We start from the raw sequence: 57,671 nt of genomic DNA, 5'->3' as shown, positions 1-57,671 counted from the left end.
AAAGATACACATCACACGTTGTCCTTCTTTCACCAGTGGCAGATCGACTGGTTTGATAAAGACTTCCACCGCATAGTCCACTTTTTCTGGGACGATCACGCCAATGCTTTCGCCATCTTTCAGGATTTCCCCGATTCCTGCCTTGTTGATCTGAACCACTTGACCATCCTGAGAAGCGATCACAAAATACAAGCCTTGTCTAGCTTTGTAATTGGCGACCTGATTTTCAAGCTTGGCAATATCACCGCCGCTGCCTTCTATCTGTCCCATACTCTGGAAACGGTCTCCCTCGGTCTTGCTCAGTTTTTCGTTATAATCCTGGATGGTGGCATTTTGTTCGATGTTTACATTCATGATTTCCTGTCTGGTTTGCGCCAGCTTATTTTCTGTGGCGGTTTTCTTTGCCAATGCATTTTGATAAGAAACGCTTCTCTGCTGGAATTGCGTGAGAGAAACCAGACCTTCGTCATACATTTTTTTCTGCCTTTCGTATTGGTCTGCAGTCATTCTGAGTTCATTATTAGCCGCTGCAAGTTCGGCTTCTTCACCAGTCATCTTATGATTGAGCTGGCTGATCTTCACCCGGAGCTGACTCAGTTTTAATTCTCTGCCAGAGTTTAAAGCCTGCATCTGATTATTGGTTGTTCCAACTTTGGCTTCGTAATATTTTTGCAGACCTTTCTTTGCATCGACCTGTTGTTCTGTTCTTTTCACCAAGAGCGGATCCAGATAATCGTCCTTCACTTCTGAAAGTTGGAGCAGCGTATCGCCTTTTTTTACATCATCTCCGTTTTTGACGTACCACTTGATGATCCTTCCCGGAATTGGGGAATTAAGCTGTTGCGGGCGCTGGTCCTGGTACAGTGTACTCACATTTCCAATGACCTTGATGTTCTGTGTCCACGGTAAAAACAAAACGATAATTCCTCCCAGAAAGATGAACAGGAACCATCTTTTTACCCTTGATTTTTTGTGGATATGGTATACTTTATTAACTGATTGCAGTTCCATTTTCTTAAATTTTATTGAATAAGTTTTTAACCATTCCGTCTTCAATGTGAAGATGCTGATCCGCATTACTGGTAAGCATTTGATCTTCTGAAACGATGATGATGGTTGTAGTTTCTTTGATTTTTAACAGGTAATTGGTCATTTTTGTTTTGAATTCGTCATTCATGCCATCCAATGGATCTTCCAGAATCAATAATCTTTTGCCGCCAACCAAAGCTCTCAGTAAAAGAATTTTCTTTTTAGAGCTATACGACATTTCCGTATCGGTTTCGCTGATTTGGGTAAAGAATCCGTTGCTGAATTGGCTTGAGAAACTGTCAATTCCCATTTCATCCGATATATCAAGAATTTGTTCCGCAGTGGTGTGGTGATGACCGAGAATGATGTTGTCCAAAACAGTTCCTTTGATGATGGTCATATCTTCAAGATACATCCCGATTTCATTCCTTAAGGCTGTTTTGTCTATGTTTTTTAGTGGGATTTTATCAAACAAAATACTCCCTGCAGTTGGCTCATAAAATCCAGTCAACATATTGAGAAGCAACGATTTTCCTGTGCCCAGTTTTCCGGAGATCACGTTGATTGTATTCTCGGAAATTTTGAAATTCACGTGCTCCAAAATTTTCTGAAAATCATTAAACGCAAAACTGACTTCTTTAAATTCTATGCTGAAACCCGTATTTTGTTCGTCAAAAGTGATGGTGCCTATATTTTCTTCGGGCAAGTCGGTCACTTTGTTCAGTTTTGCCAAAGCTGCGATCACATCGTAATAACTTTCCAGACTGATAATCAGTTTTTCTACCGCTGTCATTATGCTTAATACAACAATTTCTGTTGCGATAAATGCACCGATGTTCAGCTGCTGGGTGACCAAAAGATAGGTTCCAATGACAAGCATCACCAACGTAATGATGACTTTGAAAGCAATAATGGTTTTGTACTGAACCACGAGAACCCTGAAATGTGAAGTCCTGTCATCCAGATAATCCACAACCCTTTCATCTGTACCTTTCAGATGAATTTCTGTTTTTGAATTCAGCTTAAAAGTCTTGATGGATGCCGCAATGTCCTCCAGCCAGGATGCAACCTCGTACTTTTTGTCGCTTTCCGCAATACTTGATTTGATTCCGCTTTCCATTGTAAATCTGAAAATAAAGACAACACAGATGACAACCAGAGCTCCGAAAACCAAAAACCAAGGGTGATAAAAAGAGAGAAGCAGAATTCCGAATAGAATCTGGATCAAAGCCGTTGGGATTTCCAGTAAAATTTTTGAAATGCCTTTCTGCAGATTCTGCGTGTCAAAAAAACGGTTAACCAATTCAGGAAGATAATATTTTCTGGTGGCTGACAGATTTACTTTTGGCAGTTTATCAGCAAAAGCAAGAGAGAACTCGACAAAAATTTTCTGCTGTATTTTTTCAATGATCTGCATTACTTTTAATCTGAAATAACCAACCAGCCAAGTTCCCAAAACAACAAAAGCGATCAGGATATAGATGGAAGTCGCCATCGTGGCTCCCATCACAAAACTGACGATAGATTGGATCCCAAGTGGAACACTGAGCTGTACCAAACCATTGAGAATGGCGTAAAAATAAATATTGGTAACGTCCTTCTTTTCTTTTGTGACGTATTTGAAAAGATTGTAGCCGTGCTGTTTAGGAGAAGTTTCCATGGGTATTTATGATTTTATAAGATTGAAGGTGATGAAGCGCAGATACTCGAGGACATATTTTTGATGTTCGATTTTATTGATGTGATTATCCGTAAGTTTCGGAAGGTGCTCACTGAAAAACTGTTGATCGTGAGCGGTTTCCAAAAGTGTACTTGCAAAAGATTTGGGATATAAGAAATCGGGCTTGGCTTCAGAAATCACTTCGCCAAAAAAATTACAAAGACTTTTGAGCGGACTGAAAACCATCTCTTTATTGATCTCATCCACTTCTTTTACAAGGTAAGATTTGCTGCTTTCTGCAATGACAATGTTGTGAAGTTTTGCAAGGTTATAATCTTCTATCGTATCATCTGTTTCGTCATTGTGCGTGATGATTTCCAGGATCTTTTCCATTTTTTGCATTGGATCTTTGATTTCCTGCAATCTCTGTTTAGAAATAAACTCAATGTATGACCAATACCAATTGAGAATGTACGTAAGCAATTTGTGCTTTGAAGAAAAATACCTGTAAACTGTGGCTTCGGTAGAGTTGATCCTCTGAGCCAGTTTTTTAAAAGTAAAACTCTCAAAACCCATCTCATAAATAAGCTCTATGGAGTCTTTGACTATTGTTTTTCCGATTTCACTATTTTCCGGATCTCTAAGAAAAAGATGATCGTTGACTTTAAATTTTAACTGAAATTCCATTGTTGTATATTACTACTTTTATTATAGCAAAATATACGCCAAAGATAGTCTTTTGTATTTTATTGATAGTAATACTATTATTTAAATATTTGGTTTTTTATAAAGTACGACGAAACCAAGCATATTTTAAAAAATCTCCACGGTGGATTTCATCTCTTTTTGAAAAAATAGTGTGAGTGGTGTGCTACCCCGATAAGGAAGTATTGTTTAGCAATTTATTGTTTTACCAGATATGCTTTCTAAGCGCATTTATCAGAAAAAATAAAAACAATGAGTTCTTTGCCGGAAATGTCACATTTGAGCCTGAAGCAAGAACCAATTGGCACAGATTCAGAAAGGTCAGGTTTTAATGGTTCCGGAAGGAGAAGGGGTTTATCTGGAAGAAGGAAAGTCTGTAAATTCTCTTGAAAAATCAATGTCATCAGTATTCTCGAAGATATCAGACATTGATACAGCTAAACGTAAAATTTTTCACATTACGATCACGAATTTTAAAGAAGATCAAGAGGTGACTTGGTTAGAATTTATTTCTGATAAAAATGATAAAAAAGCAAACGTTGATTATAATTCAACATTTGCTTTTTTTAATGAATTATTGCGTAAAAAATTGCGCTCTCAATTCATCAAGCTCAATCAGCTACCTCTGTACGTAGAATAGCCATAAGCAGACAATGTTATCGGAACGTGGTAATGATTTTTGTCTTTGATTTCGAATACCACTTCAATATAAGGGTAAAAACTTTCTGTATTGTTTTTTTTGAAATAATCGCTGGTGTAGTAGGTTAATTTGAAAATGCCGAGATTGTCTTTTTCTGAGGGTAGAAAATCAGAAATCCTGCCATTTGTATCGGTGTTTTTCTCGTCTACAAAAGCCCATATTTTTGATTGTTTGTTATACTTTTCTAATTTTATTTTGACGTCTGCACCAGGTAAACCCTTAGACACATCCAAGATATGACTAGACAGCTGAAAATTATTGGTCTGAGCAAAAGTCCCTATCGGTAAAAGTCCGAAAAGCATCGTGATGAGTAGTGATTTCATTTTATTATTTTTAAATTTAAACTATTTAGTTGTAGTAATCCCAATTTCCGGGATGGATGCGGACTGTGCGATCCAATCATCATTTTCCGGACTGCCACCACCTGATACGCCTACACTGCCAATGATTTCACCCTTGTACCAAATGGGCATTCCTCCGCTTAATAGAAGTAGTTCCGGTAGAGAATTCAGATTTTTTGTGTCAGGATTTTTTTCTGCATTTCTTAATAACAAAAGGGTGGGTGTTTTCGTGGATAACGCGGTATAGGCTTTTCTTCTTGATGCTTCCGTATTGTGAGGTCCCACGCCGTTGCCTCGGAGCAATAGGATAGTTGTTCCGGAAGCATCCAATAGCGCAATAGAAACGTTTTTGTTCTTTGTAGCTGCAGTTTTTGAGATGCGGCTTGCCAATTCTAATGCTGCTTCTGTACTTAAGTTATTAACAGACTTTACGTATTGATTAGTAGGGTAGAGTGGTATCGTTTTTTCAGTATTGTTTTGTGCGAAGCATAAGTATGAACTCAGTAGTACAAACAAAAATTGTATTTTCATAACCTTTCTTTTGATGCAAAGTTAAAGACTAGAAAAATCAAAAACGTTGTCCTATGTCAACGTTTTCAGAGTTTTGATTTTATTCTGCTTAAGGTAGAAGGAGAAATTCCGAGATATGAAGCGACCATCTTGTTGGATACCCTACGTAAAAGTTGAGGCTGGTATTCAATGAGCCATTTTACTTTATCTAATGCATCAAACCCCTGAAAACCATAAATCCTTTTTTGTGCGATGATGAATCCAAGCTCCAGAATTTCAGTGTAAATTTTTGCAAACTCAGGTACCGTTTTCACCAAATAATAAAAGTCTCGCCTCGTAATGCAAAGCAATTCTGATTTCTCTATTGTCTGTAGGTACTCTTGGGCAGGTTTTTGGTCAATAAAACTAGGTAAAGCTGTGGCGAAATTCCCTTCAAAAGCGAAATACCTTGAGCTGTCTGCACCATCTTTTGTCGTTGTGAATAAACGGATACAGCCTTTATTGATAAAGTAGTAATATTTGCACACCTGATCATATTGTAGCAATATTTCGTTTCGATTTGTTGTTACAGGAATGAAGAAAGACGTTATTTTCTCCAGTTTTTCGGGAGAAATATCACTTTTGCTCAGGATAAATTTTTCAAGAAGTGAATACATTGGTAATCATACTTATGGTTTAAATCTAATTGGTCAAATTTAAAGATATTAAATATAGAAAATGGACGCGTAAATAGTTCCATCAATTATTTGAAATAATAATTAAAAACGGTATTGGTAAACATTAAGTGATGGTGCATTCTTCGCCAATGTCGGCAAACAAGAGACTTTGTAATTGCCGGATATTTGCTCACGGATCTGCCCTGTTGATTTTTTATTTTTACAGGTTGATTTTCCCTGCGCTTCCTGAGTTTCTTCTAAACCAAATGGCTGTCCCAGCTCATCCGGAGATTTTCTTTGATGTAAACCTCGTTGAACAATCGGTAATTGAGTTTTAAATTTTGAAACCGAGTGAATTGATGTCGGAGAACTGATAGTATGGTTGACGACCATTTGATTCAGTTGTTATTTATTTAAAAATTCAGCATTATGTTTTATAAATAATCAAAAAAACAGACTAATATGAGAGATGGTTTCATATCTTTACCCATAATTTACCGGTTTCTATTTTACTTTTACCGGTTTGATGTGATCATGAAGGGTGTGAATTTTTTTTATGGATTTTTGATAAGAAAGTGCTTCGTTATAGTTTTTTTGATGATGCTTGGCATCAAGGGAATCTTTCTTTATGGACAGACCAAAGATGATATCCAGACCTTAAGACAAGTTGCTTTACAATCGATACAAAACAGTTCTCCTGCTGAATACGAAAAATACATTGATTATTATTCGAAAATTAATTTTCCGGAAGCGTTGTCATTTAGGATAAAGGCCGCACTGATCCGCGGGAACTATGCTGATGCAATAATCTGTTTGAATCAACTGGGAAAAATCAAAACAAAAAGAGATCCTATTTTCATTTTTACTTACCATTTTATGGCGTATCAGGTAAGTCACATATTAGGTGTAGAGGCAGAGGCAAATAAGCATAAAAAAGAATTACTTCTCCTTTTTCCACAGGTGCAGATTGCTCTTGCTTTTGAGTTGGCCGCAGATGCTTTAGCATTTGATTTTATAGCCAAAAAACAAAAAGAAACATATTTTCTGGATATTCTTGCAATTTTTCAGAAGAGAAAAGATCCTTTTTACGCCAGCAGGATTTATTATTTTCTTGGAATACAGGAGCTTCAGAACAGAAATGCGAATGCAGCGTACCCCTATTTTTTAAATTCAGAGAAGGCTGCCAAACAAAGTGGTTTAGCTAATGGTTTTGAGTTGTATGGGATCACTGGCATGGCATCTGTATTGATCAGTCAAAAAAAATATGACGCTGCGTTTAAAATACTGAATGCGAAAAAGAATACCGTTTCTTCGGTTCCAGATTTATTTTTAAAGGCGTTTTTTTTCAGAAATTATGCAAAATCGGCAGCTTTTATTGGTGCCAAGACAGAAATAGAATGGGCATCGGAACAATATTATTCATCGATCGCTCAAGACGACGTCCTGCAGATGAAAGCCAGAGCATTACTGGTAGACAGTTTAGAAAATGATTATTCTCAGGATTTGAAACAGCAAAAATCTTTCTGGAAAAGTATTTATCTTTTGATAGCAATGCTTTTTTTTCTGGGTCTTGGCATCCTACTTATAAGCTCAAAATATAAAACATCCAAAAACAAAGCAAAAGAAAAAGAGGCTGACATAGATCCAAAAGTTTTTATTATTCCTGATAAAACGGAGAAGGAAATCCTTGAAAAACTAAATAAATTTGAAGGTTCTCTTCGATATACGAAAAGTAATATTTCTCTGAAAACGCTGTCTTTGCAATTGGATACTAACCCCAGATATTTGTCGGAAATCATCAATAAGCACAAAGATGTAAACTTCAACACTTACATTAATAACCTTAGGATTGACTATATTTTGAACAAACTAAATGCGGATGAAGAATACCGAAAATATAAAGTCAGTTATCTGGCTGAAGAAAGTGGTTTCTCATCCCACAGCCTTTTTACAACTACTTTTAAAAATAAAGTAGGAAGCTCACCTATAGAATATATCAAGAACATAGACAAAAGCAGATGAGAAAAACACTCCTTTTTTTAGCGTTGTTGATGTTGGTCCTGTCTTACGGACAGAACAATAAATCTGTTCTGGATGGCGCAAGACAATTAATTGACAGCAGGCCAGAAAAAGCCATACAGATAGCAGAAAATGTCCTGCATAAAGCAAATAATGATCAGACAAAAATAGTGGCCCTGACAATTATTATCAATGCAGAGATGTTCCTGGAAAAGTCGAGAGATGTCATAGACCATTGCAACTTGGCCATAAAACTGGCCAGAAAAGGGAAGTACACTTATCAGGAAATCAAGGTTTTATCTATGTTGGGCAGTCATTATCAAACAATGATGCTGAATGAAAGTGCGAAGAAATATCTTGACAAGGCAGAGAATATGATGGATAGTATCAAACTTCCGGACTCTCTCTATTATGTTAAAGGAAATCTTTACAATGTAAAAGGCATGGTTTTTCGGGAGGAGCTAAACTGTGAGTTTGCTCTGAAATATTTTGATAAAGCGCTGGATGTTTACCAGCAGCAGACAGGCAGCCGGATTTCTATTATCAACCAGGCTTTGATCAATATTCAGAAAGGATCGTGTCTTATCTCCGAAGGTCGGCTGGCAAATGCGCAAGAATGTTTTGAAAAGGTTCTGGATGCCGATTTTGACTTTGGATTCAACCGTTACTATGCAAAAATATGCCTGGCTGAAATCTTATTAAAACAAAATAAGCCAAAAGAAGCGGCTGATCTTCTAGCGGGAATTCCTGTAAGAGAGATCGAAAAAGAAGATCTGGAACTTAGCAGTTTGTATGATCTCGCAATGTCCAATCTAAGCAATGCAAAGAATGACATGCCGGCGTTCCATCTGCATATGGAAAAATATGCTGCCTCCATAAAAGATGTGAACAAAAAAAGAAGCAGAATGATAAGTCAGCTGGTTTATGATTCTGATGTCAAATTCAAAAAATCACTCGATAATAATCAGAGAGCGTATCTTTTGATTGTGGTTTCCTTAGTGATTTGTGCTTTAATATTGCTTTTTACCGTTCGGAAATTACTTTCATAATGTACTTTCTTAAAATCTAATTATTTTATTGATATTCACAGGTTTATGGGTTTATTTCTGTTTTCATATTCGTGTAATATTGCATCAATATGAAAGAACAAGACTGTGATTTGATAAACATTCTATCTATTTTTGATATCAGATAATTAATCTTAAGATTAAAACATCCCGTAGTTTTTTTACCTATCATCTATGTCCTTTTTTAGGCATTTCGATCTGCTATTTTTTATAAAGGGCAAATGGTCTTAGGTAATAATAGTTTAAAAAAAAATTATCAGTAATCATTAATCAATAAAATCAATATGAAGAAAATCAACTTTTTGGCCATTTTTCTAGCCCAGATGATCGGTGCACAATCCATTAATCTAATCAAAGATATCTATCCTGGAGTTCAGGGGTCCAGTCCTCAGTATCTTGCAAAGTACATTGACAAAGTTTACTTTTCTGCAAGTAATCCAATCTCCGGTAGCGAACTTTGGGTGACTGATGGCACGACGGAAGGCACACAAATGGTAGGAGATCAAATCCTTGGCACGAACGGACAGGTTCCTGCCAGTCTTACTGTTTTTAATAATAAAATATATTACTCCAGCTTGCTTGGAGATACCGCAAGTCCATCAGGTTTGTATACGTATGACGTTACAAATGGGGTGAAGCTCCTTTCCGAGAATCACAAATGGTCTTCCGGTCTTATGACCGCAAATAATAAATTTTACTTCAACGCAAATAATTTCCTCTACGAAGTGGATGCTAATGATAACATCAAAAAAGTAAGTGAAGACGTGAATCCCAACGGCTATGCAGCAGCCTTGAATGGTAAGTTGCTATTTGGTGGCCGTCCAGTGTCCAGTACAAATTATTATTACCAGTTGTATAGTTATGACGGTACTACTACCACTTTACTAAAAACAATCAATCCAACCAATACCGGAGGCGTACAAAACTTATTTTACAGTTCAGCTCTTGGTAAAGTGTTTTTCAGTGGTTCGGACAGTACAACTTCGTCAGAACCGTGGGTCACTGATGGTACAGAAGCAGGGACTTTTAGGCTAAAAGATATCAGTTCAGCGAGCATTTATTCTGGCTCCAGTCCATCTGATTTTACTCAAATGGGAGATAAAGTCATTTTTGTAGCTTCGGATTTTGCCACGACAGGTACAGAACTTTATTTCACAGATGGTACAGAAGCTGGAACCAAATTATTAAAAGATATCAACCCGGGAAGCAGCAGTTCCAGTCCTTCAAAGCTAATCTCACTCAACGGGAAAATCTATTTCTTCGCCAATGGTGGATCTAATGATGCCCAACTGTGGGAAACAGACGGAACAGCAGACGGAACAAAACTGACCTTGAAACTGAACCCAGGAAGTACTACTTTCTATCTGGCAGATATGGTAGGGAAAGATAACGCATTGTATCTCTCTGCAAAACTAGGAGTTTCTCCGGGACAGGAGTTGTATAAAGTAAATTTGGCACAAGGAGATTTGTCTGTTACTCCACTGAGCTCCAAAAAATCCAGCGTCTATCCTAATCCTACAACTGGTGAATTATTTGTGGAAAGCAACGCGAAAGGAAATTTTGAGGTGTATGATTTTACGGGCAAACTAATCCAAAAAGGTAAGATAGGCACAGATTCAAAAATTAATTTGATTGCAGAGCCAGGTATTTATCAGCTTAAAACAATTAGTGAAAATGCTAAAGAAAAAAACGCTTACAAAATCATCGTAAAATAAAAAATTCTGAATATGAAATTTAAAAATACCATTGCTTTTTTAGCATTAGCACTCTGCAGCTTTGTTGCAAAAGCACAGGTAGTCCATATACCTGATGAAGCTTTTCTAGAATATATGCTTCTTTATACAGATGTGGATACCAATTTTGATGGGCAGATCCAAGTCAGCGAAGCAGAAGCGTTTACCGGAACGGTTAATGTGTACAACTCTGCGGCAAAAGATCTTACAGGTCTGGAAGCTTTTAAGAACATTACCATTCTGCAAATCTCGAAAACTGGTATTTCCCACTTAGATATTTCAAATAATACCAAATTAGTGGGTCTTTTTGCCAGCTCTACGCTGATCGATACCATTGATGTTTCAAAAAATACAAATTTGACGCAGATAGAAGCGCAATACAATAATGAACTGAAAACTATTGTGTTTGGTTCTCAGAACTACAACGATTTGCAGACCGTCAGCTTAGCTTTTAACATTTTGGAAACAATCGATCTTAGTACTTGTCCTAATTTGAGTGCTCTTACACTTTCTAGCAATCAATTCAAATCTATAGACGTGACTAAAAACCCGAGGCTCACCAGATTAAGTATGGGAGCCAATCAGCTGACCGCATTGGATGTTACAAAAAATACGAGATTAATGATTTTGGGAATTGGCGTAAATCAGATCACTCACATCGATCTGTCCAAAAACAAACAACTCGACATTCTGAATCTCAACAGCAATCCTTTGGCTAGTCTTAATCTAAACAACAACACTTTCCTCACGCAGGTATTACTGGATTATACCCATGTTACAGAATTGGATATTTCCAAATTAGAAATGCTCAGGTATTTCTATGTGAATGGAACCAAGCTCAAAACGATTGATGCTTCCAAAAATACGGCTTTGGTAGGCTTGCAGGCGAGTCACTGTGCAGATCTGGAGTCTGTGGATGTGAAGAATGGAAACAACGTCAATGTATCATTGTGTGTCACAGAACAAGATCCAAAGTTGCGATGTATCCAGGTAGATGATGCGGCTTACAGCTCAAGCGCTTTCTTATGGGAAAAGGATGAGACAGCCACTTATACAGAGGATTGCGCACTTTTAGCTGTTAATGATTCTCAGCTTAGTGAATATCTAATGATCTATCCAAACCCAACTGCTGACATCCTGAATGTTAATACCAAAGCTTACGCCATCACTGTGACCAATTTTGCCGGACAGGTTGTGAAAACAGCGAAGAATGTTGATAGTTTAGATATGTCTCATCTTCCTTGTGGAGCGTACATAGTAAATATTCAAAGGGAGCAAAATGGAACTTACATCACCAAAAAAGTCATCAAAAAATAGATAAAGTCAGAAAATGAGGATGAATCAATATACTCTAAAAATGGCTGTAGCAGCACTATTTCTGTCCAGTTATAGTTTTGCACAAACCACAGAATCAGAAATTATCAACAGCTACCTGGGCCGATCCAAATCTGTTAAGATATCTAATGCTGCAACTTTCAAGATCTTGAATGTCCAAAACGATAAAGCTCTCAACGGCAAAGTTGTTCATATCAATCAAACCTTCAATGGTATTCCTGTTTATGGGGCTATTTCATCAGTATTAATTAAAAGCGATGAGGTTTCCTATATTTCCAATAATTTTGTAGCAGCAGATCTGGAGAAGAATAAGACTGTGGATAAAAAACCTTCCTACAATGTAAGAGCAAACTTCTCAACAATCCTGAGTTCTGTTGGTTTGAAATCCGACACTACCCGCTATACATTTGAAAAAAAAAAACATAATACTGTTTTATCACAACTAGCTTACCTCCCGAAAGATGATCAGTCTTTGCAATTGGTGTATGCTCTTAATTTTTATGAAGACGGTACCAATAATTACTGGAATGTTCTTGTAGATGCACAAAATGGAACATTGCTCAACAAATCAAATCTGACTTTGTCTTGCGATTTTTCAGATGCCGCGTATTCTCACGATCATGCTTCATCTTTTGATCTTTTGGATAGTAAAAAAACAGAGTCTCCAATTGTTTCAAGCAAGATCGCAAACAGCGCTGCAGAAAATGCGTCTTATCGGATTTTTCCTTTCCCTATAGAAGCGCCAACCTTTGGCATCAGGTCGCTTGTAAGCAATCCGTGGTGGACCGACGCTTCTCCTCTGGGTTGGCATAACGACGGAAATGCTGCTTATACAATAACAAGAGGCAATAATACGTATGCCTACGCGGACGAGACAGGATACAACACACCAAGTGCAATTGCTGATGGTGGTGTAAACAGACTTTTTGATTTCCCCTTTGGTGGCAGCACTGATCCGGCCACCTATAAAAATGCTTCTATTACAAATCTTTTCTACGTCAGCAATAAGATGCATGACATATTCTATCGCTTCGGCTTTGACGAAGAAGCAAGGAATTTCCAGTCGAATAATTTTGGCAAAGGGGAAGCGTACACAGACACAGATCCTGTTTTGTCAGAGTCTAGAGATGGGGGCGGTTATAATAATGCTAATTTTTCTACACCTCCCGATGGCTATGCACCACGTATGCAGATGTACCTTTGGCAAATTAGAAATTATCTGAGTTACAATACACCAGCAGATCTCAGCCCGAGAGAACCGATGACGGGGATCAATTCAGATTTTGGTAAACCACTTACCGCAATACCCATTACAACAGATGTTGTTTTAGCCACTCCCTTGGATGCCTGTACCAGTTTGAATAATACCAATTTGACTGGAAAGATCGCATTGATTCAACGAGGAACCTGTTATTTCGACGAAAAATTTAAAAATGCTCAGAACAAAGGTGCTGTAGCGGTGATTATTTATAACGCAGATCCCGCACAGGTGGTTGGTGATATGGTAGGAACAGGTATTACAGTTTCTATACCGGGTGTTTCAGTGAACAACGAGGAAGGTGTTCTTATCAAAGAAAAACTGGATGCCAATATCAGTGTCAATGTAAGCCTTCAAAATAAAAATACGTTATTAGATGGTAGTATGGATAATGGTGTGATAGCGCACGAATATGGGCACGGGATATCAACCAGAAGTACCGGAAACGGCTATACTTGCTTGGATTCATCTTATGCCAACGAACAGATGGGAGAGGGATGGTCAGATTTCTTCGCTCTTATGGTGACCAATTCTGAGGATGCAACAGCAGCACATCCACGCGGAATGGGAACTTATGTCAACAAAGAGGACACTACGGGTGCAGGGATTCGGCCTGCTAAATATTCACCAGATTTCAGCATCAATAGTTACACTTACGGTGATACCAATGGAATGGCCTACGACAATGGAGATGGGACTTACACATTAGCTGTACATCCGATAGGATTTGTTTGGGCAACTATGCTTTGGGATCTTCATTGGAAATTTGCGGAAAAATATGGTTTCTCTAATGACATTGCAAACAATAAAGATTCTGGAAGTGCTAAGGTCATGCAGTTGGTAACAAGTGCGTTAAAAATACAAGGTTGTTATCCCTCATTTGTTAAAGGTCGTGATGCTATCATCGCTGCAGATCAATCCATAAACAATGGTGAAAACAAATGTATGATCTGGGAAACATTTGCAAAAAGAGGATTAGGTTTCAATGCTAAGCCCGGGAAAACTGCTGGTAGTGGAAACACGATTCTTTCATCAATTTCAGATCAGGTCGAAGATTTTTCTATTCCATTGGCTTGTCAAAATCTAAGTACACAGAACAATCTGATTGAAGACAGCGGTGTTGTTTTGCATCCTAATCCCGCAAAAAATGAGTTTTTCATAAGTGTCAAAAAATCAGCGAATTCAGAAAAAGTAATGGTTTCGATTTATGATATTACTGGTAAAAAAGTGTCTGAGCAACTGACCAATATCTCCACTGGATCAGTTGATACAACTAATCTGACCGATGGCGTTTACATCATAAAAGGTGAAGGTATCGGCATTAGTTTCAGTAAAAAACTGATTGTTAAAAAGTAACTTCATTAGCACTCACGCCGCTTCTTTTTTAGCCAGTGATGAGGCAAATTGGTAAGCCGCTCATAAAGTATCGGAATCAGTTGACGAAGGTTATTAAATGATTGTTTTCTTTAAAACGAGCAACAATTTAAAAAAGAAATATCAGATGTTGTTAAATCATTGGTAATGTCCCAATAATGTGATGTCAGAAAAATAGCGCCACGTAGCTTTAGCGGCGCTATTTGGCTGTTGTGATCTCTAAACGACTCTATATAAACCATTTACTAAGATATGTCAATAATAGGATTAAACCACGATCAATGATTATCTATCCGGATGATCGTTTGGCGCTCATTAGAATGCTGAGGACTATAGTTGTTCCATCCATCTTTTTTCTGAAGATGAAATATGGTAATTAACTTACAATGATTAATTATTTTAAATATATTTTCAATAAATTTACTTTATTGTTGATTTATTAGCACGTTATTTGCGATCAATTTATGAAAATTTTATTATGCTGAAAAATTACAACGCAGTTCTGTTATTTTGTGTCGTATTTTTTTACGGGCAAAAACCGGTTTCCCAATTGTCTGAAACCAGATCTCTCACATCTAGTACCGTATTTGATAATAAACGATCAATACCTACCGATAGTGAATCAAATCTTTTACCTCTTAAATCCGGTAGTGACCCAGAGAACAGTGTAGAGCAAGATTATACCCTTGCCCCAAACAGCTATATTTTTTATAAAGATGGTATGATGCCAGACGGTACCAAAACTGATGGCCTTTACATTCCTGTTGCAAAAGCCTATCAGATGTGGAAACAGGGAAGATATATGCAAAATGAAGCCGGTTTATTCACGCCAATCAGTGAAAACGGTCAGCAGACTGCCACTGTGTTTTGGGAAGATGTGAATGGGTTGATAAGTTCTACCACACTTGTGGGAACAGGGGAAAATGCTACAATTAAAGTCCTAATCGACAAAACGAAAGGAGAGGGTAATGCTACGATTGCTTTAAAAGTAGATGGAATCATCTATTGGACTTGGCATATTTGGATTACAGATGATCCTAAGGATGGCGCAACATATGGACAGGGATTTGAAAGCAATGTTTTGAATCAGGCATTTGTTCCTCAATATATGGATCGGAATTTAGGCGCAACCAACGCCAGCTTTCTTGGTCATGACTGGCACAAATCCGGTGGACTCATGTACCAATGGGGAAGAAAAGATCCCATTCCTCCATTAGAGTACAAAGATGGTACATTCTATGAGGTAACAGGTGATATTGGCAGCAGAAGACATTCGTTTGCCGCTTTACCATCTACTCCCATCTCTTTAAAGCAAAGAGAAACCGATACCAATGCCTATGATATTAATGGAAACATCAGATATTCTATTAATAATCCTATTGATATCATGACACATGCTGCTAATGATGGAACTTGGTTTTCCAGCCAGGAATATAAGACTAATCATTCCAATCCGGATTTGATAGAAACCTGGGATCTGTGGTCTGATAACAGAAAAGGACTGCATAGTAATGCCTCGAGTAGTAATAACGTGCTTGCTGCAGATAGCAAATCTTATGAATTAAAATCAGAATTTGATCCCTGTCCCAATGGGTGGAGAGTTCCTTCGCATTATGGTAGAAATACAATTAATAATAACCTGAACCCTCTAGGAAGGAAAAACAGTGGTGTTAATGATGATACCAATAGCACAAACAGTCAGATATTCCCACATTCAATCAATGATGTATTATCGGGTGTCAAGGTTTATCCAGGCAGAGGAATCAATTTTAATGGTACAGATGATAGAAAAATAGGACTTATGCCTACGAGTGGTAACTATATTTATTACTCAGGCAGCGATGGTGCTCCTGCAACGGTTGTCTATCAGGATCAGGGTTCTGATGCATTATTGCTTAATGCTACTTATGGCATTGGTGGCAGCAGAAGTACAATTATCCGTAGTGATCCAGAGCGGTCAGATGTTTCTAGTACTGGATGGAACGGGATTTACGTCAATCAAACCGTTCAAACCAATGGTTTGGGAGCGGTAAGATGTATGAAAGATCCCAATATGGCACTTTTGCCTTCGTTTTATGAAACCGAATATGTATTGTCAACAAATAATGATAGTGCAAATTACAAAGCTTGGACAAAAGAACCCAACAGTTTTGTTGTCATGACTGGTAATACGGCGGATGTGTTGGCACAAGATAAGGTATTGGTGATTAGTCTCAAAAAAGCCTATGCAGTTCAGAAACTATATTTGTCTGATAATAAGGAGATTCCTTCTGGCAATGTAAATACTGGAAGTGTGATATGGACGGATAACCAAAACTTAATCAAAAAAATTCAAATTGTTGGAACATATCCAGATGAGCAAATGAGAGTTACAATAGCTGCAAATAAAAAAAGTAATGCCGTAGTCGCTTTTCATAAAGGAAATAATGGCGTTTGGGGAAGCTCAAATCCAGATAAGGTGCTTTGGAGCTGGCACATTTGGGCTCCGGTTACTGACCCATTGGCAGAAGAAAATCAAATCACTTATACAACCGAATCTGTTGAGAATGGTGGAGTCATTTCTGCATCAAACGGGCAAATCATAAATCCTGTTAAAGGTGGAACACCGCTTAAAACCACTTTTATGGATAGAAATCTGGGCGCTTTGCATGTATTGCCATCATTATTGATCAGGCCAAATGTAGCAGTGGAGCTGGAGTCAAAAACACAAATTCAACAATCTGGCGGATTGCACTATCAATGGGGAAGAAAAGATCCATTGCCGACTTTCCATTATCCTGGAGGGACGCAATATATCTCCGCTCATGGCAACAGCATTCAAGTTGCAGCGGAGTACAATGTTTACAAGCAAACCGGAGTAGATGCTAATAACAATATTGTTTTAGGGCTGTCAAATCCTATAACAGACGCAATTTTCTCTTCAACAGATAAGACCACCGGATATTCCAGAGAGTGGGATGTCTATCAATCCAGTGCCGGCATTTTAAATGCTGATCTTAAAAATGAAAGGATTAGAAAAATCATAAAATATGCAACTGAAAATCCATTATATTTCCTTTTCCAACCCAAAACTGGTAATGAATTAGGGATTGAAGATGTCGGGACATTGTCCGCAAAATCAATACAGGTAAAAGATTGGATTTCCGACGAAAACGGCTTGGCACAAGACAGATGGGGACACGCTACAGAAAAATCAGTTTACGATCCTTGTCCAGGAGGATGGCGAGTTCCGGATACCGCTAATGCCAATTTATTTGCTGCAGGCAACAATGGTTCTTACGCAAAAGGCTCATCTCCCTGGTTCTATAATGGATACAATACCACAAGTAGTTTTGCCAATTACGGTATTGTGCAGAGTACCATTGCGGATCTTACGGCTGGGGCAGTAAACAATGCGGCAACCGTCAGGCAATACCCAGGCTACACGCTTACGGTTACTACAGAAGATACAATGCCAGGCAGCAGAACTGGCTGGGTCTTTAATTTTCCTAACTCCAAATATAATATTGGAAATATTCCAGCAACAGGCGTCAGGGGAATACTTGGTGGGAATGATTGGAAAAATATCAGGAACGGATATCCCAATGCAGATAATTATAAATATCAAACTGGATTATGGACAAGTTCCCCTGCTGATTTTTACACCGGTTATGCTATTGGGCTTGATCTCAGTAGCACATCCGGATTTGGTGGAAAACTGGCATCTGGTACCGGCTTCTATCCACAAGCTGCTATGGGCGTTCGATGCGTGAAGGATACGGAACGATATATGGGAGATCTGCCATACACGACGAGTCCCGATACAACATACCTCAATTCTGTAATTACGATAAAGGTTAACAACGATGGTGGTATCCAAATTCATCCAAATCCTGTAAAAGATGTTCTTCACATCATTTCACAAAATAATGATAAACAGGATGCGGAATTTGTAATTTTCAATACGGCAGGAGGAATTGTTAAAAAAGGTCATTTAAGCAACAGCAGCATCAATATCTCAAGCTTACCATCAGGTGTTTATATGCTAACCATTGAGGATACCGCGAAAGCATTCAAAATTATAAAAAAATAAAAAACACAGATTTAAAGAAAGATTTTGGACAGATATTTTCAGGTCTTTCCTGTAAAACTTACAGGTACAATGTAGTTTGAGGTCTCTCTCTCTCTCTCTTTCTGAAAGAGAAAAACTTGAGAATGACCTTAAAAATGATCCCAACAATTTTGTTGAAAAATATCGCTTGATCTCATAGAATAAATGGCGCCACTTGTTTTCAAGTGGCGCCATTTGGATTTTGTGAACATGACAGGACTCTATTCAAACCATCTAATGGAAGATATAGATAATATTTTGAAGGTGTTAAACGACATATGAGCTATAATTTGATATGTAGAATCAATTAAAAATCTATAGTTGTATTTGAAATTCTTCTTGTTAAAAAGCAAAAGTATGTTTGAATTCGTCAAGAGTATTTATTCTAAAAGTTGTTTAAAATAGATTTGGATATTTAAGTATAATCTATAGAATCGCAGATAAATATGATTATTATAAAATAACAACAAATCTTGATATTTGCTGAACTTGCTTGTAATTCAAAGCTGATAATCTAAATTTGCAAAAAAAACCTTAGTCTTCGATTATGAATAACAAATTAGATGATTACACCAAAAATTGCTTTTTATATGAAAACACATTGCCTGAATGGTGGGATTTAATTCAAACAAAACAAACTATTATCAAAGTCAAAAAAGGACAAAAATTCATAGATGAAGGGACGGAAACTTTGGGTATTTATTTTATTCACAAAGGTTTTGTAAAAGTTCATAAACATTGGGGACAACGTGAAATGATTGTGTGATTTGCAAAAGAAGGAGATATTGTTGGAAATCGGGGAATTTCAGTCGGAAACTCTCTTTCTCCAATTTCTGCCACTTCGATGAAAGATTCTGTTCTTTGCTTTTTAGAACTCGATTTTTTTAAAACCCTGCTGAAAACCAATAATACTTTTGCTTATAGACTGATGATGTTTTATGCAGATGAACTTCATTGGTCGGAACAAAAGATGGGGAGTTTGGTTCATTTGTCTGTAAAAGAACGTTTCGTCGTTAATCTTTTATATCTTATCAATCATTTAGGGCTTGATAAAGAAAATGTTTTAAAAGCAGAGCTTACCAAAACAGATTTGGCCGCCTATGTAGGAACAACCTATGAGACTATTTATCGCGTAATTTAAGAAATGGAAAATGAAGATATCATCTCATTTACAGGTAAAAAAATTGAAATAGTAAACCTCAATAAATTAAAATCAATCAAGAAATAATATAAAATAATAGAAAAAGTTTTTAAGCACCTTTTAATAGGTATTTTTTTTTGGATTTTGATTGATGGATTGAATCTGAATAGGTGCGATTTGAAGAAATCAGTTAAATAAGATCGGTATGATGCAAATCATATTAATGATAAAGGTTTGTCATTCAGTTAACTAGTTTGTATTATTTAAACTATTTATTTTGAATCATTTTAAATAAGATAAATTAGTCTTATTTAAGAATCTATTGCTGTATATTTGTGAAAGAAAATAAACGTTCTTCTTTGATCGTAAGTGAGTTATCATTAAAATTCTTCAAAATGTTCAGCATTTTTACAAATATCAATAAAAAAGCATTCATCAACGCTATTATTGCAACCCTCGTTGTGATTGCTGCCACGATTATCGGCTCTGTCAATCTGCAGAATTTTGATGCGGCGCTCAGTATCTATTTCTTCGGAACCATTTGTATGACTTTCGGAGTGGTATATCATCACTCAGTCTGGAAACAGCGTCCTGCAACACAGAAATATTGGAAGCGCACCTGGGAATTCATTTTCAGCAAAGATTATCCTATTTATATGAAAGAGGTTGTTCGTCTTTCTATTCGTAATATTTTATTTCAAAAATTTATTATGCCAAGAGGAAGAATGCGATGGTTTGGGCATTTTCTCTTGGCTACAGGATGTTTGATTTCTTTTGCCGTAACATTTGGATTGACTTTCGGATGGATGCATTTTACCCTGAAAGAAGGCACAATCGATATGTACGAAACCCATATGATGGGTTTCACAGTGATGACTTTTCCTTTAAATACAGTAATGGCGACCATTCTTTTCCACATTTTGGTTTGGACGGCGATTATGGTCATCGTAGGTTGTTTAATTATGATGCACAGAAGGTTTGTAGATGAAGGATTAATCGCAACACAATGGTTTGAAAGAGACTGGCTTCCCTTGATTTTACTTGTAGCAGTTTCCGTCACTGGTTTGGGAATTTGGTTTGATTATTCTTATCTCGAAGGAAAGATGAGCCAGTTTATGGCAATTATTCACGCAATTACCGTTGCAATGTTTCTGATGTGGATTCCGTTCGGAAAATTTTTTCACATTTTTCAAAGACCGGCGCAAGTTGGCGCAAACATCTATAAAATTGAAGGAAAACGCCGTGGAATGCAAACTTGTCCGCACACCGGCGATGAATATACGACTTCAATGCACATCGAAGATTTAAAAGAAATAACCCAAGAAATGGGATTCGATTTAGAAAATGAAGAAGGGAAAAGCTACTTGGATTTTAGTCCGGAAGGAAAACGGGCAATGCTTGCAAAAGCGCATCTGAAAGCACGACAAGAATCTGGAACTTATTTTGGTTAAAATTTAAAATAAAATGGCAAAATTACCCGTAACAGCCGACGAAATTATCAATGTTTTCGGACCGCACAAACATTATCCAAACAAAGGTACCGTGAGGTCTAATCCTCAAAATCCTGATGCTTTGGTAAAAACGCATTGCTGTTTTTGTGGTTTGCAATGTGGCATTCAATTAAAAGTAAAAGACAAAAAAGTAGTAGGTTTTGAACCTTGGAATGAGTTTCCGTTTAATGAAGGCAGACTTTGCCCAAAAGGTGTACAGCGCTACATGCAGGACAATCATCCGGACCGTTTGCTTTCGCCGTACAAAAGGGTAGAAGGTAAAGGTTTTGTGCCGATAGAATGGGACGAAGCGTACGATGTTGTCATTAATGAAATCAAAAGAATACAGGAAAAATACGGGAAAAATTCTTTCGCAATGTTATCCGGCGTTTCTCTTACGAACGAGAAAAGTTATATGGTCGGGAAATTTGCCAGAGTTGCCCTGAAAACTGCAAACCTCGACTATAACGGTCGTCTTTGTATGGTAAGTGCAGGTGCAGGAAACAAAAAAGCCTTCGGGATGGACAGGTCTTCCAACAGTTGGGCAGATTTGGCGCACGCAGAAGTCATCATCATTACCGGAGCAAATGTGAGTGAATGTTTCCCTGTTTTAACCCATAAAATCTGGGAAGCTCGTGATAATGGAGCCAAATTAATTGTCATCGACCCACGCCAAATCCCGATTGCCAGAACTGCCGATATTCATCTGCCATTGAGACCCGGAACCGATTCTGCATTGACGAATACAATGTTGAAAGTTTTAATTGATAACAATTGGCTGGATAACGATTTTATTAATAATTACACTTCAGGATTTGAAGAAACCGTTGCAGCAGTACAAGAATGTACGCTAGAATGGGGCGAAGAAGTTACAGGAATTCCCAAAGAATTAATTTATAAAGCCGCAGAAATGTGGGGTAAAGCCAAAACCAGTTTCCTGATGCATGCTCGCGGAATCGAACATCATTCTAAAGGTGTTCAGAACGTTTCAAGCTGTATCAATTTAGTTTTGGCAACCGGAAGAATAGGAAAACCTTATTGCGGTTACGGAACCATTACCGGGCAAGGGAACGGACAAGGCGGTCGTGAACACGGTCACAAATGCGACCAACTTCCAGGAAACAGAGACATCGAAAATCCCGAACATCGAAAATTTGTTGCCAATGTTTGGGGAATCAAAGAAGAAGATATGCCCGGAAAAGGTTTAAGTGCCTACGAAATTATTGAGGCGATTAACCGAGGCGAGATTAAAGGTTTACTTTCAATTTGTTTTAATCCTTTGGTTTCTTTGCCAAACAACAGTAACGTTCGTGCAGCATTAGAAAAATTAGAGTTTTACGCCGGAATTGATTTCTTTTTATCAGAAACTTTGCGCCACGCCAACATTATTCTCGCTGGTTCTTTGCAGGAAGAGGAAGAAGGAACAACAACTTCTGCGGAAGGTCGCGTCATCAGAATCCGTGCAGTGGTTGACCCACCGGGAAAAGCTAAGCGAGACAGCGAAATTTTAATGGAGCTCGCCAGAAGATTAGGCCAAGGTGATAAATTTAATTATAAAAACAGCGAAGAAACTTTTAATGAATTAAGAGTTGCATCCAGAGGAAGCGCCGCAGATTATTACGGAATTACCTACGAAAGAGTAGAAAAAAATCTCGGAATTTTCTGGCCTTGTCCAACCGAAGACCATCCCGGAACACCGAGACTTTGGGAAGACAAAGTTTTCAATACAAACGATAAAAAAGCGCATTTCAACCCAACGCCTTATAAAAAACCAACTGAAGAACCAGATGAAGATTATCCTATTGTGTTGACGACGGGTAGAGTTGTAAGCCAATATTTAAGCGGTTCACAAACCCGTAGAATTGGGAAATTGGTTGATTTGTATCCGGAACCTTTGCTGGAAATTCATCCAAAATTGGCAGCAAAATATGGCATCGAAGAAAATGATTTGGTTAAAGTTTCTACAAGACGTGGAAGCGCATTATTTCCTGCAAATGTGGTGGAGACCATCAGACAGGACACTGTTTTCATCCCTTATCATTGGGGCGGAGTGAATTCTGCAAACCAATTAACCATCGATGCTTTGGACCCGGTTTCAAAAATTCCTGAGTTTAAAGTTTGTGCCTGCAAAGTGGAAAAAACAGGACGTAAAAAAGGAGAAAATTCAGAAGAATTTGCCAACCAAAGTAGAGATATTCAATATTAAATTTTAAAAAATTATGGCGGAGCAATTTGAAAAATTTAATGATATGGAGTTCTTCGTGGATATGCAGCGATGCATTGGCTGTCACGCGTGCGAGATGGCTTGTGCAGAGTGTGAAACCAACGGAGAAACCTCAATGATTCATATTCATTATGTTGACAGAGCAGAGACGATTCAGACTACAGTTCAGGTTTGTATGCACTGCGAAGACCCTATTTGCGCAAACGTTTGTCCGGCAGACGCAATCACAAAAGATGAATACGGAATCGTGCACACAGCAGATACTTCCAAATGCATCGGTTGTGCCAATTGCGTCATCGGTTGTCCGTTCGGCGTTCCACAAATTCCGGATCAAAGCGCAATGTTGATGATGAAATGCAATATGTGCTACGATAGAACAAGTACTGGACTCAAGCCAATGTGTGCAACAGTTTGTCCGAGTGGCGCATTAACCTTTGATACCAGAGAAAATGTGGCGAAGAAAAGACCAAACAGTTCACCTGTCAACCGCTTTATTTTCGGGAAAGAAGTCGTGAATACCAAAGTGAATATCATGATGCCGAAAGGCAGCGAAGAATTAAAAGTTTTTTAATCATAATACAATGTCAGAAGATAATAAAAAAATCCCCGCCTGGAAAGCCGATTTTCCCATCAAAAAACGAGAAGCAGCCTACGTTTCCCGCAAAGAATTCATCAAACTCATCACCTTTTTCTCTGGGACTTTAGCATTGGCAAATGTTGCGATTCCGGTGTTCAATCATTTCAAAAAAGAGGAAAAACTCGGCGAATATTTCGTGGGATTGACCACCGACCTCAATGTTGGTGGTATGCGGACTTTCTACATCAACGAAGACCACAGAAATCCCTATATGCTCATCAGATTAGCCGAAGACAAATGGAAAGTTTTCGAGCAAAAATGCACGCATCTTTCGTGTTCTGTCCTATACAATCACGATGAAAAAGTGATAGAATGTCCTTGTCATCATGGTTTTTTCAATCCGGATGATGGTTCTGTCATTCAAGGTCCGCCACCAAGACCGCTTCCACAATTGACGGTTGTTATCAAAGAAGATAAAATTTTCGTGACAGATTTCATCAAAGAAGCCAAGGAAACAAACGGTCACGGATAAAACGATATTTAATTTGGCAACTATTTCCGTCTGAAGTCCCCGCTTTTTTGCAAATTTCCCGAGGCTTTTCCCAAGTTAAAATTCTCAAAAAGAGCTCGGTTCAAGCCGGGTTGCAATCATTCGAAGGTTCTAAATAAACTATAAAAATAACAAAATGTCAATACGAAAGAAACCCATCAAAAAAGTAACCTTCCGCGTCAACGAAATGTTGGTTGCCATCATCAGCATTTACATATTGTTGGTCAGTATGCAGATGTGGCTTTTGTTTGGAACCATCAACAAAGCTTTAGACAAAGAACATATCGATTTTGCGTGGTATTCCGCAATCGGTTCTGTTGTGATATTTCTCTGTACCATTTTCTTTTTGAGATATGTACCCGATGTTCCGACCGGACAAATCAAAAATTCAGAAGCCGAAAACGATGACAAAGCCTACTGATTTACTCGATTCCTTCGGGCGAAAACACGATTATCTCCGACTCTCGATTACCGATAGTTGCAATTTCCGATGTCTGTATTGTATGCCCGATGAACCGTTCAAAAGTACACCTTCCATCGAGTTGATGAACAGTCAGGAAATTTTCGAAATTTCTAAAATTTTCGTTCAACAATTTAATATCAATAAAATCAGAATTACAGGTGGCGAACCTTTGGTAAGAACCGATTTTGAAACCATTATTCAACAAATTTCTACCTTGGATGCGCGTATTGGAATTACAACCAACGGCGTTTTGCTTCATAAATATTTTGATTTATTTGAGAAATGTGGCGTCAGAAATCTCAATATCAGCATCGATTCTCTTGATCGGGAAAAATTTAAATATATTACGAAAAGAGACCTTTTTCAAACGGTTTGGGACAATATCAAAGAAAGCATAAAACGTGGATTCAATGTAAAACTAAATGTTGTTGTGATGCGAGGTTTCAATGAGGACGAAATCCCTGAATTTATCGCACTCTCTCATCATTATCCCATAGAGTTGAGGTTTATAGAATTTATGCCATTTACAGGAAATTCTTGGGAGAAAAATAAAGTCATTCCCATTTCAGAAATGCTCACCTTGGTTTCAGAACATTTCACTTACGAAAAGGTGGCAGACGGCAAGAATGATACCTCCAGAAAATACAGAATTAATAAAGAAAGTAAAGGTGTCTTTGGTTTGATTTCTACAATGAGCAACTCCTTTTGCGCTGGTTGCAATCGAATCCGTATCACATCTGACGGAAAAATGAAAAACTGTTTGTTTGGTGCCGATGAATTCGATTTGTTAAAATCTTTTAGAAATAATGAAAATGTAACCGAACTCATCCAACTCGGAATCATCAAAAAACACAAAGAAAAAGGCGGACAATTCTCCGAAATGGAAAATGTAAACAACCAGAAAATCATCAACAGAAGTATGATAAAAATTGGCGGATAAAAATTTTGCCAACCGATAGGATAAAAAAACATAACCATAAGATTTCAAACAATTCATTAGTAATTACCAATGAAAAAATTAACCAATTTGATTACGATTGTGATGATTGCAATCACAATGTTACAATGCAAAAAATCTGAAGCAACCAATACAGCGAACGATAATTCTGCAAAAACTTCTCAAAAACATTCTGAAGAAAAAGAAAACCACAAACACGACGAGAAAGATGATTTAAAATATGTGAGTAAAGAAATAAAAGTAACGGGGGATGTCTTAACACCATTGACTTTAACGGTGGATTCTTTGAAAAAAATGAAAGTCGTAGAACTCAAAGATTTCAAAATTGTTTGCCAGAAAGGATTGACCAAAGACAGCGTAGAATCTACAAAAGGAGTTTTGCTAACCGACATTTTGGAAAAAGCAAAAATCGCACAACAAGAGCATAAAGACCGCAATTTCTACATTGTTGCAAGAGCTTCAGACGATTACAAAGCCACATTTTCTTGGGCAGAATTATTCAACAATCCGACTGGCGAAAAAGTATTTGTATTATTTGAGCAAAACGGAAAACCGCTGAAAGAAAAAGGAGAAATGATTTTAGTAAGTATGACTGATGCCAAAACCGGTCCACGCCATGTCAAATGGCTGAAAAGCATCGAAGTAACCCGCGTGAAATAATTCGAAATTGTGTAAGAAATGACCTTTAATTCTTCCATCATCAAACATTCAACACTCATCAAAAATGAACCATTTCATCTCCGTTTCCGAAGCTAAAAAAATAATCGAAACACAAATTTTCCGTACAGAAAAAGTGACGCTCCCAATTTTAGATGCACAAGGTTCTTACACCTCAGAACCGATTTTTGCAACATTAGATGTTCCGTCTTTCGACAATTCTGCGATGGATGGTTACGGATTTCGATTTGAGGATTTGGAAGATTTTTCAGAATTAAAAGTCACTGAAATCATTCCTGCTGGGATTTCCAAAAACGATTTTATTTTGAGTAGAGGAGAAGCGGTGCGCATTTTTACGGGAGCAAAAATTCCTAATGGTGTCGATACCGTGATTATGCAGGAAAAAACAAGCAGAATTGACGACAGAATACAATTAAATGATGATGAAATTTCAAAAGAAAAAAATATTCGTTTGAAAGCTTCTCAAACCAAAATCGGAACAAAAATAATTGAAGAAAATACGTTGGTCAATCACGCAGTCATCGGGTTTTTAGCAGGATTTGGAATTGAGAAAATAGCCGTTCACAAAAAATTAAAAATCGGATTTCTCTATACGGGAAATGAATTGGTGGAAATAGGGAAACCACTTCTGGAAGGGGAAATTTACAATTCTAACACCTACACGCTTCAATCGGCTTTGGCAGAAATTAATCATCAGTTTTCGTTCACTAATCACGTTGAAGATACTGAGGAAGCGACTTTTTCTGCTATAAAAAAAGGCTTAGAAACGGTGGATGTTTTATTGATTACAGGCGGAATTTCTGTAGGAGATTATGATTATGTGAAACCCGCTTTGGAAAAAATAGGTGTTTCAGAATTATTTTACAAAATCAAACAAAAACCCGGAAAACCTTTGTATTTCGGAAAAGTTGAAGAGAAATTTGTTTTTGCGTTGCCCGGAAATCCAGCTTCTGTTTTTTCCTGCTATCATCAATATGTGAAGCCGTTTTTGCTCGGTTGCATTGGACGAAAAGAGTTTGATGAAGAACAAGATTGGGGCATTTCAGAATCTTTTGCAAAGAAAAAAAACAAAGAGCAAACCCAGTTTCTGAAAGCTTTTTACGCAAAAGGAAAAGTACAAATTCTCAATGCGCAGGAATCTTATAAAATGGATTCTGTAGCACAAGCCAACTGTCTGGTGGAATTTGCTGAAGGCGAAACAGAAATCAACATCGGAGAAAAAGTCAAAATATGGAAAGTCTGAAAATCAAAGGAAGAATCTGGATTGAAACCGAATCCGGACTGAAAATCGGCATCGGAAGAGCTAGGCTTTTGGAGCAAATCGATGAGTTGGGTTCCATCACAGAAGCTTCAAAAATTTTGAAAATTCCGTATCGAAAAGCGTGGGGAATTGTGCGGGACATCAACGCCAATTCGTCCAAAGAAATAGTCATCAAAAAAGCGGGCGGGAAATCCGGCGGAAAAAGTTCACTCACAGAATACGGAAAAAAAATTGTAAAAAAATTCAAAACAGCCGAGGAATGTTTTATGAAATTTTCTGAAGATGAGATGTTTGATGTTCCAAAATTTTAAATAAAATAAAAAAATGCAAGCCATCATTTTAGCAGGAGGCAAAAGCTCCAGAATGGGACAAGATAAAGCCTCGATGATTTTGGGCGGAAAAACCGTGATACAGCACGTTATCGATAATTTGTTTTTTGTTTTTGAAGAGATTTTTATTTCAGGAAATCATAATAATTATCCAATTTCGAAGGGTATTATTAAAGATGTTACGACACAAAAAGGTCCCATTGGTGGAATTCGCTCCGCCTTAGAATTTTGCCAGGAAGATATTTTTGTTTGCAGTTGCGATATGCCCTTCGTTTCTTCAGATTTAATTAAAAATATTCTTCAAAAAAAAATAGAAAACAGAATCAATGTCGTGCGTTTTGGCGAAAAATTGTATCCAGTTTTAGGCATTTATCCTTTTTCTATTCTTACAGATTTAAAGAAAACCATCGAAAGCGGAAACCTCAGAATGATTAGCTTTTTGGAACAACAAAACGCTCATTACATCGATTTAGAAGACAGTTTTGAGCATCAGCTTTTAAATATAAATACGCCGGAAAACTTCCGGAATGCAGAAATTATATTCAACAACAATTTATAGAAATGAATAAGAATTATGCAGTGGCAGGAGCAATTGTGCTATCATTAAACGTGTACGCACAGGAAAAAACTAAGGTAGATTCCTTAAATAATTATTACGAAATCCAGGAAGTAAATATTTTGGGAAAAGAAAAAAATGAAGGCCCAATTCACAAGATTGATGCGCAGTTGATTAAGGATTTTAATAAAACGAATGTTGTAGATGCAGTCAATCTTTTGTCCGGTGTGAGTATTACGCAAATGGGTGCTAGAAATGAGGGAAGTATTTTGGTAAGGGGATTCAACTCGCTCAGAACGCCTGTTTTTTTTGATGGAATTCCTATTTATACGCCTTACCATGGCAATTTTGATTTGAGCCGTTTTACGACTTTTGATATTAATAGTATTTCTGTGGAAAAAGGTTTGGTTTCTGTACAACATGGGCCAAATACGATGGGTGGAGCTGTGAACATCGTATCCAAAAAACCTATCAAAGCTTTGGATATTGATGGTCAATCGGGCGTTGGTTTTGCAGACGGAACGGGTGTGAATTCTTATTTCACGGCGCTCAACATCGGATCCAGACAAGATAAATTTTACATTATGGGTTCTGCTTCTTTTTTGAACGTTGATAATTATCTGAGTTCAAGAAAATTTGACAGAACTCCGCTACAACCTTCATTGGAAAGGGTAAATTCTAAATTTATGGATGTGAGATTGAGTGCGAAATTCGGTTACACGCCAAACAAAACAGACGAGTATTCATTCAGTATTATTTCCCAAAATGCGGATAAAGACATCGCCTTCGCAATTTACCTTGGTTAATGCAAAATTATCGGTAAATATTGTCAAAGGAGTCAACTTCGATTTGGGTGTTAGAAATTTATTTGACAAAAATTATTACCTTTCTTACGGCTATCCAAAAGAGGGCAGAAACTTCATCACAGCAGTGAATTATCATTTTTAAATTTAATTAAAATGAAACTAAAAATATTTGGAAAACTGACCGATATTTTCAACGGAAACGAATACGATTTGGATTCTGAAAACGTAAAGTCTGTTTCAGAATTAAAAGTAAAACTCTTCGAAAAATTCCCAGAATTGAAAGAATCAACTTTTTTAATTATCGTAAACGGCGTGAAAGCAAACGATAGCAAAATCATTTCCATACCATCAGAAATTGCTTTGTTACCGCCATATTCGGGAGGTTAAAATTTAAAATTATGATGAATTTAGAAAGATACAACAGACAAATCATCCTTCCGGATTTTGGGATTTCTTCGCAAGATAAATTGTTGAATTCTTCTGTGTTGGTGGTTGGTTCGGGAGGTTTGGGTTGTCCTGCGCTTCAGGTTTTGGTTTCTTCGGGAATTGGGAAAATCGGGATTGTAGATTTTGATGTGGTTGAAATTCAAAATCTGCATCGCCAGTTTTTGTTTGATGAAAAAGATATTGGTTTCCCCAAAGTTATCGTTGCCGAAAAACATCTGAAAAACAGAAATTCCGAAGCCGAAATTGAAATTTTTAATGAGCGCATAACGACCGGAAATGTTATTCATTTAATTGAAAATTACGACATTATTGTAGATTGCACCGACAATTTTACAACCCGATATCTACTGAATGATGCTTGCTTTTTGATGAAAAAACCTTTGGTCTATGCATCGATTTTTCGGGATGAAGGTCAGGTTTCGGTTTTTAATGTGGAAAAGGAAAATCAAGTGACCAATTATCGTGACCTTTTCCCGATTCCGCCCAATCAAAATGAAGTTCCGACTTGCAATGAGGCGGGAGTTTTGCCGTCGCATTCGGCTGTTATCGGGACTTTTCAGGCGAATGAAGTCATCAAATTAATAACCGGCTCTCCCGAAACTCTAATTCACCAATTATTGATTTTTAATACCAAAAATTATCAATCAATGACAATTAATTTTAATGAAAATCAAGAAAAATCGGGACCAAAAACTATTGAAGAATTTCAAAACTTTGATTATAACGAGTTTTGTAATCTTAATAAAAATGATGAAATAAGTTCGTTTTCAGAGCTTCAATTGTTTTTAAATCAAGAGGATAGCATTTTGATTGATGTGAGAGAAGCCGATGAGCAACCGAGAATTTTATCATTAAAAATCTTAGAATTTCCTTTAGTTTCATTAGAAGAAAATTTAAATCAATTCAATTCCTATAAAAATCTCTGTTTCGTTTGCGCATCTGGAATCCGAAGCAGAAAAGCATTAGAAATCGCAAAAAATCATTTTCCGGAAAAGGAAATCAAGCATTTTCCAGCCGGAGCAAAATCAATTTTAAAATGAAAAAAATCAAAAATATCTTTATTGAAGGTCCCATCAATCCAGCATTTGTTGCGGAAAGTATCACCAAACACACCGTTAAAACCACGATTGGCGGACACAGCATTTTCCTAGGTCAGATTCGTGAAGATGCGATTGATGACAAAAAAGTTCAGGCGATAGATTTTACAACTTACGAAGAAATGGCGCTCGAAAAAGCCCATGAAATCCGTGAAGAGATCATCATGAAATATGAGTTGACCTGCGCCCATATTTACCATTCCTTGGGAAAAATTAAGGTTGGGGAAATTTGTCTTTTCGTTTTCACATCTGCGCCACATCGGAAAGAAGCCATCAATGCTTGCGACGAAATGGTGGATAGAATTAAGAGAGAAATTCCGCTTTGGGGAAAGGAAATTTTTGAAGACGATTCGCATTCTTGGAAAGAAAATAAGTAATTTTTTTCAATTTATATTTTTATCAAATTCATTAAAATAATTTAAAAATAGTAGATAATGGTTAATATTACTCATAAAAATAACACACTCAGAAAAGCAATTGCTGAAGCCGTTCTCAGCGTGAGTTCGCAGGAAACAATCGATGCGATTGTGAACAACAAAGTTCCTAAAGGAAATGTTTTCGAAATGTCAAAAACAGCTGGATTATTCGGTGCGAAAAAAACCAGCGACATCATTCCCGATTGTCATCCGCTTCCGATAGAATTCGCATCGATTCAGTTTGAAATTAAAGATTTGGATGTTCATATTACTTCAGAAATCCACACGATTTACAAAACCGGAGTAGAAGTGGAAGCGATGCATTCGGTTTCTGTTGTAGCTTTGACGATGTACGATATGTTGAAACCCATCGACAAAAATATCGAAATCAAAAACATCAGATTGATTGAAAAGAAAGGTGGGAAATCTGACATTAAAGATTCAGGAGAAGGAATTAATGCTTCAGTTATTGTTTGTTCCGACAGTATTTTTGCCGGAAAAAAAGAAGATAAGGCAGGGAAAGCCATTATTTCATCTTTGGAAAAGAATAATGTAACAATAAACGATTATGTGATTATTCCTGATGAAATTTTAGATATTCAAAATAAAATAAAATCTGATGTTGAAAACGGAATCGGCTTAATAATGATTACTGGCGGAACCGGACTTTCAAAACGTGATGTCACTCCGGAAGCTGTACGACCGCTGTTGGACAGAGAAATTCCTGGCGTTGCCGAAGCCATCAGAAGTTACGGGCAATTGCGTACACCATATTCTATGCTTTCCAGAAGCGTTGCAGGAATGATTGGCGACACTTTGGTCATCGCACTTCCCGGTTCTACAAAAGGCGCGGAAGAATCGATGGATGCAGTGTTTCCCGGGATTTTGCATATTTATAAAATTTTGAATGGTGGGCAGCATTAATTTGAACTGATTAATATCAGATTAATAAAATACTAAAACATCTTTTATTTGAATTTCAAACCTTAAATTTGTCAATCTAAAAAGGAAAAGAGAAAACCAAAACACTTTGGTTTTCTTTATTAAAATAAAAGACAAAAAGATATTAATATTTTATTAAAATTAGAATGGATAAAAATCAATTGAAGGCGGGGCATCCAGTTCATACGTATTTGGTGGAAGAGGAGCTGATTATTTCTTTGTTAGAAGAACTTACCAATACAAATCCTAACGAAGAATTTCAGAAATTTTATAATCTTTTCAATCATCTTTCCACAGTTGAAAGGAGATTTGAAAGAAAAGAAAATCAGCTGTTTCCGTTTTTGGAGCAGAAAGGCTGGACAGGACCTTCCAGAAATATGTGGTCTTTCCACGATACGATTCGGGATATTTTTAGAATTATTAGAAAGAATATTGATGAAAAAGATTTAGATTCCGCCAAACAAAACGTAGAATACGCTGGTCAGAATTTGAAAAACCTGATGGATGTTGAAAAACGGGTTTTGTTCCCAAATGCAATGGATATTCTTACAGACGAAGAATGGATAAAAATGCGTGAGGGTGAAGACGAAATCGGTTGGATGCTGAGCGAATCGCCTGCAAAATATCCCGAAGAAAGCCAATATGTACATCCTTCGGAAGACACCACTGTGAGAACTGACGTGGTTTATGATGAAAATGCATCACATTTTGACGAAGGTTATATGACGATTGAGCAAGTCAATCTTTTGTTTAGAACTTTGCCACTCGATTTGACCTATGTTGACGAAAACGACCGTGTGATTTTCTACAACCGTGGAGAAGAGCGGGTTTTCCCGAGAAGTGCAGGAATCATCGGTAGAGAAGTGCGTTTTTGCCATCCACCGAAAAGTGTAGATACCGTTTTGAAAATTTTGGAAGAATTTCGAAAAGGCACACAGAATGAAGCTTCGTTTTGGTTTAATTATCGGGAGAAGTTGATTTATGTTCGGTATTTTGCAGTTCGTGATTCGCAAAAAAATTACCGAGGCGTAATCGAAATGTCACAGGATATTTCCGAGACCAAAAAAATTGAAGGCGAAAGAAGACTTTTGGAGTGGGAGTGATAATTGTCATTTAAAATAAAATACTAATTTGTCTTTTATTTCAAATTAGATTTATATCTTTGCTATATAAAAATAACAAATGTTTTCTAAAACCTGCGAGTACGCCATCCGAGCTTTGATTTTCATCGCACAGAAGTCTAAAGACGGAAGTCGGGTAGGGATTAAAGATATATCAGCAGGAATAGATTCTCCGGAATATTTCATTGCGAAAATATTGCAGGATCTCAGCAGAAAAGGCTTTGTACAGTCAGCAAAAGGTCCGAACGGCGGTTTTTATATGGAAGGGAAAAATCTTCAGCAATCTGTTGCAGATATCGTGAGAGAAATCGACGGAGACAAACTTTTTTCGGGTTGTGGTCTAGGTCTCAAAGAATGTTCAGAAAATCATCCTTGTCCTATTCATAACGATTTTAAGCATATTCGACAGGAAATAAAAGATATGCTGGAAAATTCTAAAATCGAAATGTTTGTCAAGAATTTAGATTTAAAACTCACATTTCTAAAAAAATAAAATCAATATTATTGAATTAAAATATTTGAAAACAATAAAATTTCATTAAAATAAAATACCAAAAGGTATTTATATCTTGTTAAAATATTTTTGAAATTAAAACCAACTAAAAATCGTAAAAATTCTGAAAAAATGAAAAAATCACTCTTCCTTGCAGCTGTTTTGTCTGCGTTCATCGGGTTGAATTCCTGCAAACAAAACGAATCTGCTTCCTCAGAAAATAAACAGGATGCAGAACAAATCAAAACCGACGGAACCACCGAAGAACACAAGTTTGCAGTTGCACCAAATGTTCCCGCACCCATCGGAAATCGTTCCGCAAAAAAGGTTATCGTTAGATTAGAAACCATCGAAAAAGTGGGCGAGTTGGCAGACGGAACTCAATATAATTTCTGGACATTCAACGGAACGGTTCCCGGAAGTTTCATCAGAGCAAGAGTGGGAGACGACATCGAACTTCATCTTAAAAATAACGAAAATTCTACCTTTCCTCACAACATCGATTTACACGCTGTAAACGGTCCTGGAGGCGGAGCAGAAGCCACTTTCGTAGCGCCGGGAAAAGAAAAAGTTTTCACTTTTAAGGCGACAAACCCAGGTTTGTACGTTTACCATTGCGCCACCGCACCAGTTGGGATGCACATTGCGAACGGAATGTACGGTCTCATTTTAATTGAACCAGAAGGCGGATTGCCGAAAGTTGACAAAGAATTCTACATTATGCAAGGTGATTTCTACACCAAAGGGAAATTTGGAGACAAAGGTCTTCAAGAATTTGATATGGATAAAGCCATCGCCGAACATCCAGATTATGTAGTATTCAACGGCAATACAGGCGCTTTGTTGGGAGAAAATGAACTTCAGGCAAAAGTCGGTGAAACCGTAAGATTTTTTGTCGGAAATGGTGGACCAAATTTGACATCATCATTCCACGTTATCGGCGAAATTTTCGATAAAGTGTATATGGAAGCTGGAAGTAAAATTAATGAGAATGTACAAACAACGGTAATTCCTCCAGGCGGAGCTTCAATCGTAGAGTTTAAAGCGACAGTTCCGGGCGAATATGTGATTGTTGACCACGCGATTTTCCGGGCATTCAACAAAGGTGCTTTAGGCAAAATCAAAATTACAGGAGCTGATAATCCAGCCGTTTACAAAAAGAATTAAAACTTAGAAATAATTAAAAATCCATTTTATTTGGGCAGCTTTTCCGCCCTCCATTCCCGCTTTTTTGCTCCTCGTGCCTAGTTACAAAAAGAACTCCGTTCAGGTCAGGTTTCGATAAACTGATGAACCAGATTCATCGATCCAAATTAAAGGTAATTAGTAGAAGATATATTCGCCGGAATAAAATGTTAGAAAATAAAAAGTTTTACTTGTGGTTACATTGAGGTTTTAAAATGAGAAATAATGAGATTTTGGGTTAGTATGTTTTTAGCAATTGCGGTAACGCTGTTATCCTGTTCCGGATCTTCCGAAATGCCAGAAACGGAAACCCGGATTCAAGACCGTTTAAAATTAATCTCCAACTCAAAAAAAATGGTCAAAATAAGTGGTGGAACCTACGAAGCTTTTATCGGAAAAGATTCCGGCAGAATTGTAAAAGTTCCAACCTTCTATCTGGATGAGAGTCCCATTACCAATGCAGAGTATCTCCAGTTTCTCAAAGCAAATCCTCAATGGGCCAAAAGTAAAGTAAAACGATTGTACGCAGACAGCACCTACCTTCAACATTGGAAAAGCGATTTCGAAATTCCCGAAAACCTTAGTCCAAACGCGCCAGTGACCAATGTTTCCTGGTTTGCAGCAAAGGAATATGCGAAAAGTGTCGGGAAAAGATTGCCCACAATTGATGAATGGGAATTTGTAGCATTGGCAGACCGGAAAACCAAAAATGCCTCAAAAAAACCAGAATTCACAGATTTTATTTTAAAATCGTATCAGAAAAAAGACAAAGCAAAACAAGTAGTAGCGCAAGATTCGGCCAATTACTACGGCGTTCACAATATGTACGGAATGGTTTGGGAATGGACGTTCGATTTTAATTCGGTGATGATGAGCGGAGAATCCAGAAAAGACAATGCCACAAACGACAATCTTTTCTGCGCCGGAGCAGCGGTCACTTCTTCAGATCTTCGGAATTACGCCGCATTCGTAAGATATGCACTGCGAGGAAGTCTGAAAGCTGATTATTGTCTGAATAACCTGGGTTTCCGATGTGCAAAAGATTAATTTAAAACTAAAGAAATGAAAGAATTACTATACTTTTTGATTGCATTGATTTTATTTTCCTGCAGTCAAAAAATCGAACCGCTGAAACCAGATTCCATTTTCAACGTCAATTCTGAATGGGAAAAGCAAGATGGAAGCAAGATTTCATTAAAAGATTTCAAAGGAAAAGTGATAGTGACAGCAATGATTTTCACTTCCTGCAAAACCGCTTGTCCACGGCTCACCTCCGAGATGCGAAATATTTCTAAAAAAGTAGGGAAAGTAAATCCAGATGAAATTCAATATGTGTTAATCTCCATCGATCCTGAAACTGATACACCGGAAGTGATGAAAGCTTATCTCAAAACCAACCAATTTGACGAGAAAGAATGGACTTTCATCCGAAGCAGTGAAGAAGATACGAGAGAACTCGCCAACATAATGGCAATCAAATACAAAGAGATTTCTCCGATGGAATTTTCGCATTCCAACATCATCAGTGTTTATGCAAAAGACGGAACGCTCGCATTCCAAAAAGAAGGTTTAGATGAAAATACTGAAGTCACCGCCAACGAAATTAGAAAACAAATAGAATTATAAAATCAGAAATTATGAAACGATTATTTTTAGCAACATTAATGTTGTCCTTAGCCCAAATTTCCTGTTCCAAAAAAGAGGAAGCTCCAAAAGAAAAACCTCCAGTTGCAGATAATACATCTTATGAGCCGGATGCTTTTCCCACAGTGAAACCTGCCAATCCGGATGAACCGGCTGCAACAGACGATATTTCTGTAGGCAAGTCTTTAGTGGAAGGCGCTGACTGTCTCTCTTGTCACAAGATCGATGCAAAACTAGTAGGTCCTTCTTATCAAGATGTTGCTGCAAAATATACCGATGCAGATATTGATCATCTTGCTACAAAAATAATAGATGGTGGAAAAGGTGTTTGGGGCGAGATTCCGATGACGCCACACGCAGGATTGAGCAAAGAAAATGCACAGAAAATGGTAAAATATATTCTGTCTCTGAAAAAGTAGGGTAGAAGATGATAACCAAATGGGAACGAAAATTTTTTATGTCTTCAGTTCCCGCTTTTTTACGGCATTGCGAGTTTTAATTGTAGTTAGTTTTTAGTAGTTTATCCTCTCGCAATGCTGTAAAAGAGTATTAATTGTAATCCATTTCATTTAGAATTTGACATTAAAAAAACAAAAATTTTTAAAATAATAAAAGATAAAAAAGTATTAAATTATGAATACACAAACAGATTTTATAGGAGACATCGTAGCAGCAGATTTCAGAACCGCAGCGATCTTTAAAAAATACGGCATTGATTTTTGCTGTAAAGGCGGAAGAACAATAGAGGAAGCTTGTAGTCCGAAGAGTTTGGATAAAGATCAAATCTACGCAGACATAGAAAATCTTCCGAAAACGGATGGAAATTCTATCGATTTCAACAGTTGGCCCTTGGATCTTTTGGCAGATTATGTGGAGAAAACACATCACCGTTATGTGGAAGAAAAAACGCCAGTTCTACAACAGTTTTTAGATAAATTATGCAAAGTTCACGGTGGCGCACATCCGGAGTTATTCGAAATTAGAGATTTGTTTTTTGCGTCTGCACAGGATTTGGCAGCACACATGAAAAAAGAAGAATTGATTCTTTTCCCTTTTGTGAAAAATATGGTGAAGGCGAAAATTTCTAATGAAGCCATTCAACAACCTCATTTCGGAACAGTAGAAAATCCAGTAAATATGATGAAGCACGAGCATACTGTAGAAGGTGAAAGATTAAGAAAAATCGCAGATCTTACCAACGAATATACACCGCCTGCAGACGCTTGTAATACCTACAAAGTGACATTTGCTATGCTTCAGGACTTTGAAAACGATCTTCATAAACATATTCATTTAGAAAATAATATTCTTTTCCCTAAAGCAATTCAATTAGAAAAAGAATTTTCTGTAGAACATTAAGATAAAGAGGATTATGACAACTAAAAAATTATGGACCTGGCTCGCCGCCGTCATTATCGGTTCATTTGCCGTTTTGATTTTTTATGGTGTAGATATTTACAGAAAAATTCCGCCCGTTCCTGACAAAGTAGTTACGACGGACGGAACAATTGTAGCTACCGGACAAGACATCAAAGATGGTCAGAATGTTTGGCAATCGATTGGCGGACAAACCGTTGGAAGTATTTGGGGACACGGCGCCTATATCGCACCAGATTGGAGCGCAGATTATCTTCACCGTGAAGCGTTACTTTTGTTAGATGAACTCGCTAAAAAAGATGGAAAAATTTATAAAGATCTTCCCGATGACGAGCAGGCAAAATACAATGTACTTCTCAAAAAAGAGGTTCGTGTAAATACTTTAGATCAAGCTACAAATACGATTGTCATTTCTCCCGAGAGAGCAAAAGTTCAGGCAGAATTAGCTAAATACTATGCTAAAATCTTTATGAATGATGCCGAGATGGATCAGCTTCGAGATCATTACGCCATCCCGAAAAATACGGTGAAAACAGATGAAAGAATGGCAAAAATGAATGCATTCTTTGCTTGGGCAGCTTGGGTTTGTATAACAGATCGACCTGGAGACACGGGAATTACTTACACCAACAACTGGCCTCACGACGAATTAATCGGAAACATTCCGCCACCATCGCTGCATTTGTGGTCTGGTTTAAGTGTTTTGATGTTGCTCGGCTGTGTAGGATTACTCGTTTTTTATCACGCTAAAAATAAGGAAGAAGAAATCAGTGAAGAACTTCCTTTAGAAGATCCATTGCGAAATATGAAACCTACACCATCTATGCGTGCGACTTTAAAGTACATTTGGGTGGTAGCATTATTGATTTTGGTTCAAATGTTTGCGGGCGTTATCACAGCACATTACGGGGTGGAAGGAAGCGCATTTTACGGCTTTCCGTTAGATGAATATTTGCCTCAATCGGTATCTCGAAGTTGGCACGTTCAGCTCGCTATATTTTGGATTGCAACTTCTTGGTTAGCAACAGGATTGTACATCGCACCCGCAGTTTCGGGTTACGAACCGAAGTATCAGGTTTTAGGTGTCAATATTTTATTCGGCGCTTTATTAATCGTGGTTTTCGGTTCTTTAGCAGGACAATGGTTGGGCGTGATGCAAAAGTTAGGTTATGTTGACAATTTCCTTTGGGGACATTCCGGTTACGAGTATGTAGAATTGGGAAGAATCTGGCAGATTTTATTGTTAGTTGGATTAATTCTTTGGTTAATTCTTATGGTAAGAGCACTTCTTCCAGCCTTGAAAAAGAAAGATGGCGACCGACATTTACTGTTATTGTTCACGCTTTCCGCAGTAGCAATTGCACTATTCTACGGAGCCGGATTGATGTACGGAAGACAAACCCATATGGCCATTGCAGAGTACTGGAGATGGTGGGTGGTTCACCTTTGGGTAGAAGGATTCTTCGAAGTTTTTGCAACCGTTGTAGCAGCATTCTTGTTCACAAGACTGGGATTGTTAAGATTAAAAGCCGCAACTCACGCAGTTTTATTTTCAACCATTATTTTCCTTGCAGGTGGTATTTTAGGAACTTTCCATCACTTATATTTCAGTGCGACACCAACAGCAGTTTTGGCTTTGGGAGCTACATTCAGCGCATTAGAAATTGTTCCTTTGGTATTGATTGGGTTTGAAGCCTATCAGAATTATCAAATCAGTAAATCTACCAAATGGATCAAAGCGTACAAATGGCCAATCTACTGTTTCATCGCAATGTGTTTCTGGAATTTCCTTGGTGCCGGTATTTTTGGATTTGCCATCAATCCGCCGATTGCTTTGTATTATATTCAAGGATTAAATACGACTGCAGTTCACGGTCACGCCGCACTTTTCGGAGTCTACGGAATCTTAGGAATTGGTTTGATGATGTTTATGCTGAGAGGTTTATATCCAGACAGAGAATGGAACGATAAACTCATCGGTTGGGCGTTTTGGCTAACCAATATCGGATTGTTGGTGATGGTTACCATCAGTTTGTTGCCAATTGGAATTATGCAATCTGTAGCCTCCATCAAAGAAGGATATTGGTACGCACGTTCCGCCGAATTTATGCAAACCGATATGATGAATACTTTGCGTTGGCTACGTGTTCCAGGCGATATTTTATTGGCAGTAGGAGAGATGCTGTTGGTGATTTTCATCATCGGACTAAAAACCGGATGGTCTTTGAAAGATAAAAGATAATCAATTATTTAATCCTGAGAACTGCCACTTTTGTAGTGGCGGTTCTTTTTAATTTAAAATATGAAATCACCATTACATTATTTATGTTACAAAATACCAATGAGAAAATGGCGATAACATAAGACCATTAAAAACTATAAAAATCTACTTATGAAAAGAAATGAAAATCTTATCCCACTATCCCGAGATCACCACTTTGGATTGCTTTGCAGTTGGAAAATTCGTCAGGGAATCAAAAAAAATGTTTCTTATGACAGAATCAAAAATTACATCAACCATTATTGGGAAGAAAATCTGAGCCGACATTTCGAAATTGAAGACATCGTTCTGCCAGAAACGGAAAACAACAGCCTTCAGGTTCAGATGGAAAAAGAACATATTGAAATTAAAAAATTATTGAAAAGCATTAATAATTCTAATGACAGAAAACTTTTAGGAGATTTTGCCGATGCGTTGCGCAATCATATTCGTTTTGAGGAGCGAATGTATTTTCCACATTTGGAAGAATATTTATCCGATGAAAAAATGAATGAAATAGGAAATCAGCTCAACCAGATTCATCAGAAAGAGGAAGATAGTTATGATGATGAATTTTGGAAATAAATAATCGATTATTATTAAATTAAATCAAAAAAATGAGCATCAACATTCAATCAAAATTAGGAGATTATTTATATTTGGCGATGGGCGATTGCAACGGTCACAAAGTGGTGATGGCAGTTGGTTACACCTACGATTACGCGGACAAAAAAGCGAAACAATTTGAGAAAGCAAGCCTCGGAACAGTAAAATATATTGATATTTCCGTTGTAAAATCTGGGGATAAAGAAAAATGTAAAACTTTGGAAAAACTGGCTTAAATCCACATATTTAATCAATTTCTTTTTGAATTTTCAATGGATAACCTTATCTTTGAAAAGGATAAGGAAGTCTTATTTTAAATCTTTCTTTTTCGTATGATTTATGAAAAATTGCATTTATGTAAGACTTTCTTTTTGCTTATTTTTAATGTCACTTTTGATGTTAAACTGCAAAAAAACGGAATCTGATTTCACCCAAAAATCGAAACAAAATTCTACAATTTCAGTTGCCGCAGCAGCAAACCTTCGGGATGTTTTGGAAGAATTGAAGCAGATTTATATGAATGAAAATCCAGATAAAAAAGTCGAGATTACTTTTGGTTCATCGGGTTTGCTGGTTCAGCAGATTTTAAACGGAGCATCTTTCGATTTGTTTCTATCAGCCGATTCTACTTTTCCAGATATGCTAAAAAGTAAAAATAAAACTTCCGGAAATTCTGAAATTTACACCTACGGAAAAGTCGCTTTGTGGAGTTCAAAAGCCAATGTTTCCGAAGGTGTAAAATTGGTTTTAAATCCTGAAATAAAAAAAATCGCCATCGCAAATCCAGACCTCGCACCTTATGGAAAAAACACGGTCGAAGCTTTGAAAAAATCAGGATTATATTCCAAAATTGAAAATAAAATTGTTTGGGCAGAAAACATCAATCAGTCTGCACAATTTGCTTCAACAGGAAATGCCGATGTCGCATTCATCGCACTTTCCAATGCTAAAAATAAAGAAATGATGAAACGGGGAAATTTCTACGAATTATCAGCAAGCGAATGTTCGCCAATCGCCCAAAGTGGAATTGTTTTGAAAAGTAAAAATCAAACCGAAGCAAAAGATTTTTTTGATTTTATTACAAGTAAAAAAGCCAGTCAAACTTGGGAAAAGTACGGCTATCAAACAGAAATTTCAAACTAAATGCTCGATCAGGATTTTATTTACACCTTATTGCTCACCGGAAAATTAGCGTTGGTAACAACAACGATTCTAATATTCATCGGTGTTCCGGTTGCGTATTGGCTCACTTATTCAAGGTTTAAACTGAAATTTATCGCCGAAACTTTAATTTGTATGCCAATGGTTTTGCCACCAACAGTGATGGGATATTACTTGTTAGTCGCATTCAGTCCCGAAAATGCGTTCGGAAATTTTTTGCAGGAATACTTTGATGTCCGACTCGCTTTTTCCTTCAACGGAATTGTGGTTGCGAGCGTTATCGCGAATCTTCCGTTTATGATTCAGCCTTTGGAGAACGGCTTTTCCGCATTGAGTGATGATTTGCGACAAATATCTTACACAATGGGAAAATCTAAAATTACAACTTTATTTAAAGTTTTGATTCCGAATATTAAAACGTCTTTCATCACGGGAATTGCGCTCACTTTTGCCCATTGCATCGGCGAATTTGGAATCGTAATTATGGTTGGCGGAAATATTCCAAAAGAAACACGAATCGCTTCTGTCGCAATTTACGATCAGGTTCAGGCACTTAATTTTGAAGCTGCAAACCGTTATGCATTCGTACTTTTCATAGTTTCGTTTTTGATTATATTATTGATTTACGGCATTAATCGAAAAATTAATTTTACCACCTTCCGATGATTGAATTGAATATAAAACATCAGATTTTCACTTCTTCCGGAAGCAAATTTCTAGAGGTTAGTGAAATGATTGAAAAGGGAAGTTTTATTCACATTTCGGGCGATTCCGGAATTGGAAAAACGACTTTTTTCAAGATTTTAGCAGGAATTATTACCCCAGATTTTGGTTTTATTAAAGTCAATAACTCCATTTTATTAGATACCGAAAACCGAATTTTTCTGCCAGCTCAAAAAAGAAATATTTCGATAATGTTTCAGAATTACGCTTTGTTTCCAAATATGACTGTAAAGCAAAATATCGCTTTTGCACAAAAAGACAAGAATCCAGAAATAATCGATTATTATTTAGAAAAATTTAATCTAAAAATTCTGGAAAATGTTTTTCCATCGAAACTTTCTGGTGGACAACAGCAAAGAGTTGCTTTAGCCAGAACTTTGGTTCAGAATGCCGAAATTATTTTGCTTGATGAACCACTTTCCGCTGTTGATGCATCTTTACGACAATCGATGATGGAAGAAATTTTGAAAATTAATCAAAATCAAGGTTCAACGATTTTTATGATTAGTCATAACGAAAGAGAATTTCAAAATGTTAGTTTAAATAATCTGGTAATCAGCTAATTTTAAGTTTTAGTCTCTCGAATTTATTCATTTATTAACTTTGAATTATTTCTGGTGAAAAATCCGGGTAAAGATAATATGGAAATTATCACAAAAGAAGACGGAAAAATTAATAAATATACACCTTCGGAAGACAAAAAATCGTCTGACAAAAAAGGCAAAAAAATCGGAATTGCGTATGAGCTGGAAAATGGTGAAATTATTTATGTTCCGGAGTAATTTTTGAGTTTGAGAAATCTTGAATAAGAAATGAAAAACTTTAATTTTTGGTTAAAAATCTGCGTTTTCAATTTCTTCGTTGTATCGGTTGTCGGTGTGATGATGCGCTACAATATGGCTTTTTCGTTGCCCGGATTTACGCACAAATTTATGCAGGAATCGCATTCTCATTTTGCATTTTACGGTTGGGTTTCGGCGGGAATTTTTCTATTCGTGACGAAATATTTAAGTGAAAATTACCCAAAAATCAATCTTAAGAAATATCAATATTTAATGATTTCCAATCAAATTGGTTCCTACGGAATGTTGTTCACATTTCTTTATGGAGGCTATTTTTGGTTGTCGATTGTTTTGTCGTCGATTGCTTTGTTTACTGGGTTTGCGTATTTTATTTTTTTGTTGATTGATACAAAATCGAATAAAAATCCTGAAATTATGTGGTTAAAATCAGGCGCTTTTTTTGCCACATTTTCCGCTATCGGGATTTTCGGATTAGCGTATTTTTCCAGCAAGAAAGAAGAGTTTGATGTTCTTTTTCGGGCTTCCACTTATTTTTATTTGCATTATCAATACAACGGATTTTTCATATTTTCCTGCATTGGGTTATTGTTGATTTCATTAAAAAAACTCGGAATTGAAATCGAAGAAAAACTCAACAAGACCATTTTCTATCTTTTGTTTTTTGGATGTTTTTTAGGTTATGGATTGTCTATTTTATGGATTGAAATGAACCCAATATTCTACGGATTTTTTATTCTGATTTCCATAGTTCAATTGTTCGGCGCAATTTTATTTTTGAATTGGATAAGAAAAACGGATCTTTTTAATAATCAAAATTTTGTACAGAAACTTCTTATCAGTGTTTTTGGTTTCGCCTTTATTTTAAAATTTCTGCTTCAAGGTTTGTCGGCAATTCCGGCTTTGGGTGTTTTTGCATTTATCAATATTAATATCGTGATTGCATATTTGCATTTGGTTTTGTTAATGGGAATCAGTCTATTTTTAATTTGGAAAATATTACAACTGGTAGAAATTGAATTTAATAAATTGTTGAAATTCAGTATTCTATTGCTGGTTTTTGGAATTGTTTGTAATGAAATTGTATTGGCTTTATCAGGAATATTTTCGATATTTTATATTCCGTTTTTAAGTGCAAAATATTGGTTGCTCCTTGTATCGGTTGTGATTATGATTTCTATTGGAATTTTTATCAAATCTTTGAAATTAAACTGATATTTTATAATTGCTTGGTTTTCATAAGTGTTGTCATCAAATTTCTCATATTGTTTTTATCGAATTAACAATGATTTTTGCGATAAAATTATGATGATATAAATCGTTTTTTCTTAGTATAAAAACAGATCCTATTCTTGACATAATAATGCTGAAATTCTTAAATTTGATAGGACTTTCAAGCGGTTATTTTCTCACATAACAACTGCGAAATCAAGGAACTGAATCAATTAAATCAATATTATAAATAATGAACAAAAAACCTGCACACAATTTTCATATTCCTGTGATGGGATTGGCTTACACGATAGACAGTCCAATCCGCGTTGCCCAATTTGGGATTTCATCGGTAGTTTCAATTATCGATGACGAAATCATAGAAAGAATGCGAGATTTTTACAGCAAAAAATTCAATTTCGATTACACTGCAATTTCAATAAAATCCGAAGACCACCGAGCGGAGAGAATCACCGCTTATCTTGATATGATGGATGATATTGTGACCAAAAAATTTAAGAATTTCAAAGAAGAAATTTCGAAAAATACAGAAACTCTCAAACAGTTTATCGGAATGTTGCCAAGCACTTCCGGCTTGAAAGATGGTTTGCAAAATATCCTCAACAAAAAAGATAATCTTTCGGAAAGCATCAAAAATTTCATCGATCATAATTTTAATCCAGGTGAAATCGATGTGAACATTATGACCAAAGTGGACAAAGATAATTTTGTGAATAATGTTCAGCTTCCAACGATTTATAACGATGCACACGCGTCTTTGCGGGGTTTTGCGAACAGTAAATTATCATCGTCTGTTATTTTTTCTGCGGGAATGAATCCAAGATTGTACAGTTATCTGGAAGAGTTTGAAGATTTTTTTCCTAATGAAAACGGTGAACTCAAAAAGAAAATTATTCTGAAAGTCAGCGATTTTCGCTCTGCGATGATTCAGGGAAATTTTTTGGCTAAAAAAGGACTTTGGGTTTCAGAATACAGAATTGAATCTGGACTAAACTGCGGTGGACACGCCTTCGCAACCGACGGACTTCTGATGGGACCGATTATGGAAGAATTCAAACAAAAGAAAAACGAGCTTCAAACTTCGGCTTTTACCCTTTGGAAATCAGCCTTGGAGCAGAAAGGGAAAATGACGACTTCCGAACCTTTGGAAATCAAAATTTCTGTACAAGGTGGCGTTGGAACTTCCGAAGAGCACGATTTTCTTTTAACCAATTACAATGCAGACAGCGTGGGCTGGGGTTCGCCCTTTTTACTGGTTCCGGAAGCAACTTCTTTAGATCAAGAAACTAGAAACCTCCTGACAAAGGCAAAAGAGGAAGATTATTATCTGAGCAATATGTCGCCATTGGGCGTTCCGTTCAACACAATCAGAGGAACGAGTAATGATGAAATCAAGGATTTTAATATTTCAAATCAAAAATTTGGTAGTTCATGTCCAAAGAAATTTTTGGCGCTTAGCAAAGAATTTACACCAAAAGGAACTTGTACGGCTTCCAAAAAATATCAGGATATAAAATTGAATGAACTGGAAACTAATAAGTTAAACTTCACGGATAAACAATACGAGAAAAATAAGAAAAATATTACAGACAAATCTTGCCTTTGCGTTGGGCTTGCAAATTCTGCGTATCTGGAGCTAGAGATGCCGATAAAAGGAGAGAAGCAAGGCGTAGTCGTTTGTCCTGGACCGAATCTTAGTTTTTTTGATAAAGAAGTTTCGCTTTCGGAGATGGTTCGCCACATTTATGGCTATGAGAATGTTTTGCAAGATGACCGCCGTCCGCATTTGTTCATCAATGAATTGAAGTTGTATGTTGATTATTTCAAAAATGAAATCGTGGAATTTTCAGATGAAATTACCAAATCTGACGTGAAAAAGTGGGAGAGTTTCAAAGGAAATTTGCTGAAAGGAATTGCTTATTACGAAGAACTTTTTGCCGAAACTAATCATTTCAAACCGAAATTAGATTCTATTTTTTCTGACCTGAAATCTTTCAAATTTAAATTGGAAAAAATCAAAGTTCCTCAATTATAATTATTGAATTTACAAATCACTTGGCACAGCCATCATCTGCATCACGCTTCCAAGATCTTTCAAATCTTTGATTTTATATTGGAACATAATTAGAACATTTTCTCTAACAGCGATCGCCAGATGGTGGATGGGACAAGGATTTTCTCCACTGCACTGTTTCAGTCCCAAGAGGCAAGACGTTAGAACTTCTTTGCCTTCAAAATTTTCATAAATGCCTTTAATAGTAAGGCTTTCAAACTGTTCATCACTCAAATAAAATCCGCCGCCTTTTCCTTTTCCGGAAGAGATCAATTGTTTTTTTGTCAATTGTTGAAGGATTTTGGATGTGAAAGCGGTTGGTGTCCCAATGACTTCGGAAATATCAATAATTCCAACTTTTCTTTTTTCTGTTGCCAGTACAATGCAGGCTTTGATTGCGTATTGACAAGTATGTGAAAATATAAGCATTTGTGCAATTTATAGTCGGCAAAGATAGCGACTTTATTAGTTTTTATTAATATTCAATTTTGATACCTAAATTGCTGAAAACGATTATTTATTTTACTATGATAATGATTTATAAAAATGATTAATGAAATTAAAAATGTCCTTAGTTTCCATTAGAAAAACTAAGGACATTTTTTTATTTAATTTTAAAATTCGGAGCGATTCTAAAAGCAATCCACGACCAAGTTTGCAGGTTTTTTGGTTCAGGAACATTCTTCAGATATTCCATGCTTTTTCCTGAAAACATAAAAGAATGACCAAGATTTGCAGTAATTGATTTTCCGATTTTATGAGTGAAAACTAAATCTAATTCTGTTCCCAAATAAGAAGGGATTTTTTCTCCAGAAGTGTCAAATCCCAATTTTCCATTTGAAGTAAAAGCGTGCAAATTTGCTTGTAGAATAGAGTTGGGGCTGAATTTTAAATTTGATTTTAAATAATAATCATTCAAACCAAAACTGTTGAAATGACTGTTTCCAAAGTAAAAATAATCCATAAAACCATTGTGCAAATGATTGGTTCCGTACATCGGACTGAACGATTTGTTTTCACCAGAATCTGTGTCAAAATTTCTGCCGGAAAGCCATTCTGTTCCCAAAATTACATTGAATTTTGAATGAATTAGAAAATCAACGTTTGCAGAAAATTGATAAGCATTTTTACTTTGCGCAAGCGTATTTTTCCCGGTTTGGTAATAAGCAGAACCGAAGAATCCAATGTTTTCTAAATATTTTTTTGAGTTAATTCCAACCGTCAAGAGGTCATAATGCGCTCCTGATGGATTTTGCAAAACCTGATTCATCGCAATCGCAGAAAACTGAAATTTATTTTTACCCGAATAATCATAATGAATTATTTGTAAAGATTTTGTTATTTCTCCTGCTTCTGCAATGCTGTAAATTTCTTTTTCGGGCAAATCATTCAAATCATTGTCATCGTTATTATACGTTACAACGGCTTCTAATTTAGAGTTTGGATTAAATTTATAAATACCTTTCAAAGCATCAAAACTTCGTCCTTGCATCGCCCAGTCAAGTGATCCGACTAATCTTTCGTTATCATAAGAAAGAATTTGCCTACCTAATTTTAAACCCAATTTTTCTGAAACCTGATATTTTGCCCAAGCCTCATTGAGTATAAAATTTTGATTTTTATTGGCGGCAGAAGTGGTTTCACCCCAGGTTCTTGCATCCTGAGCAGAGAAATAAACTTCCAGATTTTTGTAGTAATAATCAACCCCGAATCTTGCTCTGGAAACAACTGTCGTTTCAGCAGATTTTCCTTTGGAAATCAATGTTCTTGCGCCATTGTCGAGTTCTGCACGTGTTCGTAGATCGAAATTCATTTTTAGGCTGTCAACTTGTGCATTGATATTTCCAAAAATGAAAGCAAGAGAAGCTGCGGTTATTAATTTTTTTACCATAACGAGTTATTTTTAAACAGAAATTTTATAGGTTTTATGACAGGCAACGCAATTATTCAAAAGCTGATTGAGTTTTTCCTGAGTTTGTTGTCGATCGTAATTTTCTTGAGCCATTTTTGCCATTACATCAAAAAGCTCGTGGGTTTCGAAGCCCATTTTTTTGAAACCAAGCGGTAAAGATTTAACCAAACCTTTTGGAACTCCATCAACTTTGCAAGAGCCCGATTCTTGCCCTACTTTTTCAATTATAGTAGGGTCGTTTTTAGCAATTGCTTCATTAATTTTTTGAATACTTTCGAGAAACCCTCGCATTTCTGCCATCACATATTCTCGGTTTTCTGGTGTCATTTTGATTTCACTTCTACCGTCTTTAGCCAAACTCACTGTTTCTCCTGCATAGAAAAATTTGTAAATTAATCCAACATTTAGAAAAACGGAAAGGAGTAAAAAGAATGGAATGATTTTTTTCATTTATACTTTCATTTTTAAAATTAGCATGGTCTTTCGCATCCTTTTCTCGTGTAGAAGTACCAGTTAACCGCAGTTGCCATCACACATCCTACTACCAAAAACCAAAAGAATAATCTTGCGTCTCCGGAAATTGCTCGGGATTGGGTAATCAAAACATTGAAAACGAATGGTCCGAAAGCGGCTACTGCAGCCGTCCAACCGATAACTCCGGCTGCTTTTCTTGGAGATTCTGAGAAAATTACTGGGAATTGCTTGAAAGTTGCTGCATTTCCGATTCCTGTAAAGAAGAAAATGGCTAAGACGATTACTAAAAATCCTTGAAACTGATCGGGTGAAGTTGGTGTCAAATAACCTCCCAAAATCAATCTTGAAATTAAAATAATCAACGCTATTCCTGTGATGTGAGTCAAAATTGCGCCTCCAGTTTTATCGGCAATTTTTCCGAAAATGACTCTGGATGCAGAACCGATTAATGGACCATAAAAGGCGAACTGTAAAGGGTCGATGCTTTTATCTAAAGGCGTGTAGAGGTTTTTTATCATTAATGGAAATGCAGCTGAAAATCCTGCGAAAATCCCAAAAGTCATAATGTATGTCATTGTACAATATAAAGTATGACGGTCTTTGAAAATATCTAACTGTTCTTTGAACGAAGCTTTTACGGGAATACTTTTTAGAGAAAACCAAGCCCAAATTCCGATAATAAATAATGGAATAACGTAGATGAATGCGATGTTTTCGAGATAAATGGTTTTTCCGGTTTCAACGATGATTTGTCCCCCTCCTAAAAATGAAAATAAAGTTAGACTCATAATCAAAGGTGAAAGAAGCTGTACTAAACTTACGCCGAAATTTCCAACTCCAGCTTGAATTCCGAGTGCGGTTCCGGCTTCTTTTTTTGGAAAAAATAAAGAGGTTGAAGGCATAAATGAAGAGAAATCTCCGCCACCAATTCCTAATAATATTCCGATGAACATAAAATATCCAAATGAAGTTTCTGGATTCATCACGGCGAAACCAAGCATTAATAAAGGAATTATCTTGATTAATGAACTGATGGAAATGATTTTTCTGGTTCCGTAAATTGGGATGAGAAAGGTGTTGATGATTCTTAAAAATCCGCCTGCCAATCCGGGCATTGCTGCCATCCAGAAAAGTTGATCGTCGGTAAATTGAAATCCGATCTGGGGAAGTTTGATAACGATAACGCTGTATAGGAACCACGTTGCGAAAGAAAAGGTGAGTGCCGCAGTGGTAATTGTAAGGGTTTTCCAGGCGATTTTTTTGCCTTTTTTGTTCCAAAATTCTTCGTTGGACGGGTCGTAGTCGGTTAACCAATGTGAATTGTTCATATTTTCAGTTGTTTATTCTTTTAAAATTTAATCTTTGTTGTTGTTCAAGTGTTCGATTTTATCTTTGAGGTGAGGTGCTTCGGTGTGCATCATTTTTTTAATTACTGTATTCATCCAAAACAAGGAAATGGCGGAAACGATGAAGACGAAAATCCACGAACTCGTCCATAATCCCGAAAAATCCAGAAGATATCCAAACAAAATAGGACCTATGAAACCTCCCAAACCACCGATTAATCCTACCATTCCGCCAACAACGCCGACTTCATTCGGAAAATATTCCGGGATGTGTTTGTAAACCGCAGCTTTCCCGATTCCCCACATAATTCCGATGAGAATCACGAGGATGGAGAAAACCCAGATGTGCGCTTCAAATTTGATTAAGGTTACGCCTTGAGCGAGAAGTTGCTTTTTCTGAACTTGCTCGTTTTGTTTTACTAATACTTCCTGCCACGAAAAAGATTCGGGGAAAACAGAAGTTTGCTCGGGAATTTCTGGCTTTGAAGTGATTTCAAATTCGCCTGTATTTAATGTGATTTTTTCTTTTTCGATGGCGGTTACCATTCCTGCTTTCTTAGCAGTGATGCCTTTTCCCGGTGTTAATATTTCCATTTTTGGAAGCATTAATAATCCACTTAATATTAATGATGAATATAAAACCCAGTACATCACTTTTCTTGCCCCGAATTTATCTGACAAATAACCGCCAAATGCTCTGATAATGCCACTCGGTAAACTGAAAGCTGAAGCCAAAAGTCCGCCCAAAACCAATGAAGTTTTGTAAACACTCACGTAATACGGCATCAACCATTGCGAAAACGCTACAAACAGACCGAAAACAAGGAAATAGTATAATCCAAATCTCCAAACTCGGACTTTAGAAAGTGGAGCAAGAAGTTCTCTTGTTGATTTATTTTGAACCGCTGCTTTTCTATTTTGAACAAAAAATAGAAATATCAAACCAATGATCACCAATGTGATTCCGTAGATAATTGGGAGTAATCTCCAACCATTATCCGGATCGTTTTCTGAGAAATAATTGAGTAGAGTAGGTGCGAAAAACGTTGTGAGAGCCGCTCCCGCATTTCCCATCCCGAAAATTCCTAACGCACGACCTTGCCATTCTTTCGGGTACCAGGCTGATGTAAAGGCAATCCCGACTGCGAAACCGGTTCCTACCATTCCGAAAAGTGCGCTCAATAAAAAGTAAACCCAATAAGAATCAGCAAAATAAAGCAGAAATAAAGGAATACTACACAACAGAAGTAAAATTGAGAAAACGGGTTTTCCGCCGTATTTGTCGGTGAGAATCCCTAATGGTAATCTCATAATAGAACCCGTAAGAATAGGAATCCCAAGAAGCCAACCAGTTTCTACAACCGACCAGTTAAAGATATTATTATCAACAAGATAGGTGACGAGAACGCCATTCAAAGTCCAGCAAGAAAAGCAGATTGTAAATGCCAATGTGTTCAGAAACAGCATTTTGTGGGCAGAAGAAAGATTGGGATTCATTATATTAGTTCTAGTAGTTTTTGTTCATCTCTTTTTCCGAATACAAAGATATTATAAATAAGATATTTTTGTCTTATTTTGTTTTTTTATTTCTACTTTTATGTTATAAATCATATCAACCATTTTATTTATAAAAGATGTTGTTGACAAATTGATACTATTAAAAATCACTTTGCTTATTAATAATGAACTCAATAATGGAAGTTGAGTAACTTTTTTTGATTTACGATAGAAAATTCCAAGTAAAAGACACAGTTTTTAAATCATATATGATTTTGATTGATGTAAAAAAACTTCAACTCAAATCTTTATAAATAATTTATTGGAAAAATAAAATCTATGAAATTTCATCGGTACTACGTGAGTGTCTTTTTTATTCTCGTCATCGTTTATGCTTTTTACAATCGGGAAATCTATACCGAAAAAAGCAATTTCGGAAACATCAAACTATCACACCAAGCGCTTGAAGGAGAAAAACTTTGGCTATAGAATAACTGCAATTCTTTCCACCAACTTTATGGTCTCGGCGGATATTTGGGGCCAGATCTTACCAACGTTTCTTCGCATCCCAATAAAAGTGCAGAGTATCTGAAAGTGATGATGATTAGCGGGGTGAAGTCTATGCCGAAATTCAATTTCTCTGAGGATGAGCAGAATTATCTTGTTCAATTTTTAAAAGAAGTTGATAATACAGGCTATTATCCAAATAAAAACGCACAAATAAAGTATACAGGCTGGGTTCAATATCAAGAAAAAGAAAATAATGAAAAATAACGCGTATCCATTTTATTACATCATTGTCGGGTTATTAAGTCTTGCTTTATGTCTTCTGGTCGGGCTTCTTTCGGGTGTTCAATATGCAATTCCGGATTTCATAAAAGAGAGTTTGCCTTTCACAGTTTTGCGACCTTTGCGCACGCTTTTTGCGCTTTCTTGGATTTTTATGACGGCAATCGGCGGGATTTTCTGGTATATTCAAAATGAAAAAATCAATCCTGTGATTATGAAGTCGCAATTCTGGATTTTTACAGTGACGGGTTTTCTGATAGCAATCTGCTATATTTTTAAAAAATTTGAAGGCAAGAATATTTGAAATTTCCGCATTGGTTTTATATTCCAATTTTGGTTGGCTGGCTGTTTTTTGGAATTTATTATTTCCGTGTGATGTGGCAAACTTTCTCGAAATGGCCGGTTTATTATTGGATGTGGGGAACGGGAATTGTGTTGATGATTTTTCACTTTACCGAAGCTCATCTTTGGATTTTGCCATATTTTAGAGAAAACTATATCCAAAATTTAACAATGCAATGGAAAGCTAGCGGAGCCTACGTTGGTGCGTGGAATATGCTGGTTTACGGTTTGTCAATGTTTGTAATGGAAAAGAGTAGTGGCAATGATTTCTACAGCCAATCTAAAACAGCATTTTTCTTCTTCTTTTTAGGTCTCGTCAATGTAATGTTCAATTGGGCTCACCACGTTTATCCGGTCCCAAATGCGAACTGGATTCGCTTCGTTGCTTATGCCATTAGTATGACAGAGTGGATTATTTTGTTGCGCATAATTTATCTCTGGAGAAAAGATCTTTCCAAGGAGAAGAATAAAACATTTTTCGGTTTCATATTCTTTGATGATGCTTTCCGATTTATGGATTTTTATCAACCTATTTTTGGCGATTCTGATATCTATCCCAGCTCTCAATCTGTTTACTCACGGAACACATATTACCGTTGCGCATTCTATGGGAACCATTATTGGGATCAATACCACGATTTTACTATCGTCCATTTGTTTTATTTTAGAAAAGATTAAACCAATATCAGAAAAGATTAAAAAACCGATTTCTCTTGGGATCAAAATTTTCAATATTTCATTTATATTATTCTTCGCAACACTTTTAATAATGGGTGTTGAACGGACAAAGTGGATTTATTTTTCCGAGAACGTTTTGTTTGGAAAATTTCAGGAATCTAATCACTATTTGCATATTGCTTTCGGCATTTTTGGATTTGGCTTGTTAGTGGGAATTTATGTTGTGATTTATCAATTGATAAGACAAATCATCTACGTGATTTTTTCTTCAAAAAAAATATGAAGGTATTATTTTGAATAAATTAGGTTTAATAATATAAAAATATTATCTTATAAAAATAATTCCATATTTAGATTTAATTAGAGTTATTTGAACGTTTATGAAAACTCACAGAACAATATTAAACCACTTATTAACAAATATAGATGATATTATTAATTGTTTTACTTAATTTAGGTTATACATAAATTGGAAAAATTCAAAATGCTAATCTGGGTAATTCAGGATTCAAAAACAAAAATGGCTCAATTTGAATTACATTGGAGTCAATTGGCTGTTTGAGAACTTAACGAGCATCTATTCAAACTCTTTTGTCGATGATTTAGTTCGTTTGAGCAAAATTAAAAAGGATTTAGCAATTTAGAATTTAAATTTGAAACTATATAATTTTTTTAATGTTTCGCACATAAATTTACTAAAACAATAAAAAAGATTAATCTGGATTATTCTAGAATCAAAAACAAAAAAAATGGCTCAATTTAGATTAAATTGAAGCCATTTGGACGTTTGTGAACTTGACAGGACTCTATTCAAACCATTTATTAGCAGATATAGACAATATTTTGAAGGTGTTAAATGGTATTTGAACTAAAGTTTTATTACTCACATCAATCAAAAAAACATCTAATTATATTTTAAAAATATTTCATTACTATAAAAAAGACATTATAAAATTTACTAATATACCTTTCTGTAGATTCAAAAAAAAATATATCGAAATTGGATATTCGAGAAAGTCGATGATGAAAAATCAGTACTTGAAAATTATAGAAAAACATTGGAACTTGATTCATTGGATACATATTCAACTGAACGAATAAAATATTTAAAAAATGAAGAAATAGCTAATTATCTTGCGATTATTATACTATATGTAATTAGAGCTTGTAGAGTATATTAAAAATCTAATAGATGTTCTAAATATATAATTTTCTTCAAAATTTATCCAAAATTCAAAGTGTAAATTAGCAAGATGAAAATCCTAATCATTGAAGACGAGACCGAGTTGGCAAAAAGTATCTCCGAATACCTTTCAGGAGAAAACTATATCTGTGAATTCGCATCTACATTTTACACGGCCATTGAGAAGATAGAAACTTTCCAATACGACTGTATTTTGTTGGACATTATGCTTCCAGACGGTAATGGCCTGGCAATTCTAGATGAACTGAAAAAGCAGAATAAAGAGGAGGGGGTGATTATTATTTCTGCAAAAAATGCTCTAGACGATAAAATAAAAGGTCTACAATTGGGGGCTGATGATTATCTTTCAAAGCCCTTTCATCTGTCAGAACTAATGGCTAGAATATATTCAATTATCAGGAGAAAACAGTTCAACAACTCAAATGTTATCAGGCAGAATGAATTGCAGATCGATCTGTTATCGAAAACAGTTACCATCAATAATAAAACTATTGTCCTTACAAAAAAAGAATTTGACCTATTGATCTATTTTGTAGGAAACAAAAATAAAGTGATCTCCAAAAGTACTTTGGCTGAACATCTTTCTGGTGATTTTGCAGATATGTTGGATAACCACGATTTTGTATACGCTCATGTTAAAAATCTTAAAAAGAAATTATACGAAGCCGGATGTGAGCACTATTTAAAGACAGTGTATGGTACAGGATATAAATGGGAAAAATAGATAGATCATGAAACCACTACTAAGCAAGACAACCAGACCATTTTTAGTTTTTGTGATGATGGTCCTGGTGATCAGTGTTCCAGTATATTACTTTGTGGTAGATGCCATATGGCAAAATGAACTGGACGAGCATAATGAGATTGTTGCGGAAAAGACAGGGTACGAATTCAATAAGATGGATGTTTCCAAAGAAGAAATTCAGCGCAGTATTGCTTTGTGGAACCACATCCAGCCTGGGACCAATATTAAAAAAATATTTTCCAACCATTTAAAGAAAGATTCGATTTTTACGACGGAGAAATACAAACCTTTCTCTAAAGATACTACAATTGAACGTTACAGAAGTCTTCAAAAGGTAATCTACATCAAAAATGAACCTTATCTTTTTACCATAGAGACCAATATTGAGGAAACAGAAGGAACTGTGATGATCATTGGACTTATTACGATATTCTTTTTTATTTTGATCGTAATGGGGTTATTCATTCTTAACAGAAGATTGTCAAAAACGATCTGGAGACCATTTCGGAATACACTTGACCAACTTAAAAATTTCAATCTCAATACCCAGACAAACATTGAATTTGAAAGCACGGACACTATTGAATTCGAGGAACTAAACGGATCATTAAGAAAGTTGATCACTCATACCGTATCCGTTTATAAAACACAGAAAGAGTTTACAGAAAATGCATCTCACGAATTACAGACTCCTTTGGCCATTCTTAAGAACAAACTTGACCTTTTGCTGCAAGATGAAAATCTAACGGAAAAACAATACAATATTGCGGAGGAAATGAATAAGGCACTTACGAGAAGTTCAAGGATCAATAAAAACCTGCTATTACTTGCTAAAATCGATAACAGCCAGTTCGACAACAATGAGAGTATTCAATTTGATGAGATTCTGTATCAAAGTATGGAAGTTCTCAGTGAACATTTTGAGCAAAAGAATATTTCTGTTAAAGAAAATATTTCTTCTCATGTCAAAGCAAACGGAAACTTCGGATTAACAGAAGTTCTCATCAATAATCTTATTTTAAATGCGATCCGTCATACCTCACGAGGCGGGTCGATCTACATAAAATTAAAGGATTCACTTTTTGAAGTTTCCAATTCCGGAACGAAAGAATTGAATAAGGATCTTCTATTCAAAAGATTTTCTAAGCTTTCAACAGACAATAGTGGAAGTGGTTTGGGATTGGCCATCATTAGTGAGATCTGCAGGTTTCACCAGTGGACAGTCCATTATAGGTTTGAAAATAACCTGCACATTTTTTCTATCAAATTGTAGAATTCAAAATTTATTCAAAATCCACTTTTAGCTTTGCTGCATAATTTAATTTATGCGGATGCAATTCTTGATATATCTAAACAAATTCATTCTTAACAATAAGCTATACAATATTACATATTCACAGGATGAAAAATATTAATGATACCCGTAGTGCATTATAAAAAAGGTTACTCATAATACGAAAATTTCGTATATTGTATTGACTATCAATCTAATACGTTATGAATAACCTAGATGCAATTTACGATTTTATTTTAAAGGAATTAAGAAAATTAACCATCAAAGAAAATTTTTATTTCAAACCAATTAAACCAAAATTATCTGATTTAGAGCTCATTGC

General features: G+C 36.3%; 58 protein-coding genes and 1 pseudogene (1 of these 59 running past the window's edge). 47 read left to right on the top strand and 12 right to left on the bottom strand.

From position 1 onward, the window contains the following. The 3 genes in view from F564_RS0108920 to F564_RS0108910 are tightly spaced (at most 6 nt apart) and all read right to left on the bottom strand, a layout consistent with a single transcriptional unit that may run on beyond the window. A protein-coding gene (locus F564_RS0108920; protein ID WP_028122340.1) for an HlyD family secretion protein crosses the window boundary here: on the bottom strand, positions 1 to 1,011 show its 5' portion. It extends 309 nt beyond the left edge of the window; 1,011 of the gene's 1,320 nt are visible here — the first part of the coding sequence; its start codon is at positions 1,009 to 1,011; its stop codon lies off the left edge, out of view. Between the two features lie 4 nt (positions 1,012 to 1,015). After that, positions 1,016 to 2,689, bottom strand: a complete 1,674-nt coding sequence (locus F564_RS18990) for a peptidase domain-containing ABC transporter (protein WP_051259621.1) — start codon at positions 2,687 to 2,689, stop codon at positions 1,016 to 1,018. Between the two features lie 6 nt (positions 2,690 to 2,695). Next, a complete protein-coding gene (locus F564_RS0108910; RefSeq protein ID WP_028122339.1) occupies positions 2,696 to 3,376 on the bottom strand; it encodes a TetR/AcrR family transcriptional regulator in 681 nt (226 codons plus the stop codon). 319 nt (positions 3,377 to 3,695) lie between these two features. On the opposite strand from F564_RS0108910, the gene F564_RS0108905 reads away from it, so the two are divergent. Continuing rightward, entirely contained in the window at positions 3,696 to 4,034 is a 339-nt protein-coding gene (locus tag F564_RS0108905) for a hypothetical protein (protein WP_028122338.1), read from the top strand. On the opposite strand, the gene uraH is transcribed toward F564_RS0108905, so the two are convergent. The 4 genes from uraH to F564_RS0108885 form a co-directional block, all read right to left on the bottom strand. Further along, positions 4,010 to 4,417 (bottom strand): hydroxyisourate hydrolase, encoded by a 408-nt coding sequence (gene uraH, locus F564_RS0108900; RefSeq protein WP_051259620.1) that lies wholly within the window; start codon positions 4,415 to 4,417, stop codon positions 4,010 to 4,012. The two genes, F564_RS0108905 and uraH, sit on opposite strands and share 25 nt — an antisense overlap. 21 nt (positions 4,418 to 4,438) lie before the next feature. Next, complete coding sequence (locus F564_RS0108895; protein WP_028122336.1) at positions 4,439 to 4,966, bottom strand: heme-binding protein; 528 nt, start codon at positions 4,964 to 4,966, stop codon at positions 4,439 to 4,441. Positions 4,967 to 5,031: 65 nt separating this feature from the next. Further along, positions 5,032 to 5,601: a Crp/Fnr family transcriptional regulator gene (locus F564_RS0108890; RefSeq protein ID WP_028122335.1), complete on the bottom strand. Its 570-nt coding sequence runs from the start codon at positions 5,599 to 5,601 to the stop codon at positions 5,032 to 5,034. Positions 5,602 to 5,703: 102 nt separating this feature from the next. Continuing rightward, a complete protein-coding gene (locus F564_RS0108885; protein WP_028122334.1) occupies positions 5,704 to 5,994 on the bottom strand; it encodes a hypothetical protein in 291 nt (96 codons plus the stop codon). Positions 5,995 to 6,198: 204 nt separating this feature from the next. On the opposite strand from F564_RS0108885, the gene F564_RS19920 reads away from it, so the two are divergent. The 39 genes from F564_RS19920 (at position 6,199) to F564_RS0108690 (ending at position 47,050) form a co-directional block, all read left to right on the top strand. After that, on the top strand, positions 6,199 to 7,623 hold the full coding sequence (locus F564_RS19920) for a helix-turn-helix domain-containing protein (protein WP_161625938.1): 1,425 nt from the start codon (positions 6,199 to 6,201) through the stop codon (positions 7,621 to 7,623). Next, positions 7,620 to 8,669, top strand: a complete 1,050-nt coding sequence (locus tag F564_RS0108875; RefSeq protein ID WP_154656836.1) for a hypothetical protein — start codon at positions 7,620 to 7,622, stop codon at positions 8,667 to 8,669. Before F564_RS19920 ends, F564_RS0108875 begins: the two co-directional genes overlap by 4 nt. Before the next feature lie 302 nt (positions 8,670 to 8,971). Then, on the top strand, positions 8,972 to 10,402 hold the full coding sequence (locus F564_RS0108870; protein ID WP_028122331.1) for a T9SS type A sorting domain-containing protein: 1,431 nt from the start codon (positions 8,972 to 8,974) through the stop codon (positions 10,400 to 10,402). Positions 10,403 to 10,414: 12 nt separating this feature from the next. Continuing rightward, entirely contained in the window at positions 10,415 to 11,737 is a 1,323-nt protein-coding gene (locus F564_RS0108865; protein ID WP_028122330.1) for a T9SS type A sorting domain-containing protein, read from the top strand. Positions 11,738 to 11,777: 40 nt separating this feature from the next. Further along, positions 11,778 to 14,369 (top strand): T9SS-dependent M36 family metallopeptidase, encoded by a 2,592-nt coding sequence (locus tag F564_RS0108860; RefSeq protein ID WP_051259619.1) that lies wholly within the window; start codon positions 11,778 to 11,780, stop codon positions 14,367 to 14,369. A gap of 496 nt (positions 14,370 to 14,865) precedes the next feature. Next, the gene (locus tag F564_RS0108855; protein WP_028122328.1) at positions 14,866 to 18,459 is read left to right on the top strand and encodes a T9SS type A sorting domain-containing protein; all 3,594 of its coding nucleotides are present in this window, start codon (positions 14,866 to 14,868) and stop codon (positions 18,457 to 18,459) included. 565 nt (positions 18,460 to 19,024) lie between these two features. After that, on the top strand, positions 19,025 to 19,243 hold the full coding sequence (locus tag F564_RS20415; protein ID WP_051259618.1) for a cyclic nucleotide-binding domain-containing protein: 219 nt from the start codon (positions 19,025 to 19,027) through the stop codon (positions 19,241 to 19,243). Positions 19,244 to 19,321: 78 nt separating this feature from the next. Next, positions 19,322 to 19,618, top strand: a complete 297-nt coding sequence (locus F564_RS20410; protein ID WP_051259617.1) for a Crp/Fnr family transcriptional regulator — start codon at positions 19,322 to 19,324, stop codon at positions 19,616 to 19,618. A gap of 395 nt (positions 19,619 to 20,013) precedes the next feature. After that, on the top strand, positions 20,014 to 21,069 hold the full coding sequence (locus F564_RS0108845; protein WP_028122327.1) for a hypothetical protein: 1,056 nt from the start codon (positions 20,014 to 20,016) through the stop codon (positions 21,067 to 21,069). 13 nt (positions 21,070 to 21,082) lie between these two features. After that, positions 21,083 to 23,314, top strand: coding sequence for a molybdopterin oxidoreductase family protein (locus F564_RS0108840; protein ID WP_028122326.1), 2,232 nt, complete (start codon positions 21,083 to 21,085; stop codon positions 23,312 to 23,314). A gap of 13 nt (positions 23,315 to 23,327) precedes the next feature. Next, complete coding sequence (locus F564_RS0108835; protein ID WP_028122325.1) at positions 23,328 to 23,903, top strand: 4Fe-4S dicluster domain-containing protein; 576 nt, start codon at positions 23,328 to 23,330, stop codon at positions 23,901 to 23,903. A 10-nt stretch (positions 23,904 to 23,913) separates the two neighbouring features. Next, entirely contained in the window at positions 23,914 to 24,441 is a 528-nt protein-coding gene (locus F564_RS0108830) for a QcrA and Rieske domain-containing protein (RefSeq protein WP_028122324.1), read from the top strand. 154 nt (positions 24,442 to 24,595) lie between these two features. Then, complete coding sequence (locus F564_RS0108825; RefSeq protein WP_028122323.1) at positions 24,596 to 24,880, top strand: DUF6755 family protein; 285 nt, start codon at positions 24,596 to 24,598, stop codon at positions 24,878 to 24,880. Next, complete coding sequence (gene moaA / locus F564_RS0108820; protein WP_034981160.1) at positions 24,864 to 25,862, top strand: GTP 3',8-cyclase MoaA; 999 nt, start codon at positions 24,864 to 24,866, stop codon at positions 25,860 to 25,862. The genes F564_RS0108825 and moaA overlap by 17 nt, the downstream gene beginning before the upstream one ends. Positions 25,863 to 25,931: 69 nt before the next feature. Further along, on the top strand, positions 25,932 to 26,540 hold the full coding sequence (locus F564_RS0108815; protein WP_028122321.1) for a molybdopterin-dependent oxidoreductase: 609 nt from the start codon (positions 25,932 to 25,934) through the stop codon (positions 26,538 to 26,540). Positions 26,541 to 26,604: 64 nt separating this feature from the next. Next, positions 26,605 to 27,801: a molybdopterin molybdotransferase MoeA gene (locus F564_RS0108810; protein ID WP_028122320.1), complete on the top strand. Its 1,197-nt coding sequence runs from the start codon at positions 26,605 to 26,607 to the stop codon at positions 27,799 to 27,801. Continuing rightward, positions 27,789 to 28,130 carry a winged helix-turn-helix domain-containing protein gene (locus F564_RS0108805; RefSeq protein WP_028122319.1) on the top strand — a complete coding sequence of 114 codons (342 nt, stop codon included), beginning with the start codon at positions 27,789 to 27,791 and terminating at the stop codon, positions 28,128 to 28,130. Before F564_RS0108810 ends, F564_RS0108805 begins: the two co-directional genes overlap by 13 nt. A 13-nt stretch (positions 28,131 to 28,143) precedes the next feature. Beyond that, positions 28,144 to 28,707, top strand: coding sequence for a molybdenum cofactor guanylyltransferase (locus tag F564_RS0108800; RefSeq protein ID WP_028122318.1), 564 nt, complete (start codon positions 28,144 to 28,146; stop codon positions 28,705 to 28,707). A 2-nt stretch (positions 28,708 to 28,709) separates the two neighbouring features. Then, the gene (locus tag F564_RS0108795; protein WP_028122317.1) at positions 28,710 to 29,510 is read left to right on the top strand and encodes a TonB-dependent receptor plug domain-containing protein; all 801 of its coding nucleotides are present in this window, start codon (positions 28,710 to 28,712) and stop codon (positions 29,508 to 29,510) included. A 153-nt stretch (positions 29,511 to 29,663) separates the two neighbouring features. Continuing rightward, the gene (locus F564_RS0108785) at positions 29,664 to 29,897 is read left to right on the top strand and encodes a MoaD/ThiS family protein (RefSeq protein ID WP_034981158.1); all 234 of its coding nucleotides are present in this window, start codon (positions 29,664 to 29,666) and stop codon (positions 29,895 to 29,897) included. 11 nt (positions 29,898 to 29,908) lie between these two features. After that, positions 29,909 to 30,997, top strand: coding sequence for a HesA/MoeB/ThiF family protein (locus F564_RS0108780; RefSeq protein ID WP_228373885.1), 1,089 nt, complete (start codon positions 29,909 to 29,911; stop codon positions 30,995 to 30,997). Continuing rightward, positions 30,994 to 31,431, top strand: coding sequence for a molybdenum cofactor biosynthesis protein MoaE (locus tag F564_RS0108775; protein WP_028122314.1), 438 nt, complete (start codon positions 30,994 to 30,996; stop codon positions 31,429 to 31,431). Before F564_RS0108780 ends, F564_RS0108775 begins: the two co-directional genes overlap by 4 nt. A gap of 57 nt (positions 31,432 to 31,488) precedes the next feature. After that, entirely contained in the window at positions 31,489 to 32,394 is a 906-nt protein-coding gene (moaCB, locus tag F564_RS0108770; protein ID WP_028122313.1) for a bifunctional molybdenum cofactor biosynthesis protein MoaC/MoaB, read from the top strand. Between the two features lie 164 nt (positions 32,395 to 32,558). Then, positions 32,559 to 33,515, top strand: coding sequence for a DUF438 domain-containing protein (locus tag F564_RS0108765; RefSeq protein ID WP_034981156.1), 957 nt, complete (start codon positions 32,559 to 32,561; stop codon positions 33,513 to 33,515). Between the two features lie 79 nt (positions 33,516 to 33,594). Then, positions 33,595 to 34,026, top strand: a complete 432-nt coding sequence (locus F564_RS0108760) for an RrF2 family transcriptional regulator (protein ID WP_028122311.1) — start codon at positions 33,595 to 33,597, stop codon at positions 34,024 to 34,026. Positions 34,027 to 34,158: 132 nt separating this feature from the next. Further along, positions 34,159 to 35,193, top strand: coding sequence for a copper-containing nitrite reductase (gene nirK, locus F564_RS0108755; protein WP_028122310.1), 1,035 nt, complete (start codon positions 34,159 to 34,161; stop codon positions 35,191 to 35,193). Positions 35,194 to 35,436: 243 nt separating this feature from the next. Further along, positions 35,437 to 36,258, top strand: coding sequence for a formylglycine-generating enzyme family protein (locus tag F564_RS0108750; RefSeq protein WP_028122309.1), 822 nt, complete (start codon positions 35,437 to 35,439; stop codon positions 36,256 to 36,258). 15 nt (positions 36,259 to 36,273) lie between these two features. Continuing rightward, positions 36,274 to 36,837: an SCO family protein gene (locus F564_RS0108745; protein WP_028122308.1), complete on the top strand. Its 564-nt coding sequence runs from the start codon at positions 36,274 to 36,276 to the stop codon at positions 36,835 to 36,837. Positions 36,838 to 36,848: 11 nt separating this feature from the next. Then, entirely contained in the window at positions 36,849 to 37,274 is a 426-nt protein-coding gene (locus tag F564_RS0108740; protein ID WP_028122307.1) for a c-type cytochrome, read from the top strand. A 214-nt stretch (positions 37,275 to 37,488) separates the two neighbouring features. After that, the gene (gene ric, locus F564_RS0108735) at positions 37,489 to 38,214 is read left to right on the top strand and encodes an iron-sulfur cluster repair di-iron protein (RefSeq protein ID WP_028122306.1); all 726 of its coding nucleotides are present in this window, start codon (positions 37,489 to 37,491) and stop codon (positions 38,212 to 38,214) included. A gap of 13 nt (positions 38,215 to 38,227) precedes the next feature. Then, positions 38,228 to 40,474: a nitric-oxide reductase large subunit gene (locus tag F564_RS0108730; RefSeq protein ID WP_028122305.1), complete on the top strand. Its 2,247-nt coding sequence runs from the start codon at positions 38,228 to 38,230 to the stop codon at positions 40,472 to 40,474. Between the two features lie 150 nt (positions 40,475 to 40,624). Then, positions 40,625 to 41,077: a hemerythrin domain-containing protein gene (locus F564_RS0108725; protein ID WP_028122304.1), complete on the top strand. Its 453-nt coding sequence runs from the start codon at positions 40,625 to 40,627 to the stop codon at positions 41,075 to 41,077. A gap of 32 nt (positions 41,078 to 41,109) precedes the next feature. Next, positions 41,110 to 41,334 (top strand): hypothetical protein, encoded by a 225-nt coding sequence (locus F564_RS18975; protein WP_034981154.1) that lies wholly within the window; start codon positions 41,110 to 41,112, stop codon positions 41,332 to 41,334. A gap of 160 nt (positions 41,335 to 41,494) precedes the next feature. Continuing rightward, entirely contained in the window at positions 41,495 to 42,241 is a 747-nt protein-coding gene (gene modA, locus F564_RS0108715) for a molybdate ABC transporter substrate-binding protein (RefSeq protein ID WP_225875420.1), read from the top strand. Beyond that, positions 42,242 to 42,925: a molybdate ABC transporter permease subunit gene (gene modB, locus F564_RS0108710; protein WP_028122302.1), complete on the top strand. Its 684-nt coding sequence runs from the start codon at positions 42,242 to 42,244 to the stop codon at positions 42,923 to 42,925. It abuts the gene before it with no gap. Then, positions 42,922 to 43,545 (top strand): ATP-binding cassette domain-containing protein, encoded by a 624-nt coding sequence (locus F564_RS0108705; RefSeq protein ID WP_028122301.1) that lies wholly within the window; start codon positions 42,922 to 42,924, stop codon positions 43,543 to 43,545. The genes modB and F564_RS0108705 overlap by 4 nt, the downstream gene beginning before the upstream one ends. 54 nt (positions 43,546 to 43,599) lie before the next feature. After that, positions 43,600 to 43,764 (top strand): DUF2149 domain-containing protein, encoded by a 165-nt coding sequence (locus F564_RS20200; protein ID WP_228373884.1) that lies wholly within the window; start codon positions 43,600 to 43,602, stop codon positions 43,762 to 43,764. Between the two features lie 30 nt (positions 43,765 to 43,794). Next, entirely contained in the window at positions 43,795 to 44,997 is a 1,203-nt protein-coding gene (locus F564_RS19905) for a hypothetical protein (RefSeq protein WP_051259616.1), read from the top strand. Between the two features lie 250 nt (positions 44,998 to 45,247). After that, entirely contained in the window at positions 45,248 to 47,050 is a 1,803-nt protein-coding gene (locus F564_RS0108690) for a hypothetical protein (RefSeq protein ID WP_028122300.1), read from the top strand. Positions 47,051 to 47,059: 9 nt separating this feature from the next. Here F564_RS0108690 and F564_RS18965 read toward each other — a convergent pair whose 3' ends face one another. The 5 genes from F564_RS18965 to F564_RS0108665 all read right to left on the bottom strand — a co-directional run bounded on the left by F564_RS18965 (position 47,060) and on the right by F564_RS0108665 (position 52,297). Next, positions 47,060 to 47,497, bottom strand: coding sequence for an RrF2 family transcriptional regulator (locus F564_RS18965; RefSeq protein WP_051259615.1), 438 nt, complete (start codon positions 47,495 to 47,497; stop codon positions 47,060 to 47,062). 175 nt (positions 47,498 to 47,672) lie between these two features. Next, the gene (locus F564_RS0108680) at positions 47,673 to 48,959 is read right to left on the bottom strand and encodes an alginate export family protein (protein WP_028122299.1); all 1,287 of its coding nucleotides are present in this window, start codon (positions 48,957 to 48,959) and stop codon (positions 47,673 to 47,675) included. Positions 48,960 to 48,971: 12 nt separating this feature from the next. After that, positions 48,972 to 49,430 (bottom strand): hypothetical protein, encoded by a 459-nt coding sequence (locus F564_RS0108675; RefSeq protein ID WP_028122298.1) that lies wholly within the window; start codon positions 49,428 to 49,430, stop codon positions 48,972 to 48,974. 20 nt (positions 49,431 to 49,450) lie between these two features. Next, positions 49,451 to 50,782, bottom strand: a complete 1,332-nt coding sequence (locus F564_RS0108670) for an MFS transporter (RefSeq protein ID WP_028122297.1) — start codon at positions 50,780 to 50,782, stop codon at positions 49,451 to 49,453. A gap of 27 nt (positions 50,783 to 50,809) precedes the next feature. Then, on the bottom strand, positions 50,810 to 52,297 hold the full coding sequence (locus tag F564_RS0108665; RefSeq protein WP_034981147.1) for an MFS transporter: 1,488 nt from the start codon (positions 52,295 to 52,297) through the stop codon (positions 50,810 to 50,812). Between the two features lie 339 nt (positions 52,298 to 52,636). On the opposite strand from F564_RS0108665, the gene F564_RS20950 reads away from it, so the two are divergent. From F564_RS20950 to F564_RS21280, 7 genes and pseudogenes are all read left to right on the top strand, one after another. Further along, positions 52,637 to 52,786, top strand: a complete 150-nt coding sequence (locus F564_RS20950) for a hypothetical protein (RefSeq protein WP_154656834.1) — start codon at positions 52,637 to 52,639, stop codon at positions 52,784 to 52,786. 45 nt (positions 52,787 to 52,831) lie between these two features. Further along, positions 52,832 to 53,071 (top strand): hypothetical protein, encoded by a 240-nt coding sequence (locus F564_RS0108655; RefSeq protein WP_028122295.1) that lies wholly within the window; start codon positions 52,832 to 52,834, stop codon positions 53,069 to 53,071. Then, positions 53,061 to 53,390, top strand: coding sequence for a hypothetical protein (locus tag F564_RS0108650; protein ID WP_028122294.1), 330 nt, complete (start codon positions 53,061 to 53,063; stop codon positions 53,388 to 53,390). The genes F564_RS0108655 and F564_RS0108650 overlap by 11 nt, the downstream gene beginning before the upstream one ends. Beyond that, entirely contained in the window at positions 53,387 to 54,106 is a 720-nt protein-coding gene (locus tag F564_RS0108645) for a hypothetical protein (protein ID WP_028122293.1), read from the top strand. The genes F564_RS0108650 and F564_RS0108645 overlap by 4 nt, the downstream gene beginning before the upstream one ends. A gap of 1,253 nt (positions 54,107 to 55,359) precedes the next feature. After that, entirely contained in the window at positions 55,360 to 56,034 is a 675-nt protein-coding gene (locus F564_RS0108635; protein WP_028122291.1) for a response regulator transcription factor, read from the top strand. A gap of 7 nt (positions 56,035 to 56,041) precedes the next feature. Further along, on the top strand, positions 56,042 to 57,328 hold the full coding sequence (locus tag F564_RS0108630) for a sensor histidine kinase (RefSeq protein WP_028122290.1): 1,287 nt from the start codon (positions 56,042 to 56,044) through the stop codon (positions 57,326 to 57,328). 224 nt (positions 57,329 to 57,552) lie between these two features. Further along, positions 57,553 to 57,671 (top strand): annotated as a pseudogene (locus tag F564_RS21280) (IS982 family transposase); the annotation flags it as partial.

It is taken from the genome of Epilithonimonas tenax DSM 16811, from assembly GCF_000428485.1.
Taxonomy (GTDB): Bacteria; Bacteroidota; Bacteroidia; order Flavobacteriales; family Weeksellaceae; genus Epilithonimonas; species Epilithonimonas tenax.
The sequence above is the reverse complement of the archived record's forward strand: the minus strand, read 5'-3'. Positions and strand labels throughout refer to the sequence as shown.

Bases quoted from the DNA above. Each gene is read 5' to 3' on its own strand.
- F564_RS18990 (WP_051259621.1), bottom strand. From the start codon at position 2,689: ATGGAAACTTCTCCTAAACAGCACGGCTACAATCTTTTCAAATACGTC.
- F564_RS0108910 (WP_028122339.1), bottom strand. From the start codon at position 3,376: ATGGAATTTCAGTTAAAATTTAAAGTCAACGATCATCTTTTTCTTAGA.
- uraH (WP_051259620.1), bottom strand. From the start codon at position 4,417: ATGAAATCACTACTCATCACGATGCTTTTCGGACTTTTACCGATAGGG.
- F564_RS0108895 (WP_028122336.1), bottom strand. From the start codon at position 4,966: ATGAAAATACAATTTTTGTTTGTACTACTGAGTTCATACTTATGCTTC.
- F564_RS0108890 (WP_028122335.1), bottom strand. From the start codon at position 5,601: ATGTATTCACTTCTTGAAAAATTTATCCTGAGCAAAAGTGATATTTCT.
- F564_RS0108885 (WP_028122334.1), bottom strand. From the start codon at position 5,994: ATGGTCGTCAACCATACTATCAGTTCTCCGACATCAATTCACTCGGTT.
- F564_RS19920 (WP_161625938.1), top strand. From the start codon at position 6,199: ATGATGCTTGGCATCAAGGGAATCTTTCTTTATGGACAGACCAAAGAT.
- F564_RS0108875 (WP_154656836.1), top strand. From the start codon at position 7,620: ATGAGAAAAACACTCCTTTTTTTAGCGTTGTTGATGTTGGTCCTGTCT.
- F564_RS0108870 (WP_028122331.1), top strand. From the start codon at position 8,972: ATGAAGAAAATCAACTTTTTGGCCATTTTTCTAGCCCAGATGATCGGT.
- F564_RS0108865 (WP_028122330.1), top strand. From the start codon at position 10,415: ATGAAATTTAAAAATACCATTGCTTTTTTAGCATTAGCACTCTGCAGC.
- F564_RS0108860 (WP_051259619.1), top strand. From the start codon at position 11,778: ATGGCTGTAGCAGCACTATTTCTGTCCAGTTATAGTTTTGCACAAACC.
- F564_RS0108855 (WP_028122328.1), top strand. From the start codon at position 14,866: ATGCTGAAAAATTACAACGCAGTTCTGTTATTTTGTGTCGTATTTTTT.
- F564_RS20415 (WP_051259618.1), top strand. From the start codon at position 19,025: ATGAATAACAAATTAGATGATTACACCAAAAATTGCTTTTTATATGAA.
- F564_RS20410 (WP_051259617.1), top strand. From the start codon at position 19,322: ATGAAAGATTCTGTTCTTTGCTTTTTAGAACTCGATTTTTTTAAAACC.
- F564_RS0108845 (WP_028122327.1), top strand. From the start codon at position 20,014: ATGTTCAGCATTTTTACAAATATCAATAAAAAAGCATTCATCAACGCT.
- F564_RS0108840 (WP_028122326.1), top strand. From the start codon at position 21,083: ATGGCAAAATTACCCGTAACAGCCGACGAAATTATCAATGTTTTCGGA.
- F564_RS0108835 (WP_028122325.1), top strand. From the start codon at position 23,328: ATGGCGGAGCAATTTGAAAAATTTAATGATATGGAGTTCTTCGTGGAT.
- F564_RS0108830 (WP_028122324.1), top strand. From the start codon at position 23,914: ATGTCAGAAGATAATAAAAAAATCCCCGCCTGGAAAGCCGATTTTCCC.
- F564_RS0108825 (WP_028122323.1), top strand. From the start codon at position 24,596: ATGTCAATACGAAAGAAACCCATCAAAAAAGTAACCTTCCGCGTCAAC.
- moaA (WP_034981160.1), top strand. From the start codon at position 24,864: ATGACAAAGCCTACTGATTTACTCGATTCCTTCGGGCGAAAACACGAT.
- F564_RS0108815 (WP_028122321.1), top strand. From the start codon at position 25,932: ATGAAAAAATTAACCAATTTGATTACGATTGTGATGATTGCAATCACA.
- F564_RS0108810 (WP_028122320.1), top strand. From the start codon at position 26,605: ATGAACCATTTCATCTCCGTTTCCGAAGCTAAAAAAATAATCGAAACA.
- F564_RS0108805 (WP_028122319.1), top strand. From the start codon at position 27,789: ATGGAAAGTCTGAAAATCAAAGGAAGAATCTGGATTGAAACCGAATCC.
- F564_RS0108800 (WP_028122318.1), top strand. From the start codon at position 28,144: ATGCAAGCCATCATTTTAGCAGGAGGCAAAAGCTCCAGAATGGGACAA.
- F564_RS0108795 (WP_028122317.1), top strand. From the start codon at position 28,710: ATGAATAAGAATTATGCAGTGGCAGGAGCAATTGTGCTATCATTAAAC.
- F564_RS0108785 (WP_034981158.1), top strand. From the start codon at position 29,664: ATGAAACTAAAAATATTTGGAAAACTGACCGATATTTTCAACGGAAAC.
- F564_RS0108780 (WP_228373885.1), top strand. From the start codon at position 29,909: ATGATGAATTTAGAAAGATACAACAGACAAATCATCCTTCCGGATTTT.
- F564_RS0108775 (WP_028122314.1), top strand. From the start codon at position 30,994: ATGAAAAAAATCAAAAATATCTTTATTGAAGGTCCCATCAATCCAGCA.
- moaCB (WP_028122313.1), top strand. From the start codon at position 31,489: ATGGTTAATATTACTCATAAAAATAACACACTCAGAAAAGCAATTGCT.
- F564_RS0108765 (WP_034981156.1), top strand. From the start codon at position 32,559: ATGGATAAAAATCAATTGAAGGCGGGGCATCCAGTTCATACGTATTTG.
- F564_RS0108760 (WP_028122311.1), top strand. From the start codon at position 33,595: ATGTTTTCTAAAACCTGCGAGTACGCCATCCGAGCTTTGATTTTCATC.
- nirK (WP_028122310.1), top strand. From the start codon at position 34,159: ATGAAAAAATCACTCTTCCTTGCAGCTGTTTTGTCTGCGTTCATCGGG.
- F564_RS0108750 (WP_028122309.1), top strand. From the start codon at position 35,437: ATGAGATTTTGGGTTAGTATGTTTTTAGCAATTGCGGTAACGCTGTTA.
- F564_RS0108745 (WP_028122308.1), top strand. From the start codon at position 36,274: ATGAAAGAATTACTATACTTTTTGATTGCATTGATTTTATTTTCCTGC.
- F564_RS0108740 (WP_028122307.1), top strand. From the start codon at position 36,849: ATGAAACGATTATTTTTAGCAACATTAATGTTGTCCTTAGCCCAAATT.
- ric (WP_028122306.1), top strand. From the start codon at position 37,489: ATGAATACACAAACAGATTTTATAGGAGACATCGTAGCAGCAGATTTC.
- F564_RS0108730 (WP_028122305.1), top strand. From the start codon at position 38,228: ATGACAACTAAAAAATTATGGACCTGGCTCGCCGCCGTCATTATCGGT.
- F564_RS0108725 (WP_028122304.1), top strand. From the start codon at position 40,625: ATGAAAAGAAATGAAAATCTTATCCCACTATCCCGAGATCACCACTTT.
- F564_RS18975 (WP_034981154.1), top strand. From the start codon at position 41,110: ATGAGCATCAACATTCAATCAAAATTAGGAGATTATTTATATTTGGCG.
- modA (WP_225875420.1), top strand. From the start codon at position 41,495: ATGTTAAACTGCAAAAAAACGGAATCTGATTTCACCCAAAAATCGAAA.
- modB (WP_028122302.1), top strand. From the start codon at position 42,242: ATGCTCGATCAGGATTTTATTTACACCTTATTGCTCACCGGAAAATTA.
- F564_RS0108705 (WP_028122301.1), top strand. From the start codon at position 42,922: ATGATTGAATTGAATATAAAACATCAGATTTTCACTTCTTCCGGAAGC.
- F564_RS19905 (WP_051259616.1), top strand. From the start codon at position 43,795: ATGAAAAACTTTAATTTTTGGTTAAAAATCTGCGTTTTCAATTTCTTC.
- F564_RS0108690 (WP_028122300.1), top strand. From the start codon at position 45,248: ATGAACAAAAAACCTGCACACAATTTTCATATTCCTGTGATGGGATTG.
- F564_RS18965 (WP_051259615.1), bottom strand. From the start codon at position 47,497: ATGCTTATATTTTCACATACTTGTCAATACGCAATCAAAGCCTGCATT.
- F564_RS0108680 (WP_028122299.1), bottom strand. From the start codon at position 48,959: ATGGTAAAAAAATTAATAACCGCAGCTTCTCTTGCTTTCATTTTTGGA.
- F564_RS0108675 (WP_028122298.1), bottom strand. From the start codon at position 49,430: ATGAAAAAAATCATTCCATTCTTTTTACTCCTTTCCGTTTTTCTAAAT.
- F564_RS0108670 (WP_028122297.1), bottom strand. From the start codon at position 50,782: ATGAACAATTCACATTGGTTAACCGACTACGACCCGTCCAACGAAGAA.
- F564_RS0108665 (WP_034981147.1), bottom strand. From the start codon at position 52,297: ATGAATCCCAATCTTTCTTCTGCCCACAAAATGCTGTTTCTGAACACA.
- F564_RS20950 (WP_154656834.1), top strand. From the start codon at position 52,637: ATGAAATTTCATCGGTACTACGTGAGTGTCTTTTTTATTCTCGTCATC.
- F564_RS0108650 (WP_028122294.1), top strand. From the start codon at position 53,061: ATGAAAAATAACGCGTATCCATTTTATTACATCATTGTCGGGTTATTA.
- F564_RS0108635 (WP_028122291.1), top strand. From the start codon at position 55,360: ATGAAAATCCTAATCATTGAAGACGAGACCGAGTTGGCAAAAAGTATC.
- F564_RS0108630 (WP_028122290.1), top strand. From the start codon at position 56,042: ATGAAACCACTACTAAGCAAGACAACCAGACCATTTTTAGTTTTTGTG.